Below are 57,671 nucleotides of genomic sequence, written 5' to 3' on the forward strand. Positions count from 1 at the left end.
GGCCTGCGTGTGCTTTGCTCTGCTGGCCTTGCTGTGCCTGCTTCCGGCTCGACGTTCTCTCTCTCCGATTCGCCGCGAACAAGAGGGCGATCGCACCCGCTGGCGCAGTCTGGTAAGGCAACAATCCCTGATTCGCCTGGCGATTGTGGCCTTTATTAGCGGATCGGCCAGCGCCGCCTGGTGGAGTTTTGGCCCCGAAATCCTACAGAACCATCTGCGCCTTGATGCGCGTACCAGCAGCCTGCTCTGGCTGACTGGCGGCGGCGCGGGTATTGCAGGCGCCATGACCGGTGCGGTGCGGCGCTGGCTCAGCATGGTACAGATCTATCGTCTGTCGCTGCTCTGTATGGCGCTGCCGCTACTGGTGCTGGCGAGCCTGCATGACTTTTCAGGGTGGCTGTTTCCCGCCGTGGCGCTGGGAGGAGCAGGTTACGTTACGCTTTCCGGCGTGCTGCTGGTCTATGGCGCAGCCGCTACGCCAGCTTCAGCGTCGGCAGGGGTTAGCGTGGCGTTTTTTATGCTGGCGGCGGGCCAGGTTGCCGGTTCAGCACTGTTTGGCGCGGTTTATGCGGGACTGGGTGCGGCTGAGGGACTGACAGGATTTGCTGTTATAGCGCTGGGGATAATGACGGTCATGCCTGGCGCCCGTCGGATCTGATTTTTAGCAAAGCAGGCATATGCGGCGCTATTGCCCTGCTTCAGGGCGTGACAGATAGCGCACAAAAGCAAAAACCCCCGCCGAAGCGAGGGTTTCAAATTTTGGTGCCCGAACCCGGAATCGAACCAGGGACACGGGGATTTTCAATCCCCTGCTCTACCGACTGAGCTATTCGGGCAACGGGGCGCATTAAACCTTAATGACCCCGCAGCGTCAAATGCTTTTCATCAAATTGTCGCTGACTGCTGCGTTTTATAGCAACTGGCAGAAAAGAGAATTAAAAAAAACGCAGTCCCCGCCCCGCTGCGCTTATTTTTGCGCCAGCCGTGCCGATAACGATCGCGACACTTCATACCCATAATAAGGTGCACCATGTTTTCTACTATTTCATCAGGAATCCTGTCACGCCTTGCGTGGCAGAAAAACAGCTATCCTTCCGCTACCCTTAACTCGCTCAACGACGCTATCGCGATGATTGAGTTTACGCCTGACGGCGTGATCCTTACTGCTAACCCGCTGTTCCTTGAGCGCATGGGTTATACGTCGAGTGAAGTGATCGGCCAGCATCACAGTCTCTTCTGCACCACCGATTTTGTGCACTCCCCCCACTATCGTGACTTCTGGCATCGCCTTGCTCGCGGCGAAAGCTTTAGCGATAAGTTTCTACGCCTGGCAAAAAACAGTCGTCCCGTCTGGCTGGAGGCAAATTATGTGCCGGTCCAGGATCGCAGCGGCCGCGTAGTGAAGATTGTTAAGCTTGCCACCGATATCACCGCACGCATCGTTGATTCGCAGGAACAGCGCGCCATGATTACGGCCATTGAACGCTCAATGGCCGTGGTCGCCTTCAACCTCAAAGGGGAGGTGCTGCAGGCTAACGCTAACTTTCTCAAGACCATGGGCTACCGCGCGGAGGAAGTCACGGGCCTGCCGCATAGTCAGTTCTGCTCCGAAGCGCTGCGTCAGAGCGCCGGGTACAAAGATTTCTGGCAGCAGCTCAACCGCGGTGAATTTATTTCTGGTCAGTTCGAGCGCGTGAATAAAAAAGGCGAGACCGTCTGGCTACGCGCGACCTACAATCCGGTATTCGATGACGAGGGCAGGCTGTATAAAGTAGTGAAATTCGCCACCGACGTTACGGCTCAGGTTGAGAAAAATCAGCAGGAGCGCAACGCGGCGCAGCAGGCGTATCAGACCGCGTTGCAGACCAGCGAAAGTACCCGCTATGGGGCCAGCGTGATCGAGGACAGCGTTGAGACGATCAATGCGCTGGCGGGCGAGCTACACGGTATCTCTGGCAATATCTCTGACCTCAGCGACTCTTCCGAACGTATTGGTGCCATTGTTGCCAGTATTCGGCGTATTGCCGACCAGACCAACCTGATTGCATTAAATGCCGCCGTAGAAGCGGCGCGTGCAGGCGTGCACGGCCGTAGCTTTGCCGTGGTTGCGAACGAGGTCCGTACGCTGGCAGCCAACATTAATCAGGCAACCACAGAGATAGAAAGTCGCGTCAGACAGAATCATCTGCTGGCGTCAAAGGCGCTGAAAAGCATTGAGTCCAACATGAAGCGCGCCGATCACGGTGTTGTGCTGGCGCAGCAGGCGGGCGGCGTTATCAGTGAGCTACGCGACAGTTCGTCAGAAGTGGTACGCGCCATCAGTCACGTGACGGAAACGCTAAAGCAGGCGTGATCGGGGAGCCGGCGTGTTGCCGGCTTTTCGCTTACAGGCCTTCACGCGCGGTGGCCACACATCGTCTGCATTAACGGGTATTGATATAGAGCTAAAGGCCCGCACGCGCGGTGGCTATGCTCTGCACATTACGGATACGCAAAGGTCAGAAATATAAATTCTGATTAACTGGATCCCCCTGAAATTTGCCTTAAGTAAAACCGTTTTTTGACCTTAAATCACATCTCTTTTCCTGTCGATAGCCAACCTCCTGATTAAAAAGCATTTAACAGCCATTCAGAATTGCACTTACTCCCGACCATTTTTCTGACTTAAGGCAAATTCTATTCATTACATCAGTTTTTTTACTAAAAAGAGTCTCAGTGACTTTTCATCTCAAAACAGCATGCTATTAATTCGGACTTTTCTTAAAAGGAGTTTTCGAGATGAAACTGGCAAAACCATTATTACTGTTAAGCATTCTTTCCCCTCTGGTTCTGACGGGCTGTCAGAGCAACGCCGACAGCTATGCGGCGAATGTCTACGACACAGCCCAGCTCAATAGCAAACAAGAAACGAAAACCGTCAATATCATCTCGGTTCTGCCCGCTAAAGTGGCCGTAGACAATACGCGCAACAAAGAAGCGGCACAGACTTTCGGTGCCATCCTCGGTGCGGTAGCAGGCGGCGTGGCAGGTCATAACGTCGGTACCGGATCTGGCCTGGGTACGGCTGCGGGTGCAGTCGGCGGTGGCGCAGTTGGCGCAGCAGCAGGCTCGCTGGTCAGCGATAAAACCCTGGTAGAAGGCGTTTCCCTGACCTACAAAGAGGGCACAAAAGTCTTTACCTCTACGCAGGTTGGACGTAGCTGCGATTTTACCTCTGGTCTGGCGGTGGTGATCTCCACGAAAAACAATGAAACACGCATTCAGCCGAACACGACCTGCCCGAAGAAAGCCTGAGGAGGATAAGTGAAATCGGTTATCACTCTTCTGTCACTGGTGACGCTTGGCCTGTCGGCGACGTTTAACGCCCAGGCGAGTTCATTGCAGGATCAGCTGGCCGCCGTTGCGGCGGCAGAAAATGCAGGGAAAGCACAGCAGCAGGCGCTGGATGATGCGCGTCAGGCCAGATTTGACCGTGAAGCACGCGAAGAGCGCGCGCGCCGCGCCAGAATTGCCGCCGCCAGCGCGGAACGTCAGCGCCAGCGCGATGCCGCCGCCGCCGCAGAAAAATCGCGCGTGCTGGCAGAAAACCAGGCTGACAAGAAGCGCGATCAGAGCTATGAAGATGAGCTGCGTCAGCTGGAGCTGGAACAGCGCAAGCTTGCGCTGAAACGCGAAGCGACACGCGTCGCGCGTGAGGACGACTATATCGACCAGGAGCTGAAATCCCGCGCAGCGCGCACCGATGTCATCCAGTCGGAGGCGGACGCTACGCGTAACCTGTCACTGGGCGGGCGTGATTTGATGCAGAGCGAAGGTAAAGCGCGAGAAAAAAAGGCCGGCAGCTGGTTTAACTGATGCCGCCCCCCTGCCCGCTGACGAGCAGGAAGGGCCCCTGGTGCACTTCTGGCCGCTGTCAGGGCTGCTGCGCCGTTTCAACCGGCGCTGAGCTCGGCAGCGGCAGAAATATATGGTCGAGAATTTCACGCATCACTGGCGCGGCGGTAACGCCTTCGTTGCCGCCGTTCTCCAGAATCAGCGCCACCGCCACTTTCGGGTCGTTATAAGGCGCGAAGGCAGTATAGAAAATATGATCGCGCAGGCGTATCGGGATCATCTTCGCGTTATAGGTCTGATTTTGCTTCAGGCTGAACACCTGTGAGGTGCCGCTTTTCGCCGCAATGCCGTATGGCGCGGTATGGAAATATTTATAGCCGGTGCCGTTGGGGGCATTCGCCATGCCAAACATTGCACGACGCACCAGCGCCCAGTAAGGCGATCGCGCATCTCCAATCTGCTGCTGAGGCTGAACTGGCCGATACATTTCCACCGTTTTGCCACGTGCGCTCTTCTCCAGCAGGTGAGGAGCAATGACCTTGCCGTTATTGATCAATGCCACCATCGCCTTGACCATCTGAATGGGGGTCGCAATCCAGTAGCCCTGCCCGATGCCTACCGAAACGGTGTCGCCCTGATACCAGCCTCTCTTGTGAACTCGCTGCTTCCAGTCGCGGCTCGGCAGCAGGCCGTTATACTCTTCGTTCAGATCGATACCGGTGGACTGACCATAGCCAAACTGGCTGAGCATGCTGTGAATACGGTCTATCCCCATCATAAACGCCACCTGATAGAAAAAGGTGTCGGCAGACTCCTCAATGGCTTTGGTAACGTCCAGCATACCGTGACCGCTCTTTTTCCAGTCGCGATAGCGGCGGTCGGTGCCCGGCAGTGTCCAGGTTGGCGCGCCATAAAAATGGGTCTGCGGAGTAATCACGCCCGTCAGCAGCGCCGACATTGCCATATAGGGTTTGACCGTTGACGCCGGGGGATAAAGCCCCTGCGTTACGCGATTGATAAGCGGCAGGTCTTTATCCTGTAACAAAGACTTATAAGCCTGATAGCTGATGCCTTTAACGAACGGATTGGGATCGTAGCTGGGGCTGGAAACCATCGCCAGCACCGCACCATCGTGCGGATCCTCCACCAGCACCGCCGCGCGCTGTCCTGCCAGCAGGCTTTCCACATACTGTTGCAGATGCAAATCGAGAGTCAGAGTCAGGTTTTTCCCCGCCACGGGCGGTACCTCTTTCAGTACCCGGACGATGCGGCCATGGTTATCCACTTCCACTTCCTGATAGCCGGGCTTGCCGTGCAGCAGCGACTCGTAATAGCCCTCAATGCCCTGCTTGCCGATGTTATGGTCGGCGGCATAATTCTCGGCAATACCAGCAGCATTCAGCCGCTTATAGTCGCTGTCGTTGATTTTGGAGACATAGCCCACAACGTGCGCCAGGTCTGCGCCATAAGGGTATTCACGGTCCTGATAGCTGTCGATGGTAACGCCAGTAAAGCGGTACTGGTTTACTGAGAAGCGCGCAACCTGCTCATCGGTCAACTCCTCTTTCAGCACCACTGGCTTATAACGGCTGCTCTGCCTGAGTGTGCGGGTAAAGCTGTCGATCTCCTCTGGCGTCAGATCGACTATCGGCGTGAGCGCCTTTAGCGTTGCCTGCATATCATCGATTTTGTACGGCGTCAGCGTAATGTCGTACCAGGTGATGTTATGCACCAGTGGAATGCCATTGCGATCGAAAATCAGCCCGCGCGTGGGCGCGACAGGGATCATTTTGATGTCATTCTGGTTAGAGCGTGTCTGGTAGTAACTGTGATCGCGCACCTGAAGACGGTAGAGGTTAATACCGAGAATGGTGAAACAGATAACGACCAGCATAAAAGCGACCAGCGCGCGGCGCGCGAACAGCTTCTCTTCAGCTTCGAAATTGCGGAAATTCATTAGGCGGCATTTGCAGATGAGTAATTTTTTGTTGTCGCGCTAATGATAGGGAGCCAGGGGACCGGTTCCAGCAGGAAGATGCACAGGAGTCGAGGAAAGTGTGTCATTTGGTGAGAATGTTACGAAAGGAGAGAGCGATCGCCTGCCCGACGGCAGCAGGCGATCGCAGACGCAGACTTAGTCGCCCAGCAGAACGGACTCCAGCGCGATCTTAATCATATCGTTGAAGGTAGTCTGGCGCTCGGCAGAAGTGGTCTGCTCGTGCGTGCGGATGTGGTCAGAAACGGTGCAGATGGTCAGCGCTTTCGCGCCAAACTCTGCTGCCACGCCGTAGATACCGGCCGCTTCCATCTCTACGCCGAGGATGCCGTACTTCTCCATCACGTCGAACATCTGCGGATCGGGTGTATAGAAGAGATCGGCAGAGAAAATGTTGCCGACACGCGCCTCTACGCCCAGCGCTTTGGCGGCGTCAACCGCATTGCGCACCATATCGAAGTCGGCGATAGCAGCAAAATCGTGATCCTTGAAGCGCATGCGGTTGACTTTAGAGTCGGTGCTCGCGCCCATGCCGATAACGATGTCGCGCAGCTTCACATCTGCACGTACCGCGCCACAGGAGCCTACGCGGATGATCTTTTTCACGCCAAAGTCAGTGATCAGCTCTTTAGCGTAGATGGAGCACGACGGAATACCCATGCCGTGCCCCATAACGGACACTTTACGGCCTTTGTAGGTACCGGTGTAGCCCAGCATGCCGCGCACGTTGTTGACTTCAACCGGGTTTTCCAGAAAGGTTTCCGCGATGTGTTTCGCACGCAGCGGATCGCCCGGCATCAGTACCACGTCAGCGAAGTCACCCATTTCTGCGTTAATGTGAGGAGTTGCCATTGTTTCTCTGTCCTTTTTAAATGTAGCGTCGCTGTTTACAGCATGCTCTTGCCATAGTCCATATCGGACAGGCCAAAATAGTGTGCGATCGTCTGACCAATATCCGCAAAGGTTTCGCGGTAGCCCAGCGAGCCAGGCTTCACTTTCGGGCCGTAGATCAGGATCGGAATATGCTCGCGCGTATGTTCTGTACCCGGCCAGGTAGGATCGCAGCCGTGGTCGGCGGTGAGGATCAGAATATCGTCCTCTTTTACCAGCGCCATCAGCTCCGGCAGGCGGCGGTCGAACAGCTCCAGCCCGCCTGCATAACCGGCGACGTCGCGACGATGTCCCCAGGTAGAGTCAAAATCAACAAAGTTGGTAAAGACAATGGACTGGTCAGGCGCTTTTTTCATCTGTTCAATCGTGGCGTCAAACAGCGCGTCCAGACCGGTCGCCTTCACCTTCTGAGTGATGCCCTGATGGGCATAGATATCGGCAATTTTACCGACCGAGATCACTTCCCCGCCCTTCTCATCGACCAGCTTTTTCAGCATGGTGGGTGAAGGGGGTTCAACGGCCAGATCATGGCGATTGCCGGTGCGCTCGAAGTTGCCCGCTTTATCACCCACAAACGGACGTGCAATGACGCGGCCAATATTGTAGCCGCCTTCGGTCAGCTCTTCGCGGGCGATTTCGCACAGCTCATAGAGGCGGTCAAGGCCAAAGGTCTCTTCATGACAGGCGATTTGGAACACGGAGTCTGCAGAGGTGTAGAAAATCGGCTTGCCGGTTCTCATATGCTCTTCGCCCAGCTGGTCAAGGATCACCGTGCCGGAAGAGTGGCAGTTGCCAAGGTAGCCCGGCAGGTTTGCGCGCGCCACCAGCTTGTCGAGCAGTTCCTGGGGAAAGCTGTTCTCTTTATCGCTGAAGTAGCCCCAGTCGAACAGTACCGGCACACCGGCAATTTCCCAGTGACCAGACGGCGTATCTTTGCCGGAGGAGATTTCACTGGCGTAAGCGTACGCGCCCGTGATCTCAGCATCAGGATTCAGTCCGAGCGGGAAGCGGCCGGTGGAGAGTTCGGCGGCTTTACCCAGCCCCAGCGCGGTCAGATTAGGCAGATGCAGCGGGCCTTTACGCCCCTCGTCCGCTTTACCGTTAAAGCACGCCTCGGCGATATGGCCCAGCGTGTCCGATCCTGCGTCACCGAATTTGTCGGCGTCTTTGCTTGAGCCGATCCCAAAGGAATCGAGCACCATAATAAAAGCACGTTTCATGCAAGTCTCCTGCGCCAGCGCGCGTGACAAGTCAAAAAAAAGCGATCAGATCAGTATACCCGAATGCCTGCTCAACGGCAGCATAAAGCCGCAAATTTGCGGCTTCGATCATCAGGCAGCGGTAACGCGGCGATAAATCACCGGTGTCATCTCCGGGGCGCTGTCGCCCAGCGTCACGGCGGCTTTTACCGCTGCTGCTGCCTGCTGCCAGCTCGCCTCGCTGCTGGCGTGGATAATTGCCAGCGGACGCGTAGTATCAACCCGCTCGCCCAGCGTAACCATCTCACTCAGCCCAACGCTGTAGTCGATGCTGTCGCTGGCGCGCTGACGTCCGCCGCCAAGGGAGACCACCGCCATCCCAAGCGCGCGCGTATCCATACTGCTGACAATGCCAGCACGCTCGGCATATACCGCTTTGCTGAGCGTCGACTGCGGCAGGCAGGTTTCATAGCGTTCGACAAAATCGGCCGGGCCGCCCTGTGCGGCCACCATACGGCCAAATACCTCGGCCGCCTGGCCATTGTCCAGCACCTGCAACAGCTTTTCGCGCGCCTCTTCCTCGCTGGCTGCCAGCTTGCCGGAGATCAACATTTCGCTGCAGAGCGCCAGCGTCACTTCCAGCAGGCGCGGATTACGCTCTGCTCCCGTCAGGAAGCGTACCGCCTCACGCACTTCCAGCGCGTTACCCGCGCTGGAGGCGAGCACCTGGTTCATGTCGGTCAGCAGTGCCGTGGTGGTGCAGCCCGCGCCGTTTGCCACGCCGACAATCGCCTGCGCCAGGTCGAGCGACGCCTCAAAGGTTGGCATAAAGGCCCCGGAACCGACTTTGACATCCATCACCAGCGCATCCAGCCCTTCCGCCAGCTTCTTCGCCAGGATAGAAGCGGTAATCAGCGGAACAGAGTCGACGGTGGCGGTGATATCGCGCGTGGCGTAGAAGCGCTTATCTGCTGGCGCGAGCGAACGGGTCTGGCCGATAATTGCCACGCCAACCTGTTTGATAATCTGGCGGAAGCGCGCATCGTCCGGGAAAATATCAAAACCAGGAATCGCTTCCAGCTTGTCCAGCGTACCGCCGGTGTGGCCGAGACCACGTCCGGAGATCATCGGCACGTAGCCACCGCAGGCGGCGACCATTGGCCCCAGCATCAGCGAGGTCACGTCGCCGACGCCGCCGGTAGAGTGCTTGTCCACCACCGGACCGTTGAGGTTCAGCGACTGCCAGTTGAGCACGGTGCCGGAGTCACGCATCGCCATTGTTAGCGCCACGCGTTCGGGCAGCGACATATCATGAAAGAAAATAGTCATCGCCAGCGCAGCGATTTGCCCTTCAGATACGCTGTTGTCGCGCACACCGTTGATGAAAAAGCGGATCTCTTCTTCGCTCAGCGCCTGACCGTCACGTTTTTTGCGGATAATTTCTTGCGGCAGAAACACAATCGCCCCCTCAGTCAAATCAGGGTTGGATGGAAATGGCGGCCAGCGACCGCCGTTCACATCATCAGTAGCCGGCTTTGCTGCTGGCGGTCTGATGGCCCAGCGCGTTGAGCAGGCTGGCTAACAGGCTGGATGCACCAAAGCGGAAGTGACGCGCGTCAGCCCAGCCCTCGCCCAGGATATCGTCTGCCAGCTTCAGGTAGAGAGCCGCGTCTTCAGCGCTGCGCACGCCGCCGGCGGGTTTGAAACCCACCTGTTGCTTAACGCCCTTGTCACGAATGACGCTCATCATGATCTGCGCCACTTCCGGCGTAGCGTTGACCGGCACTTTACCGGTTGAGGTTTTAATAAAGTCTGCTCCTGCGTCGATAGCGATCTCTGATGCCTGACGGATCAGCGCGTCCTCTTTCAACTCGCCGCTCTCAATGATGACTTTCAGCAGTACACCAGACTGCGCACAGGCCTCTTTACACGCCTTCACCAGATCAAAACCGATCTGCGCGTTGCCCGCGATCAGCGCGCGGTAAGGGAACACCACGTCGACTTCATCTGCGCCATAGGCAATAGCCGCGCGGGTTTCCGCGAGGGCAATCTCGATATCGTCGTTGCCGTGGGGGAAATTGGTCACGGTTGCGATACGGATCTCTGGTGTTCCCTGCTCGCGCAGTGCCTTGCGTGCGACCGGAATAAAGCGGGGATAGATGCAGATGGCGGCGGTGTTACCCGCTGGCGATTTGGCCTGGCGGCACAGCGCAATCACCTTCTCATCGGTATCGTCTTCGTTCAGGGTGGTCAAATCCATCAGGTGCAGCGCGCGCTGTGCAGCGGCGGTCATGTCAGTCATGATGTTCTCCAGATAACAAACAGGCGCAGAAGCGCCGGTGTAATGTGATAATCCTAACAATGTGAGGCGCTGTTTACTGTGCAACTCATCACATCACTGTCAGGAGCAGGCAGATATATCGCTATTATAACGCAAGGAGGGGCAATGTTACTATTGTCACACAGGAGGGATTACTCTGGCAGAGCAAACAGGGTTTGTGCATTGCGCCACAGCGCCTCAGCGATAACCTGTGGCGCTTCCGGCCGCAGTTCGCACAGCGCCTGCCACACCAGTCGCGCGCGTTCCGGACGGTTCGGCTCACCCTGGAAGCCGTAGAGCGGCATATCTGGCGCATCGGTCTCCAGCAGCAGCGATTCCAGCGGCAGCTGTGCCAGCGTGTTCCGGGTCTTGCTGGCGCGCGCGTAGGTCATTGTGCCGCCGACGCCGATGGCATAGCCGAGCTTAATAAAGGCCTGAGCCTGTTGCAGGCTACCGGCAAAACCGTGCACCACGCCGCGCCGCGGCAGGTCGTGCCGACGCAGCTGGCTCGCCAGCTTGTCATGGGTGCGGCGCGAGTGCAGGATCACCGGCAAATCATACTGCTTTGCCAGCTGTAGCTGCGCATCCAGCAGCGCTTCCTGGCGCGCAAATGCCGGGTTCTCCCTGTAGAGATCCAGGCCGATCTCCCCTATGGCCACCAGCCTGGTCGGTTTACGCTTCAGCCAGCTCTCCAGCTGCGCGAGGTGTGCATCCTCATGCCGCTCGATGGCAACAGGATGCAGGCCGAGGGCGGCATACAGCCCAGAGTAGTGTGCCGCCAGCGCAGTGATGCCTTCAAAGCGGCTGGCATCCACCGCCGGAACAATAATGCGCTCCACGCCCGCGTCAGCGGCACGCGCAATGCTGTTTTCCTCATCGCCGACAAAGGGCGGGAAATCGAAATGGCAGTGGGTATCAATAAATCTCATGCCAGCGACCCTTTATCGTAATCGGCATCATTCTCCGCCAGCAGCGGCGTGATTACCGGCCGGTTATCAGGTGCATTGGCAACAGGCGCAGGCGGCGTCACCGTGGTGTAGCGCACAAATGGCTGGGCGTCACTCAGCCACTGTCCCAGCGTGGCAAGAAAGTAGCGACCGCAGCGCCGTCCCAGATGATAATCCTTGTTCAGCGAGGCGACACGACTGCCCAGCGCCATGCTCGCCAGCACGTGGGGCGGATAGATCTCAATGATACGCAGGTTGCCCGGCGGCTGCTCGATGAACTGCTGAATCTCGCGGTAGCTCGCCTCGTGGTGATGCAGAATATTAACCATTGGCTGTAGCGCGCTGGCACTGAGCCAGCGCTCCATGCGCTTCATCCATTCAGGGGTATAGAACATCTGGGACGGCGTGGTGCGGATGACGACAATGGTATCCGCGCCGCGCCTTGCGGCTTCACGCACCGGAATCGCATCACTGATGCCCCCATCCAGGTAGCTGATACCTTCCAGATCGACTCCCAGCCGATAAAAGCCCGGGATGGCGCTCGACGCCTTAATCAGATCGTGCCAGTTGGCGCTGGTCGGCGCAAAGTAGCCGGGTGAGTAGTCATCGCTGCGGCAGGCGCACATATAGAACTCGCGCCCGCTGTCGAACAGCAGTTTAGCGCTGTCCAGCGCCAGCGGCAGTTCACGCTGGGTTACGTCTATCAGCCAGTCGAGATCGATCAGGTTGCCACCGCGCACAAAACGCAGCGGATCAAAAAAGAGTTTGCTGGTGGTGTAGCGGGTAATCACGCGTCGCGCGTAGCCCTGCTGTCCACAGACAAAGGCCGACAGATTTTGTGCACCTGCTGAGGTGCCGATGAAGAGATCAAAAGGATTGAATCTGGCGCGCTGGAACTCATCCAGCACCCCTGCAGTGAAGATACCGCGCTGACCGCCACCTTCGCAAACCAGAGCGATTTTCTGTGCGTTAAACGGGGAAAGGGCCAGGGGCTCAATGGCACCCAGCGTAACAGGGATCCGGATACCCACATCTGCTCCTCAGAAAGGGTTCTGAGAGCTGCTGTTACAGATGTCCATTTACGTTCAGCAGCATCCCGGAGAACCAGCCATGTTTTCTCCCGACCCACCGCCATGCTCGCTGGCGACGGCCATCGCACCTGATGCGTGTTCCTTCACGCTACGCGATAGCTGGCTGGTCTCCGCTTTATGCATGCTCGTTGCAAAGATCAGAATAACTCAGCCGGTCAGAGACGTTTGCGGCCGGTAAACAGGCTCACGAGGAACAGGATAATACCAACAACGAAGACAACTTTAGCTGCCCATGCTGCCGTACCGGCGAGGCCACCAAATCCTAACGCCGCCGCGATCAGTGCAATTACCAGAAATATAATACCCCAACGAAACATAAGCCTCTCCTTACCTTTATGAAATCGAACTGCTCGTTTCTTCCCAGTTTGGGTTTTCTTGTGTCAGTACGGCGTCACGCAGACGCCGTACTCACGACGTTAAGACTTCACGGACAGGTCATTCTTAACGCTTTTAACGCCTTCAATGGCTTTCGCGATACTTTCCGCGCGGTCCGACTGCGCTTTAGTCGCGACGGTTCCTGAGAGCTGTACAACGCCGTCGGTCGTTTCTACCTTAACGTTGCGCGACGGAACGATGTCATCGGCTAACAGTTTAGCTTTAATTTCGCTGGTCGTTGCCGCATCCCCGGCATATCCTTTTAAACTTTGTGATTTGCTGTCTTTAACGTGCAGTTTATCGCTGACGGATTTAACGCCTTCCACTTTCTTCACAACGGCAACGGCTTTTTCAGCCTGATCCTGCGACGTGACAAAACCGCTCAGCGTCACCACACCGTCATGCGTCTTCACGGAAATATCCGTACTCTTTATGGCTTCGTCATCCACCAGAGCCGCTTTGGCTTTTGCGGTGACGGCGCTGTCATCCATAAATCCATCGACTTTTTTCATAGAACTATTGATTTTCGCACCGGCACTGTCAGCACTCTGCTGCGCTTTTTGCGTCATAGAGTCTTCCGCCAGGGCGCTGCCGCTTAACAGGGCGGAACCAACCATTACCGCCATCAGCGTTTGGGCAATCTTAGTCTTATTCATCGATATCTTCCTTCTGTCAGTGAGCTCACCCACAACCGTGGGCGCAACAGCAGCAAACGGCGCTGCTGCGTAGCGGGACGTAAGGGAGAACCAGGTTCTCTTTTGCCGTCCGACAGAATAATCATAGTTGGTATTTGGCGTTTTGCTGGATTAACTGGTTGATCGCACGCCAGTTAAGAGAAAAAACAGAGTTTTTAGGAGGAGTCTGGAGAAGAGAAACAGGGCCAGCCAAAGCTGACTGGCCCTGTGGCAGCGGCAATTAATGCTCGCGCGTTTTGCGGAAAATCACCTCAGGATAGCGCTCTTGCGTGATGTTGAGGTTGACCATGGTTGGCGCGATATAGGTCAGATTATCGCCGCCATCCAGCGCGAGGTTAACCTCATTTTTACGCTGGAACTCTTCAAATTTCTTCGCATCGCTGCACTCAACCCAGCGCGCCGTTGAGACGTTAATCGCTTCGTAAATCGCCTCAACGTTGTACTCGCTCTTCAGGCGCGCCACGACCACGTCAAACTGCAGCACACCTACCGCGCCGACAATCAGATCGTTGTTGTGCACCGGACGGAATACCTGCACTGCCCCCTCTTCTGACAGCTGAACCAGCCCTTTCAGTAGCTGTTTCTGCTTCAGCGGATCGCGCAGGCGGATACGACGGAACAGCTCAGGGGCGAAGTTCGGGATGCCAGTGAACTTGATGTTCTCACCCTGGGTAAAGGTGTCACCGATCTGAATAGTGCCATGGTTATGCAGGCCGATAATATCGCCCGGCCAGGCCTCTTCTACGTGCGAGCGGTCACCCGCCATAAAGGTCAGCGCATCGGAGATCACCACGTCTTTGCCGGTGCGCACCTGACGCAGCTTCATGCCTTTTTCATATTTACCGGAGACCACACGCATAAAGGCAACGCGGTCGCGGTGTTTCGGATCCATGTTGGCCTGAATCTTAAAGACGAAGCCGGTAAATTTCTCTTCCTGCGCGGTAACGGTGCGGGCATCCGTTACGCGAGGCATCGGCGCGGGTGCCCAGGAGACCAGGCCATCGAGCATATGATCAACGCCAAAGTTACCCAGCGCGGTGCCGAAAAAGACCGGGGTAATCTCACCGCTCAGGAACAGCTCCTGGTCAAATTCGTGCGATGCCCCTTTGACCAGCTCCAGCTCTTCGCGCAGCTGCGCCGCCAGCTCTTCGCCGACCGCGCTGTCGAGTTCTGGATTATCCAGCCCTTTAACGATGCGTACATCCTGAATGGTGTGGCCTTTCCCTGACTGATAGAGATAGGTTTCGTCGTTATAGAGGTGGTAGACGCCTTTAAACAGCTTGCCACAGCCAATAGGCCAGGTAATCGGCGCGCAGGCGATCTTCAGCTCGCTCTCGACCTCATCCAGCAGCTCCATAGGATCGCGGATGTCACGGTCAAGTTTGTTCATAAAGGTCAGGATCGGCGTATCGCGCAGGCGGGTGACTTCCATCAGCTTGCGGGTACGATCCTCGACGCCTTTCGCCGCGTCGATCACCATCAGGCAGCAGTCCACCGCCGTCAGCGTGCGGTAGGTATCTTCCGAGAAGTCTTCGTGCCCCGGCGTATCGAGCAGGTTAACCAGACTGTCACGGTAGGGGAACTGCATAACGGACGTGGTGATAGAGATGCCACGCTGCTTCTCCATCTCCATCCAGTCAGATTTAGCGTGCTGGCTGGAGCCGCGGCCTTTCACCGTTCCGGCGGTCTGAATCGCCTGTCCGAACAGCAGCACTTTTTCAGTGATGGTGGTTTTACCCGCATCGGGGTGCGAAATGATCGCAAAGGTGCGACGGCGCGCCACCTCTTGCATGAAATTAGACATGAGTGAATTCTTCTCATCGAGGCACCGTCACATGAAAGGACGATGCAGAGTAATCATGATGGCCGGATATCCGGCAGGTAAACGGAGCCAGGCGTGACGCAGAGCGTCAGGAAGGCGGTTTTAAAGGCGCGTTCTACATTGGCGGCGTTCCGGTTACCGGGTCTCTGTTAAGGCGGCATAGCATACAATATTTTGCGCGCGGCGGCGAACAGCGGACGGGGAAAATTGTTGGTCGCCGTTGGCGAGAAGCGCTGGCGCCCAGGGGGGAGCCGTGGGGCCGTCCCGGTCAGCGCGGACGCCCCCACAGGCGGACGGGTTAGCCCAGCACCCTTTTCACGCAGGATTTAAAGATATTCACGCCCGTCTCCAGCGCCGCCAGCTCGAAGTGCATATCGGGATGATGCAGCCCCGGCACCAGATTCGTGCCCAGCCCCCAAAAGCCTGCCTTAACGCCAGGGCGTTTCACCGGATAATAGAAAAAGTCTTCGCTACCCGGAGTGGTTTTCGGCTCCAGCAGCCCTTCTGCGCCCAGCACGTCGATAATCGCTGCGCGGATCACCGCTGTCGCCTCGTCATGGATCTCCGCCGCTGGCATCTCTTTAAGCACCACCACGTCTGCCGTAGCACCCAGCGCAGCGACACTGTGCTGAATGGCCTGCGTCACCTTCTCTTTCAGCAGCGCCATCGGCGCATTCTCCTGTGAGCGCAGATCCCAGACCACGCGCGCCTCATCGGGCACGGAGTTAGTTACGCCCGCGTCGCAGAGAAAACGCGTCGCCTTCACGCTCCAGTTCAGACCAGGCGAAAGATGGATAGCGTTTACGGCATTAACCGCCTGCACCGCAGCGTCGAGTGCGTTGATGCCGAGATGCGGGCGCGCGGCGTGGGCGGGTGCGCCCTTAATGGTTGCCTCCAGCGTAGAGCAGGCGGAATAGAAGACCGCTGGCGTCGCCTGGCCCACCACACACTCCTCCTGCGGCCGCAGATGAAAGCCGAGGATCATGTCAACGTCATCCAGCGCGCCGCCTTCGGTCATCGCCAGTGCGCCTGCCCCCAGCTCTTCAGCAGGCTGAAAAAGAATCTTCAGACGCCCTTTTTTCACTGCGCCTTCTGCCAGCAACTCCTGCGCAGCGGTCAGCACCACGGATGCGTGTCCGTCATGGCCGCAGGTATGGCGCGCGCAGGGCACGCCATCAATGATATGGCCAAGCGCGTCCATATCGGCACGCAGCGCCAGTACCGGACCCGGCACACCGCTGTCAATCTCTGCCACAATACCGGTGGTCTGGTTAATGTTGCGCGTTACCGTTAGCCCGGCCTGTTCCAGCCGATCGGCGATATAGGCAGACGTTTTAAACTCCTGAAAACCCAGCTCGGGGATCTCATGCAGGTAGTGATAGTGATCTAGGACCCTGGACACAGCTTCTCTCCTAAACAAAAAGACGCATAACGAACATGGCGATCGCCGCATTGATGATGCTTACCAGCATCAGCAGCGGCCAGTATTTTTTCGGTACGTCGGCGACACCCAGCAGACGGCCCATGTACTGCAACTGCGATCCCATCAGGAAAATGGCGGGCGCCAGAATGGTAATATCCGCGCCGGTCAGCAAACCTTTGGTCAGCAGGCTCACGGCGACGCCGGTGCCCGCAGAGGATGAAAGCCAGGCGGTCAGCAGCACGGTAATGGCCTCACCCGGCAAGCCAAACAGCCCCATGACCGGCGCAAAAAGATGGCCGAGGACAGGCATAATGCCGAGTAAATTCAGCACTTCTGCCAGCACATAAGCCATCACCACGTTGGGCATCAGGTTGTGAATGGCAATATGAAAACCTTTGCGCGCGCCGGTGACAAAAATATCAAAAGGGTTCTGGCTACTTTTTACCGCTCCGTTATTTTCCATGGCTAAAGTCCTTTTTATAAAGAGTGTTTAACACACAGCGTGTCAGCGCCGCACCGACAAATTTAAGAACAAACATTAAGGCGAGGGGAATGATAACTGGCAGCGTCATGGAGGCGAAAAGCGCTGAGCCAATAGCAAAATAGTTATTGATCAATCCCGCGCCGGAATATTGCCAGGCGCTCATAACCACAATATCTTTCTTTGTCACCTGATTGCGGTCATACATCTCTTTAGTCAGCGCCGCGCCCGCATCGGTGCTTTGCAGATCGGTAATGAGCGCCAGCCCGCAGCGTCCTGGCAGCCCCATTAGTGGCTGCAGCAGGGGGGTCAGCAGTTTATGCGCAGCCCGCATCGCCCCGTAATGGGTGAAGATCTCCAGTACGCCCAGCGCCAGCATCACGGTGGGCGTCAGGGACAGGGCAAACAGGAAGCCAGCTTTCGCGCTTAACCCGCCCGCGCCCAGAAAGGTGTTACTGGCAGGATCTTTCATCGTGCCAAAACTGCCGCCCAGCGTGGTGAAATCAAATGCGCCGAGCCAGTGAAATCCATCAACCTGATAGAGCATCCCGGAAAAAAACAAAATAGCCACAATAAGGGCGAGGTAACTTCCTTTGCTGGCTGAGACATGCTCGCCTGTCAGCACTATTTTTTGGTCAGACATAATTCTTCCTGATAAAGAGTGATGAGTTGCGATACAGAGAACGTTATGGTTGCAGGATTTATGCCAGCCGCCGCCTGACGTCTCTTTTGAAAATAAAGTTTTTTTGCTTTGCCATTCAGAGAAAATATCTGGATAAATTTTCACCGGTTTATATTCCAGAGAGCGATTGCCCCGGGCGCGAAATATCTCCTTGCTGCCGCCCTGTTGAAAAAGCGAGCCTGCTGCACTGCGCTGGTGCACGCCTGCGGCACTGCGCTGGTGCAGGCGCAAAGGAGGAAAATGCATAAAGCAATGAGAATTGCTCGCATTCAAATAGCTGAATAATTCTATTTAAATCAATGATATAAGGGATTAATTTTTCTTTACCCCCTCTTCCTTTTGCGGGGTTTTATGATGCATAATTCACCGCTTCTTAGCGTTTTGTTAATTAATTCCCAAAGGAACCGCCATGCTGACCGCTGAAATGACCGCGCGCCTGAACGACCAGCTTAATCTCGAATTTTTCTCCGCTAATCTTTATTTGCAGATGAGCGCCTGGTGTAGCGATAAAGGGCTGGAAGGCGCAGCAGCGTTTCTGAAAGAGCACTCGCGCGAAGAGATGGAGCATATGCAGCGTCTGTTCGATTACCTGAGCGATACGGGAGCGATGCCGGTGCTGGGCACCATTGCCGCGCCGCCGGTAGCCTATAATTCACTGCCCGAACTGCTGGAGCAGGCGCTGCAGCATGAGCAGCTGATCACGCGTAAAATTAACGAGCTGGCGCATGCTGCTATTACCTCGCTTGACTACTCCACCTTTAACTTCCTGCAATGGTATGTTGCTGAACAGCATGAAGAAGAAAAGCTGTTTAAAACCGTACTGGATAAGCTGGCGCTGGTGGGTAACAAAAGTGAAGGTCTGTTCCTGATTGATAAAGACCTGGCACGCATGAACAGCGAAAACCACGGCGCTAACTAACGCAGTTACCTCGGACAGCACTCCGCGACATAAACAAGCGGGCCCGCAGAGTCGGCCAGTCTGCAACAGGCACCAGGACGCTGCGGCGCGGTTGAATCACGCACTCTGCTTTCCACTAACGGGCACCCCTTATTGATGCGAGGTGCCCGTCTGCTTTTATCTCTTCCTGCCACCCGCTACAGGCTAAACTGCATGCTCTTTTCCCCGTTAATCCACAGCTCGCGCTGCTCGCCGGCGGGCAGCAACACCTCAATCTCGCGCCACGCCGGTTGATAATCTCCGCGCTTCTCCAGCGTCAACTCCAGCCGCTGAGCCGTGCTGCGCAGCGTCCAGCTCATCCACAGCGCATTGCCCTGTCGCCAGCCATGACTTTCGCCATCGTCATCAAAAAACTCACCTTCTGTCAGCGCATCGCCCGGTGCAGGCCACAGCTGTAGCTCGCGCACGTTATCGAGACGGGCATCCGTCGTGGTTTCACAGCGCCCCAGCGGAACGGCACTGCCGGCCCGCGCCAGCAGCGGCAGTCGATCAAGCGGCGCATCCAGCGTGACGCGCTGTCCGCCCGCCAGCCACTGACCGCTGTACCAGTCATACCAGCCGTGAGCATTGCGCGGCAGGTAAACCTCACGCGTGCGGCTCCCCTCCTCTACCACACTGGCGACCAGCAGATCGCGCCCCAGCAAAAAGTCATCACATTCCCGATACGTTTCGCTGTCCTCTTCGTGATCGAGGAAGGTAGGACGCAGCATCGGCTCATCCTGCGCGCTCGCCTGCCACAAAAGTGTATAAAGGTAAGGCATCAGACGGTAGCGCAGCCGAATCGCCTCACGGATCAGCGGCGTGACCTCGGGATACATCCACGGCTCATTCACCGTGTGATCGTCGTTCCATGAGTGGATGGTAAAGCGCGGGTGCATCACACCGTTCTGCACCCAGCGCACAAACAGCTCGGCGTCGGGCTTGTCGCCGGAAAAGCCGCCAACGTCGTGCCCCACGTTAAACAGCCCCGACAGGCTCATGCCCAGCCCCATGCGAATGTTGTAGCGCAGGGTCTGCCAGCTGGTGCGGTTATCCCCGCTCCAGGTCTGAACATAGCGCTGCATGCCGGCGCAGCCAGAGCGCGAAATCAGGTAGGGCCGTTTCTCCGGAGCGAAACGCTGCTGCGCTTCCAGCGAGGCGCGCATCATCAGCAGCGGCATCACCGGACGAATATGCTTGATCGCAATGCTCTGGCCGAAACCGTGGCAGCGCGCTTCGCCGTCCCAGACTTCATATTCGTTGTTATCGTTCCAGGTAGCGTCAATGCCTTTTTCCAGCAGCTGCGCGGTCACATTCTCCTGCCACCAGCGCACCGTCTGAGGATGGGTAAAGTCGAGATGCGATCCCTCATCATCCCAGAACACTGAGCGCTCCGGGCGATCCTGCTCTGAGTCACGGATAAATAGCCCCTGCGACGCCACCTCCTGATAGCGTGGATGATCCTGCAACAGGCAGGGTTTGATATTCGCTGCCAGTTTCATACCCGCCGCGTGAAACGCCTCGCTCATCGCGTTGGGATTGGGCACTTTGTCGTAGTTCCAGTTAAAGACGTAGCGTTTGTTGTTGATCGAGGTATAGCCTGATGAAAGCTGAAATGAATCGCAGGGAATTTCGTGCTCGCGACAGAGACGAATAAAGCCTTGCAGCTGCTGCTGTGCATCGGGTGCGTCGGTATAGTGCATCGTCGAACCGCTGTAGCCCAGGCTCCACTTCGGCTGGAAAATGGTGCGTCCGGTCAGACGCACAAAGGCCTGGGTCACATCCAGCAGCCTCGGCCCCAACATCAGGTAGTAGTCGAGATCGCCCGCTTCGGCGCGGTAACGACGGTAAGGCAGATGGTAGTTGTCCAGCTCGTTACCGAGATCAAGCCAGCTGCTGCTCAGGTTGTCGTAAAACAGGCCGAAGCTGACGCCGTCGCGCTGCGTCAGGGTAAAAGGAATATGTTTGTAAAGCGGATCGGTACTGGCAGCGTTATAGCCCATTGCATCAAGGTTACGCATCTCGAAACGGCGGCCACTGCGGTTAAGATCGCCCGTTTTCTCGCCCAGTCCGTAAACCCGATCCTGCGGCTGACGACGCTGGTAGTGCTCCACGCCGTCGCCGTGCGCGTTCAGCAGATAGGCTCCCGTGTGGCGGTCGGCCGCCAGCGGCTGCCACTGTCCCTGATGAACATGTTCCCAGCTCAGGCAGAGCGGATGATGTACCGTCACGCGCAACCGGTCGGTGCTGATCCGCAGCTGGTTGGCCTCATGCTCCAGCCGGAATGCAGGCAGGGTAAACCCGTCGAGGGCTTCGCGATCGCGCCCTTCCCAGGGGACATCGTCGCCCGGTGCAATGCTCCAGGTGCGGTTCAGCGCCAGTTCGCCGTCACGCTTCAGCAGCACGCGCATCAGGCCTGACTCCAGCACGTAAAGGCGTAGCAGATGACGATTATCCACCTTCAGCTCAACAAAGTTTTCCGCGTGCTGATTCAGCGTCCAGTTCTTCAGGGTTTTCATAATGAGGTCCTTATTGTTCAGCGCGTCGCTGACGGCGTTCGGCGATAAACATCACCAGGAAAAAGGCGCCGACCAGGTCAAAAAAGCCCATGGCGACGAACAGCGGATTGAATCCAATGGTGTCGGCGGTGACGCCAATGATCAGCGAGAAGATGAAGCTGGCGATCCAGGCGCAGGAGCCGCGCATACCGTTCACGGTAGCCATCTGACGGCGATCGAAGCGTTCCACCACCAGTGCGCTGAGCATGCAGGAGATCACCTGATGGCCAAAGCCGCCGATCGAGATCAGTGCGATCGCCAGCAACGGATCTTTAACCAGCGTCATCAGCGCCAGCGAGATCATCAGTACCGCGCCGGTGATCGAGCTGGCCACAATTGAGTTGACGCGCGTCAGGCCAAAGCACTTCACGTAGAGTCGGGTCAGATAGCCGCTGGCAACGCTGCCAAGGTCAGCGGCCAGAAAGGGAAGCCAGGCAAACATCACAATCTGCTTGAGATCCATCCCGCGCTCGTTAGCAAGATAGAGCGGCACCCAAAAGCTCAGCACCGCCCAGGCGGGTTCCGCAAGAAAAGCGGGAATGGCAATGCCGTAGAATTTTTTCTCTTTGCCGATGGTTTTCAGCGCCTGGAAAAACGGCAGCTTTTCACCCACCGCCTCATTATCCTGGGTGATCCAGGCACGCTCCTCTGTCGACAGGCGGCCATGTTTTTCCGGCGACTGATAACCCCACCACCATAAACCGACCCACAGCAGCCCCAGCCCACCGGTCAGCAGAAAGGCGCCCTGCCAGCCAAATGAGATATGCGCCACATAGATAATGGGCGGAGCCAGCATTGCGCCGACTGAGAAGCCAACACCCGCCCAGCCCGCCGCTATCGGCCGCTCTTTTTTGGGAAACCAGTCGCCAATGGCCTTGGCGTTGGCAGGCGTTGCCGCCGCTTCCGATGCCCCCATCACAAAGCGCAGCAGCGCCAGATGCAGCCAGCTTCCGGCACCGGCGTGCAGCAGACAGGTTACCGACCAGACCAGCGCGCAGATCAAAAAGCCCATCTTCAGGCCAATTACATCAATCAGCCAGCCGCACAGCGGCTGAAACAGGGTGTAGGCAAGCTGGAAGGCCGCCACAACCCAGGAGTAGTGCTCGGTGCTCATGTTCAGGCTGGTTTTCAGTTCCGGTGCCAGAATACCGAGCGAGTTGCGCGTGACGTAGTTCACCGTAACGCCGAGCAAAAACAGTCCCAGCATCCACCAGCGCAGATTTTTTATTGTGCGCATCGCACGCGTCGCGGCGATGGGCTTGCTTGTTGATTCAACGCTCATTTATCAGCTCCTGTACAGGCTTTTAAAGGCCGCTTAGTCCTTTACACCGCCGTCTGGCGTACTGCGTAAACCTGTCTGGCACCTTAAAAAAGCGGGAAACGTCGGTATAGCCGCTTTTTTGCAAAATTTTTCATGGCAAACTTTGCAGCACGTTTGAACCTGTTTAATTGCCTTATCTGACGCGATTCAGCACCTGATGAAAAATTTTTCATCGGCAGATTTGAGGACGATCACAAAATGAAACAAAGGCTGAAAATCAGTGAAATTGCTGCATTGAGCGGGGTCTCCATCAGCACTGTTTCGCGCGTGCTGGCGGGTAAAGCAAATACTCGTGCCAGCACGCGCGACAAAGTGCTGGCCGTTGCCCGGCAACAGGGGGTGCTGGACAACCTGCACAGCGGCCGCCTGTTGCTGAATACGCTGATGGTGTTCGCGCCACCGCGTGCTTTTGATGTGCGCAGCGACATTTTCTACTACAAGGTAATTCAGGGAATTGCGCAGGCGATTGAGCCGCATGAAGTGCGTTTACGCTACTGCGCGCTGGAAGAGAATGAGAGCGACACGGCGCTGTTTCTGGAAAAGATGCAGCAGACTGACGCCGCGCTGCTGGTGGGGATTGACGACGGCCATATCCATCAGCTCGCCGCAGAAATGAACAAGCCCTGCGTATTGATTAATGCGCTCGACCGCCGTATGCGGCTGCCCTCAGTATCACCGCACCATCAGCTGATTGGCGAGAGCGCCGCACGCTATCTGTTCGAACAGGGGCATCGCCAAATTTTGACGCTGCACTGTCTGCGCCGCTACACCATGGAACAGCGGTTACAGGGGGTACGTGACGCCTGGCATGCAATGAACCTGCGGTTTGACAGCCGCCAGCACCTGCTGACGCTGACCAGCTTTAGTCGTCTGGAGGCAGCGGAAAGACTGAGCGAGTACCTGACGCACTGTCCGCATGCCCAGCGGCCCACGGCGATTCTGGCCAGCGGCGACTATATCGCCGCCGGTGCGGTGGAAGCTCTGGAGCAGGCGGGCCTGCGCGTGCCACAGGATGTTTCAGTCATGAGCATGGATGGCTTTAACCTTGCCGCCATTCACGATATTCCGCTGACTTCGGTGCAGGTGCCGCGCGACGAGCTGGGCGCTGAAGCAGTGCGCATCGTGCAGACTATGCGCCTTAATCCACACGCCCTGCCCGGCACGCTGCTGCTGCACGGCAAACTGGTGGTACGGGAGTCGGTACGCCGCATTCGTGACAATCCCGGTCACGCGCCGGTGCAGCAGCATGGCCTGTATGACTAAGCAGGTTTATCCAGCGCCTTCAGCCGCAGCTCAGACGGCTGAGGACGACCGAAGAAGTACCCCTGAAACAGCGTACAGCCCTCTTCGCGCAGCCGGGCAAACTGTTCGCTACTTTCAACACCTTCCGCGGTGATCTGGATATCGAGGCTGCGGCTCATGCCGGTAATGGCGCGGATAATCGCCAGCGCCTCGCGGCTGTCACCCATATCGTTGATAAAGGATTTGTCGATTTTGATCTTGTCGAACGGGAAAGAGCGCAGGTAGCTGAGTGACGAGTAGCCGGTGCCAAAGTCATCCAGTGCAATCTGCACGCCCAGTTTTTTCAGGCTCTCCAGCGTGCGGATATTGCCGAGCGAGTCATCGAGCAGTACCGACTCGGTGATTTCCACCTCAAGTCGACTCGGCTCCAGGCCCGAGTCACGCAGGGCAGCCTCCACTACCGTGACCAGCGAGCTGTTCTTGAACTGGAGCGGTGACAGGTTTACCGACACCGACTGCTTGCCCTCCCAGGTGCTGGCTTCGCGACAGGCTTCGTAGAGCGCATAGGCGCCCAGCATGTGGATTAGCCCACACTCTTCTGCGATAGGAATAAAATCGCTGGGCATAATCAGTCCCTTGACCGGGTGATGCCAGCGCATCAATGCCTCATAGCCGATGATGGACTGCACCGCCTCACCGTCAGTAATAGGCTGATAGTAGAGCCTGAGCTGGCGGCTGCCGAGCGCCTCGCGCAGGTCGTTCTCAATCATCCGGCGGCTGCGCGCCACATTATCCATCGCCAGCGTAAAATGCTCGTAGCGATTACGCCCGTTGCGCTTGGCTTCGTAGAGCGCCATATCGGCGCAGCGCAGCATCTGCTCAGGCGTATTGGTAAGGGTCGTACTCAGGACTATCCCGACACTCAGCCCGACGCTCAGGTTATGGCCCTCTACGTTGATCGGCGCACGTATCGACTCGATCAGGCGCTGCGCGACGATCGCCGCTTCTTCTGTGCTGCTGACCAAAGGCAGCACGATAGCAAACTCATCGCCGCCAATCCGCGCCAGCGTATCACGATCGCGCAGCGTACCGCGCAGGCGTTTGGCGACCGTGCGCAGCAGCTCGTCACCAATCTGGTGGCCGAGAGCATCGTTGACGTTTTTAAAGTTGTCGAGATCAAGGCAGAGCGTGGCGGTGTGCTGTCCATTCTGCATATCGTTACGCAGAGCCTCACTCAGGCGCTGGCGAAACAGAATACGGTTCGGCAGGCTGGTAAGATTATCGTGATGCGCCATGTGGTGGATGCGGGCATCGGCGGCGCGCTGATCGGTGACATCCTCCACAATCAGCATAATGTAGTTCTGCCGCGCATCTTCCCCTTTAATGGCAGTCGCGCGGGTATGCAGGACGCGTTCGCCGCTGGCGGTCAGCAGCAGCTGTTCGCGCTCATGCATTCCTTCACTGCGCAGCGCAATATCCGCCAGGCTATTAAAGTAGTCACTCAGTTCCGCTGACATGCATTCGTGCGGTCTTTTATTGATCAGCAGCGCTTTTGCTACGCCAAACAGTTCTTCTGAACGATCGTTAACCAGCAGAATTTCGCGCGTGATCGCATCCTCAACGACCACGCAGGACGGTATGTTAGCAATGATATTGTCGAGAAATTTCGACAGCGCCAGCATCTTCGTGCTCTGCAATTCCGCCAGATCTTTGGCACGCAGTAGCTGCTGCTGCTGCTCACGGCGCTCGGTTACATCGCGGGTAATCTTGGCAAACCCAATCAGCTGCCCTTCGTCGTCATGGATGGCGTCGATCACCACATGCGCCCAGAAGGCACTGCCGTCTTTACGGTAGCGCCAGCCTTCATCTTCAAAGCGGCCACGGGTCAGCGCAATGGACAGGTTGGTTTCCGGCAGGCGCTGCAACCGCTCCTGTGCGCCGTAAAAGATGGAAAAGTGCTGGCCAATAATCTCATCAGCAGTATAGCCCTTCGCGCGCTGCGCCCCGGCATTCCAGTTCACCACACACCCCTGGATATCCAGCATATAGATGGCGTAATCGGTAACGCCCTCTACCAGCAGGCGAAAACGCTGCTCCTGTTCACGCTGCGCGCGCAGTAGCAGCTGCTGTTCGGTGCAGTCGCGGGTGATTTTGGCGTAGCCGATCAGCTTGCCGCCTTCATCACGAACCGCATCGATAATGACGTGCGCCCAGAAGGCGCTGCCATCCTTGCGGTAGCGCCAGCCCTCATCTTCAAAGCGGCCAGTACTGAATGCGGTCTGCAAATTTTTTTCCGGGATGCGTGCCATGCGATCCTGGGCGCTGTAGAAGCGGGAGAAGTGCTGACCTACGATCTCTTCCGCAACGTAGCCTTTGGCACGCTGTGCGCCCGCGTTCCAGTTCACCACCAGCCCTTCGTGATCCAGCATATAGATAGCGTAATCGGTAACGCCCTCAACCAGCAGGCGGAAACGCGTCTCCTGCTCATGCTGTTTGCGCTGCTGCTCCTGCTGTTTGGTACAGTCGCGGATAATCTTGGCAAAACCGAGCAGTTCGCCCTGCTCGCTACGGATAGCGTCGATCACGACATGCGCCCAGAAAGCGCTGCCATCCTTGCGGTAGCGCCAGCCTTCCGTTTCAAAGCTGCCGGTGCGCGCAGCGGTATCCAGCCCACGCTGCGGCAGCCCGCTTAGCCGGTCATTTTCACTATAAAACCGCGAGAAATGCTGCCCGACGATCTCTTCCGCCGTATAACCTTTCGCGCGTTGTGCACCCGCGTTCCAGTTAGCAACGGTGCCGTCTGGTTTGAGCATGTAAATAGCGTAGTCAATCACGCTCTGCACCAGCAATCGATACATGACATCAGCGTTTTTATCCATTGTTCTTAGCCTGTTACTTCGCTGCCTGAAGGACACCCAACCAAAACTTAAGAAAATTCCTAACACCATTCCGACTACAGCGGAAAAGCCCTGTTTTGACAAGCGATAATAAGCGGATGACGAAAGTTAGTAGGTCAGTTATCGGCAGCGGCGAGAAAATGTTCAGTTGTAAAAGCGGAGAGGGAGAAACGTCAGGGCCACGACAGGGGTGAAACAGCCGGTACGCCAGCCCTGCTGGCTGGCGCAGAGAAAGAAACAGGCGCTTTGCCAGTGCGATCTCAGGGTTCTTTACCTGCGCCTGATGTATGGCGATATAGCGTTCATAGCGCGCCTTATTTTCGACGTCAGTGACGCCAAAAATAAGGGCAGATGTTTTCAGTTTGATGACGAGAGCGGGGTTAAAAATGGTCGGCGATGGGCGTCCAGATTTCTGTCAGCGCGCCCGCTTTGCCGGTGAAAGGATCGCGTGTCGGCAGCGGCACCTGTTTTACCTGCTCCAGCGCTGCGTGCAGTTTGTCTGGCTCATCCCGGTGAGTTATTGGCTCAAAACCCGACGGATAAGCGCCCACCACACTAAAATCTTCGCTGGCGTAGATCTGCTTATGACCAACGCCTGCCGGAATAAGTACCGCATCGCCCGCACGCAGGGTTACCACGCGGCCGGTGTCGCCGCCAAACAGTACCTCCGCCCAGCCTTCTGCCACACCGAGCAGTTCATGAGTGTTGGGGTGGTAATGGGTATAGGGAAAAATGGCGTAGCGCCACGCCGGTGGCCAGCCGTTACGGGCAAAAGTCTGCTCGAACCAGCCAGCGATATCAGGCTCCTGCTCCTCGTCCTCATTCTCATATAGCGCAATCCGCGGCCAGATAATAAGCGGCAGAGGATTATTAGGGACGCCGCCCGACGGGCTGGCGAGCATCAGGTGCTGTGGATTGTTCGACGATCCGGCAGCGAAGGTGCCTGCGGCGAAGGACATCAGCAACAACAGACTGGAAGTAGAGGCAGTCATACAGGTTCTCCGGTTAGCGTTCAGCTAAGTGTGGCAAAACCTGATGCCGCTGCAATGTGCGCCCGCCAGCAAATGTACAATAAAAGCATGATTTTGCTAACTAAACGCAAATACTAATGCAACAATTCTGCCACACTCTGCGCCAGCTAGCCGGGCACGGCCTCACAAACCCTGTGCGGCAGTATCGGTCGATCGCTGCCCTCTGCCGCTGGCGCAAAGTTGGGCAGTTCTTCGACTTTCTCCGGCGGCACCGGTTTGCCCAGCAGATAGCCCTGAAGCGTATTGCAGCCCAGCCCGGTCAGAAAAGCCTGCTGCTCCGCCGTTTCCACCCCTTCCGCCACTACCTTCAGGTCAAGCGACTGCGCCAGCGCGACAATAGCAGAGACGATGGTGGCGTCTTCAGTCTGATGTTGCAGTTCGTTGACGAATGCACGGTCAATTTTCAGTTCGCTGGCGGGCAGACGCTTGAGGTAGAGCAGGCTGGAGTAGCCCGTACCAAAGTCATCGATTGACGCCTTGACGCCCAGACGCGTCAGCTCGGTGAGAATACGCACGCTCTCATCTGGATCGCGCATCGCGGTGGTTTCGGTCACCTCCAGCGTCAGTAATTCCGGCGGAATGGCGTGCGTTGCCAGCGCCTCGGTGACGGTTTCTACCAGATTACTCTGCTCAAACTGCAGCGCTGACAGGTTAACCGCAACCGACCAGTTGCTGTGTCCCTGCTGATGCCACTGATGCAGCTGGCGGCAGGCTTCGTTAATCACCCAGCAGCCAATATTCACAATCATGCCGGTCTTTTCCGCCAGCGGCAGAAAGCAGTCCGGTGCCAGCAGGCCACGCGTCGGATGCTGCCAGCGCAGCAGCGCTTCGAAACCAATAATTGGCCCGCGCGGGGCGCAATATTTTGGCTGGTAAAACAGCCGCAGCTCATCGTGCTCCAGCGCATGCCACAGATCGTTATTCAGCTGTAGCTGGGACTGCGCCAGCGTGTTCATGGAGGGCTGGAAAAAATTGTGTCCGTTGCGACCATTGTTTTTAGTGTGATACATGGCGGCATCGGCATTGAACATCAGCTCGCGCTCATCTTTGCCGTCGCCCGGGTAGACCGCGATGCCAATGCTCAGCGACACCATCAGCTCATAGCGCGAGATGTGAAACGGGCGTTCGATAGCTTTTACCAGCGTATCCGCTACCGTTGCGGCATCGTTAGGGTCACCGATTTCAGTCAGCAGCACAAACTCGTCGCCACCCATGCGCGCCAGTGTGCAATAGCCTTTCATCTGCTCGCTCATCCGCTCGGTAACGGCAATCAGCAGATTGTCGCCGACGTGATGGCCAAAAGCGTCGTTAACCGCCTTGAAGCCGTCGAGATCCATAAACATCAGCGCAAACTGGGTATTCTCGCGATTGGCCTTGTTGATCGCCTGCTCCAGACGATCTTCCAGCAGGATACGGTTTGGCAGCCGCGTCAGGTTATCGTGCAGCGCCAGCTGCGCCAGTTCGCGGTTCGCCTCCGCCAGCGAGCGCGCCAGGATAGCGGTACGCGCCTGCATACGCGCGTCCAGCATCGACACCAGCAGCGTAATGCCCAGGATCGCCAGCGTCACCACCGTGACCAGTATGGCCAGCCAGTTACTGTTGACGCCCATCTGCACGCTATGGCTGTGTGCCGGAAAATTCGCTGCGGCCATGCCCGTATAGTGCATACCGGCGATGGCAAACCCCATGACGATCGATGCGCCGAGGCGTAAAAGTGTGGTGCGCCCGGTGGTGCCGTTGCGCAGATTGAACGCCAGCCACAGTGCCGCTCCCGAGGCGACCAGCGCAATCACCACCGACAGGACGATCCAGCCCCAGCTCCAGTGAATACCCGGCGAAAACATCAGGGCCGCCATGCCGGTATAGTGCATCGCGACCACGCCGCTGCCCAGCACCAGCGCCCCCCCCAGCAGTTTTATTAGCGGCAAATCGCCCTGACAGACCAGCCAGAGCGCAAAAATGGACGCGATTACCGCAATGACCATGGAGAGCGCCGTCAGTGAGGCGTCGTAGCTCATTACCATCTCCATGGTCATCGACAGCATGCCAATAAAGTGCATGGCCCAGATGCCGACGCCCATAGCAAAACCGCCGCCCAGCAGCCATACCAGCGCGACTTTCCCGGTCGAGGTGGCGACGCGCCCCGCCATGTCCAGCGCAGTAAAGGAAGCCAGCATGGCAACGAGGATAGAAACGATAACGGTAAAAGAATTGTAGGTGGTCACTAACATAGTGAAATTCCGGTGAAGCCCAAAACGCAGCTGTAATGTTATTGTGAAAAAATCACAGTGAGAAACTATTTGTTGTGGTTATCGGCAATATACCGGGGGGAATTAGCCCATCAGCATGAAAGCTTCCGATGCTTTTGAGCGTTAAAATCTATCGTCATACCGCAGCAAGGCCGGCGATGCAGTTAGCGGATGCCCTGTGGGAATAAACAGAGAATTTAACAAAAACCGGGCCCGGCTGTGCTGGGTCGTGTCTTCAGGCCCCTGTAGCGCTGTGGGGGATAGCGTAACGGAGTCAGGGCGTTATCTGAACTGACCGCTGAAAGCGTAATCATATCTGATAAATGCAGGAAGCATTCTTGTTCACTACGCGACGACAGTAGCCATCTCTCAGACCGCTTTGCTTTTTTTAATTCTAATCAAGTTATTGATAAATATCTATTATTCACTGACAGGACGAATCGGTTAATGAAAAATTAACACAGCGCTTCACCGAGGTCCGCACGCTGATCTATAGTAAATAAAATTTATAATAATCACTTCGCTTTATGCGAAGAAGATTTTGAAAAACCATAGGGTTTCTGGCTCAGCCAGCGTCGTGGCGGGTCTGTTTGGTTGAATTTGAAAATTGGTCACCGGGTGAAAAAGCACTGACTCTGGATAATCGGTAAGGATTGATTATGAAACTCAAGCTTTTTCTGTTTGCTACTGCGGGACTTTCCACGGTGCTGCCTGCTGTGACGTTTGCAGCGACCACGACGGGAACCATTAATGCGACCCTGACGCTGACTACCGGCTGCCTGGTTAACGGCCAGTCGGCGACAACCGGGGTTAACTTCGGTACCCTGAACTTCGGCAGCAGCGCAGCTACCTTTGACACGCTGAACGCGACGCTGGTGGGGGCATCTGGCAATGGTATCTATGTGCGCTGCACAACAGGCCAGACCTATAACGTTCAGGTGACCAGCAGCAACGCGGCGCCCGCCACGATTTACGGAACGGTATCGGGCCAGCCGCGCTACCTGATTCTGGGGTCCAACAATACCCAGGGGATCGCCTACACCCTTTACAGCGACGCGGCCTTCACAACCGCCATCGCCAATAACACCAATATCGCCGCCAGCGGCACCACCGATCCCACCCTGGGGACCAACTACGCCATCTATGGTCGCGTCGTGGGCGGAGGCTTCAACCCGCTGATCCCGGCAGGTACCTATACCGATACCATTAACGTCGCCGTGAACTACTGATCGCACGGTCAGGAGCATTCGGGTGGCCGTGCCGCGCCTCGTGCGCACGCTGGTTTATACGCTGCCCCTGCTGACAGGAAGTCTCAACGCCTGGAGCCTGCCCACCAGCACGTTTCAGGTGTCTGCTTCCATTGTGGCGGGCTGCGTTATCTCTGGTACCAATACCGGGGTGTTTGGCACGCTTGATTTCGGCTCGCAGTCGGGCGTTGCCAGTAACAGCGTCAGTGCCAGCTTCGTGCAGAGCACGACGATCACGCTCGCCTGCACGCCTGGCACGACGCTGAGCATGAGCATCAACGGCGGCGGCAACTACACCACCACGCGCAACCTGAAACACACCAGTAACACCAATACCGTGCCCTATTCCCTCTACACCAATGCCAGCCATACCACGGCGATTCCGGTGAATAGCGCTGTCGCACTGAACTACAGCAACGCCAACAACATTACGTTGCCGATTTATGGTCTGTTGCAGTTGCCAGGGCCGACGCGCGCTGGCCTTTACACCGATACGCTTACCGTTACGCTGAGCTGGTAGCCGCATGATTAAAGGAGAAATGTCATGATGCGCGCCCTGTTGTTTTCTGTTTTTTTTCTGGCGACGAGCGCCCGGGCGGCGAATTCCCTGATGATCTGGCCCATCGATCCCAGCATCAATCCTGAGGATAAGGCCAGCGAGCTGTGGCTGGAGAATCGCGGCAGCACCACCACGCTGATGCAGGTGCGTATTTTTAGCTGGCAGCAGATCGGCGGCAAAGAGCAGTACGCGACCCAGCAAAGCGTGGTTGCCAGTCCGCCGCTGGTCCGCATTGAGCCGGGACAAAAACAACTGATCCGCCTGATTAAACAGACCGCACCCGGTGCCGGTCAGGAGCTGGCCTATCGCGTGGTGCTTGATGAGATCCCCACGCCGCGCACGCCGGGTGAGAACCAGGCGGGCCTCAACTTTCAGATGCGCTACTCGGTGCCGCTGTTTGTTTATGGCAACGGTCTGACGCGTGACAGCGCGAAGCCGGATCTGAGCTGGCAGCCGGTCAGCGAGGGCGGAAAAGCCTTTTTGCAGCTGACTAACCGCGGAAGCGGTCATGCCCGGCTCAGCAATGTCACCATTGGCGGCCGCAAGCTGGGCGACGGGCTGTTCGGCTATGTGCTGGCTCACAGCGAGAATCGCTGGCCGTTAAAAAGTGCGATCAGCGGTCAGATGAGAGCCGATACCAACGTCGGCGAGTGGCGCAGCGCGCCTGGCCGTTAAATCAATGCAGCGATCTCTTCATCCCTGCGCGCTGGCGGCTGCCAGCATCTGTGCCTGCCTGCCCTCTACGGCATCGCTGGCAGAGACATTTTCGTCGCTGCCGCCGCCGCCGTTGCTGGAGAGCAGCGGTGAACAGCCGCGCTATATGCTGGAGCTGGTGATTAACCAGCGCGAAACGGGCGCCATTGTGCCGGTTGAGCGACGCGACGGCCACGTTCTGGTGCGTGCAGGTGATTTGCAGCGCGCCGGTATTCCGTCAGAAAAGCTGCCAGACCCGCAGCGGGTTGACCTTAGCCAGTGGCAGGCAGTGAAAGCGGACTATGACAGTGCGGGTCAGCGGCTGCTCCTGACGGTGCCGCCAGCATGGCTGCCGGACCAGGTGATTGGCGACGCGCAAAACGGCCCCCGCTATCCTGGCCGCACCAGCAGCGGCGCGCTGATTAATTACGATCTTTACGCCTCACGCACCACCGGAACCGGTACGCGTCTCTCAGCCTGGAACGAGCTCCGCCTGTTCGGTACGGCTGGACAGTTCTCCAGTAACGGCGTCTGGCAACAGCAGACAGAGGGCCGCGCGCCCGTTCAGGATGAGGGCTATATCCGCTACGACACCTGGTGGAGCAATGAAGATGAAGAGAGTGTTATCGGCTGGCGCGTCGGCGACCTTACCACCGATGCGCTGAGCTGGAGCAACAGCGTGCGTCTTGGCGGGATTCAGATTGGCCGCGACTTCAGCGTGCGCCCCGATCTGGTAACCTATCCGTTACCGGCGTTTTCCGGTCAGGCCGCGGTGCCCTCAACCGTCGATCTCTTTATCAACGGCTACCGATCCAGCCAGGCAAACGTGCAGCCTGGCCCCTGGTCGCTGACCAACGTTCCTTTTGTAAACGGTGCGGGGGATGCGGTGATCACGACCACCGATGCGGTCGGCCGCCAGGTCACCACCACACTCCCCTTTTATGTTTCCAGCACGCTGCTGAAAGCGGGCCTGAGCGACTACGCTTTTTCGGCAGGTGCCTTTCGCAATCACTACGGTATTAAAAATTTTGATTACGGCGATGGCGCGGCCAGCGGTTCACTGCGCTACGGCGCGACTGACTGGCTGACGCTGGAGACCCACGCGGAGGGCAGCAACGGACTGGCGATGGGCGGCGCAGGCGCGATGTTTCGCGTGGGCAGCCTGGGGGTGGTCAACGGCGCGCTGGCGCAGAGCCAGATGAGGGATGAATCGGGTACCCAGTACAGCTGGGGTTATCAGTACAACAACAGCTGGTTGAGCATTGGCACCCAGCATACATTGCGCAGCCAGGGATTCGGAAATCTGGCCCTGCTCAGTAGCCGCAGCGGCAATAACAGCTACAGCACGACCACCTACAGCCTGGCGCGGCGCAGCGCCCAGTACAACGCCAGCGTGTCGCTGAATCAGTACGGCAGCCTTGGCGCGGCGTACATCGACATCAGCGGCGGCGACGGCCTGCACACGCGACTGCTTAACCTCTCGTGGAGCAAAACCCTGTGGGGCAATGCCAGCCTCTATCTCTCTGCCAGCCGCGATCGGCAACAGGGGAGATGGAGCGGCGCGATCTCGCTGATTATTCCCTTTGGTGAGCACAGCAGCGCTTCGGTCAGCGTGGAGCGCAACCAGCAGGGCGAGAACAATCAGCGACTCTACCTGTCGCGTGCCATGCCGAGCGACGGCGGCTTCGCCTGGGATGCCTCCTGGGCCAATCAGGGCGGCGAGAGTGGCGATTATCGCCAGGCCAGTCTGCGCTGGCGCAATAATAAAATTGACACCTCGGCGGGTTTTTACGGCGACGATGACTACAACACGCAGTGGGCCGATCTTACTGGCGCACTGGTGCTGATGGACAGCGAAGTGTTTGCCGCCAATGCCATCAACGACGCCTTTGTGGTGGTGAAAACCAACTATCCCGACGTTAACGTCCGCTATGAGAACCAGTCGATGGGCCGCACCGACCGCCACGGCTACCTGCTGGTGCCCTCTATCAGCAGCTACTACCCGGCGAAATATGATATCGACACGCTCGACCTCCCTGCGGATATGACCACGCCAAAGGTCGAGCAGCGCTTCGCGGTGAAACGCCAGAGCGGGTATCTGCTGCACTTCCCGATAGAAAAGCTGCGCTCGGCCAGCGTGATCCTGCACGATGCCGACGGCCAGCCGCTGCCGGTCTCCAGCCAGGTGCTGCGTGACGGTCAGGCGACGGAGTATGTCGGCTGGGATGGCATCACCTGGATGGAAAACCTGCGCGCCAGTAACCCTGTCCGCGTCGAGACGCCCGACGGGCGTCGCTGTACCACCGAGCTGAGGCTCCCCAGTGGTCAGCCGCAGGCGCTGAAAACTTATGGCCCCATCACCTGCCCGCTGCCGCCGAGACCGGCGGGCGAGCCGGTGCCCCGTCCCGATAACTTTACTTCAGGCATGACTCCATGAAAAAAACCGTGCTGCTGCTGATGCTGCTCCTGCTCTTCCCGGCGCTGTCGCGCGCCGCCTGCGGTTTACCCGCCTCTACCGCCAGCTTTGGATCAGTCACCACGTTTTCGGTCAACAGTACGGTGGGCACAACCTCGACAACCGCCAACGTCAACTGCGGATCGGGCTCGTCGCTCTCGCTGCTCGGCAATAACCAGATTACATTCCAGTTGACCGGCGCCACCAGCGTCAGCGGCACGCGCGGCACGCTCAAGCGCAGCGGCGACACCGGCACCGATAATATTCCGGTGCAGCTTTGCGTCGACAGCGCCTGCGCCACGGAGCTGACTATCGGTGCCGCCGCCTATGTTTACAGCCAGGCAGTGCTGGTTAACCTTGCGGGCCTGCTGGGCAGCCTGAACTTTGCTATCCCGGTCTATTTGCGCACCGTACCGGGTCAGATCGTTGCCGCTGGCACCTATACCACAACGCTGAACCTGGCGGTGACCTATAACGTCTGCACCAGCGTCAGCGTCGCCAGCCTGTGCCTCTCCCAGCAAACCGGCAGCGGGGTGATCCCCATCAGCGTTACTCTGGTGGTGACGAACGACTGCACCACCATTACCGCGCCGAATATCAGCTTTGGCAGCGCGCCGCTGGTAGGCAGTTTCTCCGCCGTCTCTCAGACTATCAATGTGGTGTGCAGCAAAGGCAGCGCCTATACGGTGGGATTAAGCAATGGCAGCTATGCCAGCGGCACGCAGCGCCAGATGGCGAGCGGCACCAACCGGTTAAGCTATGACATTTACAAGGGCACCAGCAGCAACCGCTGGGGGCCAACCGGCACCGATCGCTACAGCAGCGCAAATTCAACCAGCGTCAGCTCAGATGGACTGACGCGCGGCTTCAGCTATACCGCACGCATTCTGACAACTCAGAATACGCCGCCCGCAGGAAATTATACGGACAGCGTGGTGGTGGACGTCTCGTTTTAAACGGATGCGCTGGCTGCGGCGGCACCGTGGCGCGCGCGATACTGCCTGACCATGCGACCAATCAGCAGCGTACCTGTCAGACCGCAAATGGCAGCAAAGGTGAGCCAGACACCGGGCATCGCTTTATCGCCGGTGGCGTGGATCAGGTAGCTGGAGACAGCAGGGGTAAAGCCTCCGAACAGCGCGGTCGCCAGACTATAGGCGAGCGAGAAGCCAGAGGCACGCACTTCGGCAGGCATAATCTCCGCCAGATAGACAACCATTGCGCCATTGTAGCTGGCGTAAAGGAAGGAGAGCCAGAGCTCAGCCTCCACCAGATGGGCAAAGGTTGCCGATCCCACCAGCCAGTGCAGTACCGGCCAGGTGGTCAGGATCATCAGCAGCGTGAAGATAATCAGCAGCGGGCGACGACCAACCCGGTCTGACAGCGATCCCATGATCGGCAGCCAGATCAGATTAGAAAGGCCAACAAACAGCGTCACCAGAAAGCTCTGTTTGTCACTCATCATCAGCACGGTTTTACCGAAGGTGGGCGTGAACGCGGTAATCATGTAAAACATCACCGTGGTGGTAACCACCATCAGCATGCCAGCCAGCACCAGCGCCCAGTTACTCGCCAGCGAGCGCATAATCTGCTGCATAGTGGGATGCTGTTTACGCTGGCTGAAGGCTTCGGTCTCCTGCAGCATGCGGCGGATCCAGAACAGGAACGGCACAATCATGCAGCCGATAAAGAAAGGGATACGCCAGCCCCATTCGCTGACCGCCTCTTTCGCCATCACGTGGTTAAGCAGCAGACCAAGCAGCGCGGCAAAGATGACTGCAATCTGCTGGCTACCTGACTGCCAGCTGACAAAGAAGCCCTTGCGCCCTTCTGGCGCCACCTCTGCCAGATAAACCGAGACGCCGCCCAGCTCAACGCCCGCTGAGAAGCCCTGTAACAGGCGGCCCAGCAAAATCAAAATCGGCGCGGCAGCCCCCAGCGTGGCATATCCCGGCACCAGCGCGATGGTCAGCGTGCCAATTGCCATCAGGCCAAGCGTCAGCAGCAGCCCTTTGCGACGGCCGTGATGGTCGATATAGGCTCCCAGCACGATGGCCCCCAGCGGGCGCATCAGGAATCCTGCACCAAATGTCATCAGGGTTAACATTAGTGAGGCAAATGGGTTATCGCCCGGAAAGAAGGTTTTGGCAATGGCGGTGGCGTAATAACCAAACACCATAAAGTCATACATTTCCAGAAAGTTACCGCTGGTAACGCTGAATATGGTTCGGGCGCTGCCCTGGGGTTTTTGTAAAGATGAAGAGTGGCTCATAGTGGCTTCCTGCGTTTTTACTCCGTTTTAGCCTGCCTGAACCGCGATTAATGTGACTCAGCTCACCATTGCACTTTACAATCATGAAACCAAGAGTAACAAATAATTAACCTTGCAATCATGCAGCATTATTCACCGTTAGAAGCGTGAAGCCAGCCCGATATCGCTTTACTCCCCTCTGCCGCGTGCTCCGCCTCTGTTGTCTTTTACAACAGCCTGTAAATAAAAAAGGGCAGCCATCCGGCTGCCCTTTTCCACACGCAAAATCTTATTTCGCGGCGGTTTCCATCCCCATCAGGCCAATCTTCAGATAACCTGCGCCACGTAGCTTGTCCATGGCGCTCATCAGGGTTTCATAATCTACGGATTTATCCGCCTGGAAAAAGATGGTGGTCTCTTTATTGCCTTCGGTCTGGCTGTTCAGCACGCTGACCAGCGTCTCCGGCGTGACCTGCTCATTGCCGATATAGAGCTGCTTGTCAGCCTTGATCGACAAATAGACGGGCTTCTCCGGACGCGGTTGCGGTTGACTGGTCGAGGCAGGCAGATTAACGCGAACATCCACGGTCGCCAGCGGCGCAGCCACCATAAAGATGATCAGCAGAACCAGCATAACGTCGATAAACGGCGTGACGTTGATCTCGTGCATTTCGCCATCGCTTTCCAGGTCGTCGTTCAATCGCATTGCCATGAGGTTAACCTAAGCGTAATTTCTGAGCGGCCGGGCGGGTATCGACGCTTTTGGCGTTCACGTTGCCGAGATCAATATCACGGCTTTGCAGCAGCAAAATTTGCGCCGCCACGTCGCCAAGCGAGGCTTTATAGCCCGCGATCATGCGCGCAAAGACGTTGTAGATCACCACCGCCGGGATTGCCGCGATCAGACCGATAGCGGTGGCCAGCAGCGCTTCAGCAATGCCAGGCGCAACCACTGCAAGGTTGGTAGTCTGCGTTTGTGCAATGCCGATAAAGCTGTTCATGATGCCCCACACCGTACCGAACAGACCAATAAAAGGAGCAACAGAGCCGATAGTCGCCAGGAAGCCATTACCGCGACCCGCATGGCGGCTAAAGGCGGCCACGCGGCGCTCAAGGCGGAAGCTGGTGCGATCTTTAATACCGGCGGTATCTTCCACGCCGGCTGAAAGCTCAAGCTCATTTTGCGCATCATGAAGCAGTACGGCGCTGTGGCTGTGCTGGTCAAACTGGGTGGCGGCACGGGAGGCATCGCCCAGCGTGCGGGCTTCGCCCAGCGCCTGCTGCTCGCGCTTCAGCCGACGTTTTGCTGCGCTGAGCTCAGCAAACTTGCCAAAAAAGATCGCCCAGGTCACGACCGACGCCAGCAACAGGCCGATCATTACCACTTTTACCACGATATCAGCATGTTGATACATGCCCCAAACGGAGAGGTCCGTTTGCATCAAGTCACTGGCTACCACGCTGCGTCTCCAACTTCATATGCAGGAATAATGGATAAGCGCGAATAATAGCAAAAAACGGGCGAATTGATAGTGGTTCTCATTACTATTTACAAACCGAAACGTGCCGGGTCAGGGCTTTTAACGGTGGATTGGCGACAGTTTGCTGGCTTATTTCAGAAATGTGAACCACCGTATAAATTTATTAAAACATCGTTTCAAAATGTGACATTGTTCATTCAATCAGCATTGCTGCATTTTCAGCCAGCCGGTTTTGCCTATTCTGGCAACACGCGAGCCGCTTTCTTTGCCGCTGATGACCTGTGCCCTCCTCTACCTGCCTGGAGAAAAACAATGAGAATGAACAGATGGATCCTTGCTGTTTCTGTCGCTGCTGCGCTTGGCCTGAGCGCAACGTCTGCATCAGCCAAAGTGCTGAAAGTGGCGGAAGTGCAGCCCGCCGGCTATCCGACCGTCGTGGCATTACAGCATATGGGCGATAAGCTGAAACAGGCGACCAACGGGCGGCTGGAGATGAAAGTCTACGCGGGTGGCGTGCTGGGCGATGAGGATCAAACGTTGCAACAGGTGCAGCTGGGGGCGATCGATATGATTCGCGTGTCGCTGGCACCCGTCACCACCATCGCTCCTGAAACCAGCGTGTTGACACTGCCCTATATCTTCCGCGACGTGGATCATATGCATAAGGTGCTGGACGGTGAAGTGGGCAAACAGATTGTCGATAAATTTGATGCCGATGCCAACGCGCGCATGGTGTTCCTTGGCTGGACCGATGCAGGCGAGCGCAACATGATTACCAAAAATCCGCTTGGCAAACCCGAAGATTTGCAAGGCATGAAGATCCGCGTGCAGAACAGTGCCATTTCACTGGCGACGCTGAAAGCGATGGGTGCCAACCCGGTGGCGATGGGCGTCAGTGAGGTGTTCAGCGCTATGCAGACCGGCGTCGTTGACGGCACAGAAAACAATCCCCCTACCTTCGTCGCCCATAACTATCTGCCGGTGACAAAGTACTACACCCTTACCGGTCACTTTATTCAGCCGGAGATGATCCTCTTCTCCAGAGCCTCCTGGGCACGCCTGTCGCCTGAGGATCAGGCGCTGCTGAAAAAGCTGGGCAAAGAGGCGCAGGATGAGGAGCGCCAGCTCTGGGCCACCTATACCGAGCAGTCAGTGGAGAAGATGAAAGCGGGCGGCGTCACCTTTCAGCAGACCGACCGCGACTATTTTGTGAAGGCTACCCAGCCGGTGCGCGATCGGTTTGGCAGTAACTATCAGGATCTGATGACGCAGATCGCCGACGTTAAATAACTCCCCGCCGCGCGTCCTGCGCGGCGTTTTTCAGGTAACGCATATGACCCAATACTCTCGTCTGATGGATGGGCTCTATCTGCTGTGCATGGGCATTGCCGCCGTCGCGCTGCTGATCATGGTGACGGTCATCCCCATCGGCATTTTCGCCCGCTACGTACTGAACGGCGCACTCGCCTGGCCTGAGCCGATAGCGATTGTCTGCATGATTATTTTCACCTTTATTGGCGCGCCAGTCGGTTTCCGTGCTGGTACCCACATCTGCGTGTCAATGGTCACGGATCGCCTGTCGCCGACCAGACAGCGCCTGATGCTGCGCCTGTGCGATCTGCTGATGGTCATCACCTGTCTGTTAATTTTCCAGGCCAGCTACAGCCTGTGCGTGGCGATGTGGGTTCAGCCGCTCGCTTCGCTGCCCATGGTGACCTACGGCGAGATGTATCTGCCCATTCCGGCTGGCGCCTTGTTTACCCTGCTGTTTGTTATTGAGCGGCTGTTGAATGGCGATCAAAGCCAGCGGCCAGTAGTGATTTTAGGCGGGACACACTAAGGAGCGACCATGGATGCACTGATCTTAATTGGCAGCCTGATTGTGCTGCTGCTGGTAGGCTTTCCCGTCGCTTTTGCCGTGGGGCTAAGCGCCTTTATCGGCGCGTGGTGGATTGAGCTGCCGCTGGAAGCGGTCATTATTCAGATCACGAACGGGGTCAATAAGTTTTCCCTGCTCACTATCCCCTTCTTTATCCTCGCGGGGGCGATTATGGCAGAGGGGGGGATTGCGCGCCGCCTGGTTAACTTTGCCTATATCTTTGTTGGCTTTATCCGCGGTGGGCTGTCGCTGGTGAATATCGTCGCCTCAACCTTTTTCGGCGCGATTTCCGGCTCGTCGGTGGCGGATACCGCCTCGATCGGCTCGGTGATGATCCCGCAGATGGAGGAGAAAGGCTATCCGCGTGATTTCGCAGCGGCGGTGACGGCCAGCGGCTCGGTGCAGGCCGTGTTGACGCCGCCCAGTCATAACTCGGTGATTTACTCGCTGGCGACTGGCGGCGTGGTGACCATCTCCTCACTGTTCGTTGCCGGGATCTTTCCTGGCCTGCTGCTGGGACTCTGTCTGATGGTGATGTGCCTCGCTTTTGCGCGCAAGCGCGGCTACCCCAAAGGCGAGCGCATCCCGTTTCGCCTGGCGGTGAAAATCTTTTTTGATGCCTTCTGGGGCCTGTTCACCGTTGTCATTATTCTTGGCGGTATCCTCTCCGGCATTTTTACAGCCTCAGAATCCGCAGCCATTGCCTGTATCTGGGCGTTCTTTGTCACCATGTTTATCTACCGCGACTTCAAGTGGAGCCAGCTGCATATCCTGCTGTTTCGCACCATCAAAACGGTCACTATTGTGATGGTGTTGATCGCCTTCGCTTCGGGCTTTGGCGCGGTGATGACCTTTATGCAGCTGCCAACCCTTATCACTGACGCCTTTACCAGCCTGTCAGATAACAAGTACGTCATTCTGATGTGCATTAACCTGCTGCTGCTGATGATTGGCACACTCATGGATATGGCGCCGATCATCCTGATCCTGACGCCCGTGCTGCTGCCGGTCGCTACCGCGCTCGGTATCGATCCGGTGCACTTCGGCATGATTATGATGACTAACCTGGGGATTGGGCTCATTACGCCGCCGGTAGGCACGGTGCTGTTTGTCGCCAGTGCGGTCAGTAAACAGAAGATAGAACAGGTCGTGGGTGCGATGCTGCCGTTTTACGGGCTACTGTTTCTGGTACTGATGCTGATTACCTATGTTCCGGCCATTTCGCTCTGGCTGCCGCATATGATGGGCGTGATGTAGCAGACGGATAAAGGGGGCAGCCTGGCCGCTGCTCCCTTTGCCGCCAGGCTGAGGTTAACGGCGATCGCGCAAGAACGAACTCACGCGGTTAGCATGAGCAGCAGCATCAGAAGATGGCAGGCTATTGCCAGCAGCAGATCGTGGTCGCGGCTTAGTGAGTCATAACGCAGGCGTTTTCCTTACCTGGCGCCAGGAGACGGTGGCTGATCACGATCGGTCGAGGGGGATAAGTCTCCCTTAGCGTAAGGATCCATGAAGCGGAGCGCATATTTTATGCCCGCTCGCGCCGCTTCGGGCAGGTTCTGAATATCAGGATTGAGGTCAACCCTGGACGGGATTTCATGGTAACGTGAAGGTTTTGTGGTGAGCGGCAGGCAGACACGAATGACAACCAAAAAAATCGATACCACGTTAGTCAGTGCAGGACGCAGTAAACGTTATACCCAGGGCGCGGTCAACAGCGTCATTCAGCGCGCCTCTTCGCTGGTTTTTGACACCGTTGCCGATAAAAAACGCGCCACGGCAGGCCGGGCGAAAGGCGAACTTTTTTATGGCCGTCGCGGCACCCTCACCCATTTCGCCCTGCAAGATGCCATGACTGAACTGGAAGGCGGCGCGGGCTGCGTGCTCTATCCCTGCGGCGCGGCGGCCGTCGCTAACGCTATCCTCTCTTTTGTCGAGGCCGGCGACCATGTGCTGATGTGCGGCGCGGTCTATGAGCCGACGCAGGATTTCTGCACCAAAATTCTCAGCAAGCTGGGCGTCACGACCACCTTTTACGACCACACCCTCGGCAGCGAAATCAGCGCGCTGGTGCGCCCGGAAACCCGCGTGGTATTTCTGGAGTCCCCCGCCTCGATCACCATGGAAGTGCAGGATATCCCGGCAATCGTGGCAGCGGTGCGCGCCAGCGCGCCAGATGCGGTGATCATCATGGATAACACCTGGGCAGCGGGCCTGTTCTTTAACGCGCTGGCGCACGGTGTGGATATCTCCATCCAGGCCGGGACGAAATACCTTATTGGCCACAGCGACGCAATGATCGGTACGGCGGTGGCGAACGCGCGCTGCTGGGAGCAGCTGCGTGAAAACTCCTATCTGATGGGCCAGACGGTGGATGCGGACAGCGCCTACATGGCCAGCCGTGGCCTGCGCACGCTGGCTACGCGTCTGCGCCAGCATGAAGCGAGCGCATTACAGGTAGCAGAGTGGCTGGCGACGCGACCGGAAGTGGCACGCGTTAATCATCCGGCGCTGCCGCAGAGCAAAGGCCATGCGTTCTGGAAACGTGATTTCAGCGGCAGCAGCGGCCTGTTCTCTTTTGTGTTGCATGAAAAACTCAGCAGCGAAAAACTGGCGCAATACCTCGATCACTTCCACCATTTCAGCATGGCTTACTCATGGGGTGGCTATGAGTCGCTGATTCTGGCGAACCAGCCTGACGAGCTGGCGGCCATTCGTCCTGCGGGCGGCGTTGACTTCGACGGCACGCTGGTGCGTCTGCATATTGGTCTGGAACACGTTGACGATCTGACTGACGATTTAGCGGCAGGCTTTGCGCGCCTGGCCGAGTAAGAACATAAACAAAACCTAAACAGAACCTAACCACACAAAGGTGATCGGCCGTAGATCAAATCTGTTGGCCGGATTGCCGCTAAAATAGATTCCTTGTGACTCGATGGGACAGCAAATGGGTGTTTTACACGAGATTGTTCATGCGCTCTGGCATCAGGATTTTGCCGCGCTGGCCGATCCAAATGTGGTTTGGGTAGTCTACGGCGTGATGTTTCTGACGCTGTTTCTGGAAAACGGGCTGCTTCCCGCCTCTTTTCTGCCGGGCGACAGCTTGCTGCTGCTGGCAGGAGCGATGATCGCCAAAGGGGTGATGGATTTTGTGCCAACCATGGTGATCCTCACGACCGCAGCCAGCCTCGGCTGCTGGCTGAGCTATCTTCAGGGGCGCTGGCTCGGCAATACACGGCTGGTGAAAAGCTGGCTGATGCATCTGCCTGCGCAGTACCATCAGCGTGCATGGCAGCTGTTCAACCGCCACGGGCTGATGGCACTGCTGGTGGGCCGCTTTCTGGCGTTTGTGCGCACCATCCTGCCTACCATGGCGGGTATTTCCGGCCTGCAAAATGGCCGCTTCCAGCTGTTCAACTGGCTGAGCGGCCTGCTGTGGGTCGCGATTGTGGTGGCCTTTGGCTACGGCATCAGCCAGGTGCCTTTTATCAAGCGCCATGAAGATCAGGTAATGGCGATCCTGATGGTGCTGCCGGTTGTCCTGCTGTTTGTTGGCCTCGGCGGCAGCATTATCGTGATCTGGAAAAAACGGCGGCAAAAACAGGCCTGACGGACGTGCGTCAGGCCTGCGGTTCCGCAACGGTCTGGCGCACGCGGTTAATTTCCTCTCCCGGCGTCACGCCGAAATAACGCTTAAACTCCCGTGAAAACTGCGAGGGACTTTCATAGCCCACGCGTACCGCGGCCGCGCTGGCTTTCAGGCCGTCATGCAGCATTAACAGCCGCGCCTGATGCAACCGGTAGCGTTTCAGGTACTGCAACGGTGAAGTTTGCGTCACCGCTTTGAAGTTGTGATGAAATGCCGAGACACTCATATTCACCTCTGCCGCCAGCGCATCGACGCTGAGATTATCCGCGTAGTGCTTTTCGATACGGCGAAGCGCGCGTGAAATCTGGCTGAACTGGGTGTGGCGACTCACCAGCGACAGCAGCGCACCGCCTGTCGGCCCGGTCAGCACGTAATAGATAATCTCCCGCACGATCTGCGGACCCAGCACGCGTGCATCGCGCGGGTTCGTCATCACATCCAGCAGCCGTTCCGCAGCACACAGCATCGGCTCGTTCAGCCAGGCAGAGTGGATCCCCGACGTCTGCGGCTGCGGCTGAAAATCTTCATCGTCGCCAATCTCAATCAGCAGATCCTGTAACCCGGCCGTATCGACCGACAGGAACATTCCGGCAACCGGCTCCTCTGGCGACGCCCAGGTTTCACATTCCACCGGCAGCGGTACGGTGAGCATCAGGTATTTTGTCGCGTCATAGGTAAACACCGTGCTGCCGAGATAGCCGGTTTTGCTGCCCTGAAACAGAATAACGATACCAGGCTGATACATTATCGGCGTGCGCGGCTGATACTGGTTCACGTAGATCAGTTTGACATTTTCTACCGGGGTAAGCCGGTTGCGTCCATGCGTCATCAGGGTCACCACCTGGCTTGCCAGGCGGTGACATAAAGCTTCGTGCGCCATGCCGTTTTCTCGCAGGGTAAAGCACCCAGTCTGCCTGGCTGCTGCGAAATTCGCCACTGAAATGGAGAAACAGGCAAGACTTACGCAGGATCAGGCAGGGCATAACCGCGATTTGCCGCCCACAATAAAAACGGCATCGGGTTTGTTGACTAGACTTAACCTCTCTCGGGTTCACTGCAACTGAAAGGAGTACCTATGGCAGATCAACCGATTATCAAACTGCATGACGGAAATATGATGCCGCAGCTGGGGCTTGGCGTGTGGCAGGCGAGCAATGAAGACGCGCATCGTGCGGTACTGAAGGCGCTGGAGGTGGGCTATCGCTCCATCGATACTGCTGCGGCTTACAAAAACGAAGAGGCAATCGGCCAGGCGCTGCAAGATACCGACGTGCCGCGCGAAGATATTTTCGTCACCACCAAACTGTGGAATGACGATCAGCAAAACGTGCAGCAGGCGATGGAAACCAGCCTGAAAAAGTTACAGCTGGAGCAGGTCGATCTTTACCTGATGCACTGGCCTTGCCCGGAGAAAGATCACTACGTTGACGCCTGGAAAGCGATGATTGCGCTTCAGCAGCAGGGCCTGACAAAGAGCATCGGCGTCTGTAACTTCCATGAGGCGCATCTGAAACGTCTGCTGGATGAGACGGGCGTTTCCCCGGTAGTGAACCAGATTGAGCTGCACCCGATGCTGCAACAGCGCACGCTGCATGCATGGAACGCCATGCATCAGATCCAGACCGAGTCCTGGAGCCCGCTGGCGCAGGGCGGCGAAGGCGTGTTCGATCAGGAGATTATTCGCCAGCTGGCGAAGAAATATGGCAAAACCCCGGCGCAGATCGTGATTCGCTGGCACCTCGACAGCGGTCTGGTCGTGATCCCGAAATCGGTCACGCCTGAGCGTATTGAAGAGAACTTTGCGGTGTTCGATTTCCGTCTGGAAAAGCCGGAACTGAGCGAGATCGCGAAGCTGGATCGCGGTAATCGTCTGGGACCAGACCCCGAGACGTTTAACTAACGGTTACGCTGCAGCGCGCTGTCTTTGTGGGCAGCGCGCTGTCCATCAGGCGGTTGGCTGTACCAGCAGCTGCCCTGCCGTGCCAAGATCGGCCAGCTCCAGCGTCTGACTGTAATAAACAAAGGGAAAATGTTCAGACGAACTTTGCGGGAAGCTGACCAGCAGTTCGACTTCGCCATCTACCCACACTGTATCCTTCCAGCCGCGATCCTCGCCCATCGGCTGCGCGCCGTTGACGCTTTTCACCAGGAACATGACACCCTGAATATGGATGGCCTGTGGGCGATCGGCACGCATAATCCAGCGCTCAAAGGTGCCCTGCTGCACCGTCGTATCAATGCGGTTCATATCCCACTGTGCGCCGTTAATCCCCGGCATTCCTTCACCAATGCGGAACTCGCGGGTGCGCGTTGCCACGCCGTCAAGGATCTGATCTGCCAGCAGGCGCATAGGCAGGTTATCCGTCACTAACGGCAGCAGGCCAGTTGGACGCAGCGTCAGCACCAGCGTATTGGTGAGAATGGAAGATGGCTCAAACAAACCGCGCAGGCGATCCATAATCCCGGCCGCCGTGCCCGCGGTGATCGACACCTCATTGCCCTGCGACATATCGATCAGCACCTCACGGCGTTCGCCGGGGGCCAGGGAGAGCTGCTGCACCGCCACGGGCGCGGGCAAAAAGCCCTGATCGCTGGCGATAACGGTAAAAGGACGGTTATCGCTCAACACCATCTGGTAGCGGCGCGAATTAGAGGCGTTCAGCAGGCGCAGGCGCACCCAGCCGCGTGAGACCTCAACAAAAGGGCTCTGCACGCCGTTGACCAGCAGCACATCACCCAGAAAGCCGCCATCCTGCGGCGGGTTATAAGCGGGCGTGCCGAAGTTATCGAGTCGTTTGTCCTGAATAATCAGTGGGAAGTCGTCTACACCGTAGTGACGCGGCAGCGGCAGCTGCTTGCTGACCTCATCCTCAATCAGCCACATGCCCGCCAGCCCGTTATAAATGTGCGGCGCCATGCGGTTAGGTGTACTGGCGTGATACCAGCAGGTGGCGGCCGCCTGGCGGACAGGCAGCACGGGCGCCCAGTCAACGCCTGCAGACATCATGCGCGGAGCACCGCCCATCAGTGCGCCGGGCACCTGCAGACCACTGACGGTCATCGCCACCGGCTCATTGAGGCGGTTACTGTAGATGAGCTTAACATCATCGCCGCTGTAGACGCGCACCGTCGGGCCAAGATAGAGGCCATTAATGCCCCACACTGGCACCTTGTTATTGTCACCCCGAAAAGACCAGTGGCTGCGCATCAGCGTCAGGAACAGCGGCTGACCGCGACGTGATTCAATAAGCGGAGGCACCGGCAACGGCATGTCGCCGTTTGGGCCGGAGGCAGCGCGTGCCGCTGAAGGTAACACACCTGCGCCAAGCGCTGCGCCAGCAGAAAGCTGGATAAACTGTCGTCTGCTGAAAGACATAGAACGTCAAACCCTTTACGCGTGGCGCCTGCGCGCCAGCCAGTTGTTATTTTTGCTTTATTGCTGTGTTGCGTCGCGGCGGGCAGAAAGCGCGCCGCGTGCATCCTTGCGGGTTCCCGGCGAGACGCGGGCCGATCAGAGCTTACCGCTTTTTTCACGCGCCTCGACTTCGGCGTTGAGCGTCTCCAGTTTTTCCATCATCAGTTCGCGGCAGTGGGTCGCCAGCTTGCGCACTGACTGCGTGGTATAACCGCTGGTATCAACCGGCGGCAGCATCTCGACAATCACCAGCCCGTTCTTCAGGCGATTGAGATTGATTTTGCCGTGGGTGTTAGAGATCACGACTGGAATAATCGGTACGCCTGCAGCAACGGCGGCATGAAACGCGCCGGTTTTAAAAGGTAGCAGACCACGGCCACGGCTGCGCGTGCCCTCCGGAAACATCCAGAACGAAATGCGCTTCTTTTTAAACTGATCGATCAGCTGGCTGATGGTACCGTGCGCCTTGGTACGGTTGTCGCGATCAATCAGCAGGTTACCGGTCAGCCAGTAAAGCAGGCCAAAAAAGGGGATCCAGAGCAGACTTTTTTTGCCGACCGTGACCGTGGAGGGCTGCACAATATTGGCCGCCGTGATCATGTCATAGTTGTTCTGGTGGTTAGCAATATAGATAGCATTGCCATAGTTTTCCGCATCCGCCGGTTTACGCAGCTCTACCTTGACGCCAAATACCCACGAAAGCCGGCCAAACAGATGACCGAAAGTGGCAACGTGGCGCGGGTTACGTGGCGAGAACAGGCACCAGATGCAGCCGAAAACACAGACCAGAATCGAGTAGATCACCACAAAGATCGTGCGCAGTACTAGTAACATATATCCCTCATTATGGCGCAGCGGAAAAGATTATCCGCCGCGTGTCTCAGGCTTCACCGTCTTCGCTGACGGTACGCGCTGGTGCATCCAGCTCGACCTTGTCGATACGTTGCAAACCGCGCGGCAGCAGCGTGCCGCGACGTCCGCGGTCGGCGCGGAACTTCTGCAACTCTTCGCTGCGCAGAATCAGCTTACGCTTGCCAACGTAAAGCGTTACCGCGCTGCCCGGCGGCAGAATCAATAGCCATGCCAGCTTGTCATTGCCCGCCGCGGCCTCCGCAGACGGAATAGAGATAATTTTGTTGCCCTTGCCTTTCGACATCTGCGGCAGTTCGCCCACCGGGAACATCAGCATGCGACCCGCCTGGGTAATCGCCAGCAGCATGTCATCTTCATGATGCACCGCCATCGGCGTCATGACGCGCGCGTTTTCCGGCAGCGTCAGCAGCGCTTTACCGGCGCGGTTGCGCGATACCAGGTCGGCAAAGGTACAGATAAAGCCGTAGCCAGCATCAGAGGCCATCAGCAGTTTCTGCTCGTCCGCCTCCATCAGCACCTGCTCAACCACCGCTCCAGGCGGTGGGGTCAGTTTGCCCGTCAGCGGCTCGCCCTGACCGCGTGCAGACGGCAGCGAGGTGGGATCGAGCGTGTAGCTGCGACCGGTCGAGTCGATAAAGGCGACCGGCTGGTTGCTCTTGCCGCGCGCCGCAGCCAGATAGCTGTCGCCCGCTTTGTAGCTCAGCCCGGTGGGATCGATATCGTGGCCTTTGGCGCTGCGCACCCAGCCCATCTGCGACAGAACAATGGTGACCGGCTCGGACGGCACCAGCTCGTTCTCGCTCAGCGCTTTGGCCTCTTCGCGCTCGTGCAGCGGTGAGCGGCGATCGTCGCCGTAGGCAGTGGCATCGGCCTGAAGCTCTTTCTTCAGCAGGGTATTCATTTTGCGCTCAGAGGCAAGGATCGCCTGAATCTGATCGCGCTCTTTTTCCAGCTCACTCTGCTCGCCGCGGATCTTCATCTCTTCTAGCTTCGCCAGATGGCGCAGCTTCAGTTCAAGGATCGCTTCCGCCTGGGTTTCGCTGATGCCAAAGCGCGACATCAGCACCGGCTTAGGCTCATCCTCGCTGCGGATGATATGGATCACCTCATCAATATTGAGGAAGGCCACCAGCAAACCTTCAAGAATATGCAGGCGGCGCAGTACGCGCTCAAGGCGGTGGTTCAAGCGGCGCTTAACGGTATCGCGGCGGAACACCAGCCATTCCGACAGGATCTCCAGCAGGTTTTTCACCGCCGGGCGATTGTCCAGGCCAATCATATTGAGGTTAACGCGGTAGCTCTTTTCCAGATCGGTAGTGGCGAACAGATGGTGCATCACCTGGTCGAGATCCACACGGTTGGAGCGCGGCACGATCACCAGACGCGTCGGGTTTTCGTGATCGGACTCGTCGCGCAGATCTTCTACCATCGGCAGCTTTTTATTACGCATCTGCGCGGCAATCTGCTCCAGCACGCGTGCGCCAGAGACCTGATGCGGCAGCGCGGTAATCACCACCTCGCCATCCTCTTTTTTCCATACCGCACGCTGACGCACAGAGCCACGACCGGTCTGGTAGATTTTGCGGATCTCGTCGCGCGGCGTAATAATCTCCGCCTCGGTGGGATAATCGGGCCCCTGCACGATATCCAGCAGCGCGTCGAGGCTGGTGTTCGGCTTGTCGATCAGGGCGATCGCCGCCTGCGCCACTTCGCGCAGGTTATGCGGCGGAATATCCGTTGCCATACCAACCGCGATGCCGGTGGTGCCGTTCAGCAGGATATTTGGCAGGCGTGCAGGCAGCATCTTCGGCTCCTGCATGGTACCGTCAAAGTTCGGCACAAAGTCGACCGTGCCCTGCCCCAGCTCACCAAGCAGCACTTCTGCATATTTCGACAGGCGCGATTCGGTATATCGCATGGCGGCAAAGGATTTCGGATCGTCCGGCGCGCCCCAGTTACCCTGGCCATCTACCAGCGGATAACGGTAGGAGAAGGGCTGCGCCATGAGCACCATCGCTTCATAGCAGGCGCTGTCGCCGTGCGGATGGTATTTACCCAGCACATCACCCACCGTACGGGCTGATTTCTTGAATTTTGCGCTGGCGCTCAGGCCGAGTTCCGACATGGCATAGACGATACGGCGCTGTACCGGCTTAAGACCGTCGCCGATATAGGGCAAGGCGCGGTCCATAATCACGTACATGGAGTAGTTCAGGTACGCGTTTTCGGTAAATTTGTGCAGGGCAAGACGCTCTGCACCATCCTGCGTCAATTCACTCATTAAGCTTTTATCCTCACTTCGTGGCCCGCAATGGCGGATCACCCGGCGGTTATTTGGCGAGGATAGTACCTTAATCGTCGGAATTAGTCACAGGGGAAGCGCGGCGCAGCGTGCGATTATCGGGCATTGTACTCAGCGCGCGACGCCCATCCACTGCGTGGCGATACGCGCATATTCTCCGGTCGCGGTGGCGAGGTGTAGCCATTGATCGATATAGGCTTTCCAGCTCATATCGTCACGCGGGATCATGTAGGCTTTTTCACCGTACTGCAGCGGCGCTTGCGGGTTGAGCGCGCACAGCTGCGGGTAGTGCTGCTGCTGATAGAGCGCTTCAGAGGCGTCAGTGATCATCACATCGGCTTTGTTATCAACCAGCTGCTGAAAGATGGTGACGTTATCGTGGAACAGCGTCAGCGACGCCTGTGGCAGATGGCTATGCACAAAGGCTTCGTTGGTGCCGCCTGCCGGCTCAATCAGCCGCACGCCGGGCTGGTTAAGCTGTTCAACGGTCGCATATTTTGCTTTATCAGCACAGCGCACCAGCGGAATTTTGCCATCCACGCCGAGTGGCTGAGCAAACCAGGCTGTCTGCTGTCGTTTCAGCGTCACCGACACCCCGCCCAGCGCGATATCACACTGTTTCTCTTTAAAATCCTGCGTCAGGGTTTTCCAGGTGGTAGGCACCCAGCTGATCTTTGCGTCAAGGCTGGCGGCCAGCGACTGCGCCATGCTGATATCCAGCCCTTCATACTCTCCGTCCGGACGGAGATAGGTATAGGGCTTGTAGTCGCCCGTCGTGCAAACCCGCAGCGTTTTGCTGGCAAGAATGTGATCGAGTCGGGAGTCAGCCTGTGCCACGCCGCTGGCCAGCAGCAGCGCGCCGAAAAGGTATTTCTGCATTGGTGTCCTTCTGTATGGCGTAATGGGGGTAAGCGAAGTGTGTCATATGCGGCGCTATTATTGCTTGCAGCGCAAAAGTCTTGTGATCCGAATCGCATTTTTCTCCTCCTGCTGAGCGCGTAGAGTAGCGGCCTACAGACAAAACAACAGAGATACCCGAATGAGCAAAATCCTTATCATTGACGGCGGCAAAACCTTTGCCCACTCAAAAGGCGAACTGAATCACACGCTGACGGAGGTGGCTGCCAGCCAGCTGCGCGACTTAGGCCATGAGGTCAACGTCACCGTCGCCGACAGCGACTATGACATCGCAGAAGAAGTGCAAAAATATCTCGACAGCGACGTCGTGATTTATCAGATGCCGGGCTGGTGGATGGGTGAACCCTGGACCGTGAAACGCTATATCGACGAAATCTTTACCGAAGGCCATGGCAAGCTCTACGCCAGCGATGGTCGTTCGCGCGCTGATGCCAGCAAAAAATATGGCTCAGGCGGCCTGCTGCAGGGCAAAAAGTATATGTTGTCGCTCACCTGGAACGCGCCGCTGGAAGCCTTTACCGATCCTGACCAGTTCTTTGAAGGCGTTGGAGTGGATGGTCTCTACCTGCACTTTCATAAGGCAAACCAGTTCCTGGGGATGGACGCGCTGCCCACCTTTATCTGTAACGACGTGATCAAACAGCCGGACGTGCCGCGTGATATCGCGCGTTATCGGACTCATCTCAGCGAGATCTTTGCTTAACTTAAGGCGGGCCCGCAAATTGAGGAGAGGATAATGCTAACGGTAGTGGCTGAGATTTGTATTAAACCCGGACGTCGCAACGCGGTACTGGATGCGATCTCCTCGCTGATCCCTACGGTGCTGGCCGAAGAGGGCTGCCATCAGTATGACGCGCTGGTGGATCACCAGGCGCAGGTGCCGTGGAAGCATAATTCGCCTGACTCCATCTTTATGCTGGAACAGTGGGCGTCGCTGCGCCACCTGGAGCAGCATCAGCAGATGCCGCATATGGAAGCGCATCGCGAAAAAATTAAAGACGATGTGGTGGACGTCAAGATTCTGGTGCTGGAACCCACGGCCTGAGTCACTGCCCCATGTCAGGCCGCGTGCCGCAGGGCGCGCGGCTTTTTTCTGTCAGAACAATGCCTGTGAGGCGATCTCAGCGTGGAGAAAATCGAGAAAGCAGGTAATGCGCGCCGCCAGCTCTGCATTGCGATAGTAGACCGCGTGTACCGGTAGCCGGACATCCTGCGTTTGTTGCACCAGCACCTCTTTTAAGCGCCCGGTTGCCAGGTCCTGGTGGCTGACAAAGTCGGAAATGCGCGCAATCCCCTGTCCTGCCAGCGTTAGCTGACGGATGATTTCGCCACTGGAGGCGGAGAGAGTCGGCTGAATGCGCAGCATCTCCCCTTCACGCTGCCAGACAGGCCAGACGTTATGCATCTCCAGCTGGCTGAAACCGATCAGCTGATGCTGCGCCAGCGCTTCAACGCTCTGCGGTTCCCCATACTTTTGCAGATAGTCGGGGCTGGCGAGCAGCCGCACTTTACTGCTGCCGAGCATTCTGGCGCGCATGGTGGAATCGCGCAGTTCACCGATGCGAATCGCGATATCGGTCTGCTGCTCCAGCAGATCGATCACGATATCGTCGGTGTTAAGCTCCAGCTGAATAAGCGGATAACGCTGCCGAAACGCCCCAATTAGCGGCACGATCACGTGCTGCATAAAGGGTGCGGCGGCATTGATGCGCAGGCGGCCAGAGGGGGTTTCACGTCGCTGGGCGATCTGCTCTTCGGCCTGTTCCACAGAAGCCAGAATCTGCCGTGCGTGGGTAAGAAACAGCTGCCCCTCTTCGGTCAGGGCCAGACGCCGCGTGGTGCGGTGCAGCAGGGTACTGTTGAGTTTGGCTTCAAGGCGGCTCAGGGCGCGGCTCACGCCCGAGCTGGTTTGATCCAGCAGCTCCGCCGCCGCGGTAATTGAACCGCAGTCCGTTACCGCCACCAGCACGCGCAGCTCTTCCAGCGTGACTTTCATCATCTACTCCATTGCGCGGCTGGTACGCCAGCCGCAGCGCGATGATTACACTTCAATATCGGCCATATCGCCTTTTTCCTGCAGCCAGTTGCGGCGATCTTCCGAACGCTTCTTGGCCAGCAGCATATCCATCACGCGCAGGGTCTGCTCAACGTCGCTGTCATCTACCGTCAGCTGCACCAGACGACGCGTATTGGGATCCAGCGTGGTTTCGCGCAGCTGTAGCGGGTTCATCTCACCCAATCCTTTAAAGCGCTGCACGTTCGGCTTGCCCTTCTTGCGCTTCAGCTGCTCCAGCACGCCCTCTTTCTCATCTTCATCAAGCGCGTAATAGACCTCTTTGCCGAGATCGATACGGTAGAGCGGCGGCATCGCAACGTAGACATGGCCCCCTTTGACCAGCGAGCGGAAGTGCTTCACAAACAGGGCGCAGAGAAGTGTGGCGATGTGCAGGCCGTCGGAGTCCGCATCGGCAAGAATACAGATCTTGCCGTAGCGCAGCTGGGTGAGATCTTCGCTGTCGGGATCGATGCCGATCGCCACAGAGATATCGTGCACTTCCTGCGAGGCCAGCACTTCGTCAGACGACACCTCCCAGGTGTTCAGGATCTTGCCTTTCAGCGGCATGATCGCCTGGTATTCGCGATCGCGCGCCTGCTTGGCAGAACCGCCCGCGGAGTCCCCCTCGACCAAAAACAGCTCGGTTTTGTTCAGATCCTGTGCGGTACAGTCCGCCAGCTTGCCGGGCAGCGCCGGTCCACTGGTCAGCTTCTTACGCACGACTTTCTTTGCCGCACGCATACGGCGCTGCGCGCTGGAGATCGCCAGCTCCGCCAGCTGCTCCGCCGCCTGCACGTTCTGATTGAGCCACAGGCTGAAGGCGTCTTTTACCACCGCCGAGACAAAAGCCGCGCACTGGCGCGATGACAGACGCTCTTTGGTCTGCCCGGCGAACTGCGGATCCTGCATCTTCACCGACAGCACGTAAGCACAGCAATCCCAGATATCTTCCGCTGACAGCTTCACGCCGCGCGGCAGGATATTGCGGTATTCACAGAACTCACGCATTGCATCCAGCAGCCCCTGACGCAGGCCGTTAACGTGCGTACCGCCCTGCATCGTCGGGATCAGGTTGACGTAACTTTCAGTCAGCAGCTCGCCGCCTTCCGGCAGCCACAGCAGCGCCCAGTCTACCGCTTCCGTGTCGCCAGCGAAGCTGCCCACAAAAGGGTGTTCCGGCAGCGTGGGCAGGCCGTTCACCGCCTCGCAGAGATAGTCGGTCAGACCATCTTCATAGCACCAGCGCTGTTCGGTATTGTTGACCTTGTCCTTAAAGACAATTTCCACCCCAGGGCAGAGCACTGCTTTGGCTTTCAGCAGATGGGTCAGGCGCGATACCGAGAAGCGCGGGCTGTCAAAGAAGCTTTCGTCTGGCCAGAAGTGAACGCTGGTGCCGGTGTTGCGTTTCGCCACCGTACCGGTTTTGGTCAGCTCCTGCACCTTTTCGCCATGCTCAAAAGCGATATCATAAACTTCACCGTTGCGGCGTACCGTAACTTCAACGCGCTTCGACAGGGCGTTGACCACTGAGATGCCGACGCCGTGCAGACCGCCTGAGAACTGGTAGTTTTTGCTGGAGAACTTGCCGCCCGCATGCAGGCGACAGAGGATCAGCTCAACGGCAGGCACGCCCTCTTCCGGATGGATATCCACTGGCATACCGCGGCCGTCGTCGATTACCTCCAGCGACTGATCGGCATGAAGGATGACTTCTACCCGTTTTGCATGGCCCGCCAGCGCCTCATCGACGCTGTTATCAATGACTTCCTGGCCCAGATGGTTAGGGCGCGTGGTGTCGGTGTACATACCGGGACGACGACGCACCGGCTCAAGGCCGGTCAGAACCTCAATAGCATCCGCGTTATAGCTTGATTGACTCATGATAAATTTCTAATCAGAAGCGTGAAATTAGGTGCAATTTCCGCAGGTTAGTCGTGATTCAGACCCAGAAAGTCCAGAATCTGCGGGAAATGGCGTTCGAATCCAGTAAACGCATGATTGCCGCCCTGCTCCACCGTCTGTCGGCACGCACTGTAGTAGTCGAGCGCCTGGCGGTAGTCGAGCACTTCGTCGCCGGTTTGTTGCAGCAACCAGATCAAATCAGGCGCTTCCAGCGGCTCAATCTGCATGACTTTCAGATCGTAAATGTGGCGAGACTCTAACACATATTGCTGGCCCGTGTAGGGATTCTGGTTCACCCCCAGGTAATCCGCCAGCAGCTCAAACGGGCGCACTGCCGGATTAACCACCACGGCAGGCAGCATAAAACACTGGGAGAGCCAGGTGGCTAAATAGCCGCCCAGCGAGGAGCCTACCAGCCCCAGCGGCTGACCGCTCAGGTCCATCACTTTCTCTTCCAGCAGCGCGGCGGCATCGGCAGGAAAAGCGGGCAGTTGGGGCACGACCACGTCAATGTGGGGATGCGTGGCCGCCATCCACTGCTGCAGCTGGGCGGCCTTCGCCGATTGCGGCGAGCTGTTGAAGCCGTGCAGATAAAGCAGCGCCGCCATGCGTCAGTATCCGTCCGATTCCAGATCCGGCCGAAACGCATCGGTTTGTAGCCGGTTGACTTCCGTATCGATCGATCCGTCGGGGTAGAGAGTGAACCAGCGCCAGCCTGGCGCAACGGTATCAATAGTAAAGCTGGTACAGTGTGGTTTGAACTGCACGCAGGTGGAAGGCGTCGCCAGCACGCGGCGATGATGCCAGCTGAGATCGAGCTCCTGATGAATATGGCCACATACCAGCGTGCGCGCTAACGGGTAAGGTTGCAGCACCGCATCCAGCTGATGGGCGTTGCGCAGGCTGTGCTGATCGAGCCAGGTACAGCCGCTGGCCAAAGGATGATGATGCAGCACCACCAGCGTGTGGCGCTGTGGATAGATCGCCAGCGTCTTCTCTAACCACTCCAGCTGGTAGTCGCTCAGCATGCCGTGTGGCACGCCAAATACCTGGCTGTCGAGCATCACCAGCTGCCAGTGCTCACCGAGCAGGACATGCTTTTGCTCAGCAATCGCCGCTTCAGCCAGGGTATTCACCATCGCGGGCTGAAAATCGTGATTGCCCGGCAGCCAGACGCAGGGTTTAGGCAGGCGAGCAATGCCCTCAGCAAAGTGCTGATAGGCTTCAACAGAGTGATCCTGTGCGAGATCGCCCGTGGCGATGATCAAATCAAACTCGCGCTGCTGCGCCACGATGGCCTTCAGCACGGCGCTATAGCTCGCCCAGGTGTTCACGCCCAGCAGCGATTCGTTTTTTCCAGCGAAAAGGTGGGTGTCCGTGATTTGCAAAATCCTGATCCCGGCCCCGTTCGCCGCAGGAAGTGTTAGCAGGCTATCCAAAGCGTTTCCTTCGTCTCCACGCCGAATAATGCATTATCTGTGCAGTCAGCAGACCGGCACTGCCATTGCACCCTGCGCCAGGCAGTAGCGTAACCAGTCTGCGAGAAACTGGTTGATCTGATGTTTCTCGTCGCGCTGATGCAGTTTTTTATTAGGATAATCATAGCGCGCTTTAAAGCGATAGATCTGCTGTGTTGAACACACTTCAGCGACCATAGCGTCATGATATAACCGCACCGACATAGAAGGCAGGCTCCAGTAACTGACGGCCGGCGCTGTCTGGCGGATTTCCACCAGCGTGGTATAGCGCGTGGACTCTTCAATGGTCAACTGATAGCGAGCGCCTTTAACCTGATAGACCACCGACGCGCCTGCTTCATCGCTGCGCGGCAGCAGACGACGCAACTGGGCGAAATTGGTTTCGCAGAGCCGCATCATTTCGGGGAAATCAGGGGTATAGCGCTGTTTCATTTTAGCTTCCACTCGTCTCGTAGTTTTTCATGGTGCAACGCCAGCCATTGCAGGGCGATGACGGACGCCGCGTTATCGATAATCCCCTCT

52 protein-coding genes and 1 tRNA gene (2 of these 53 only partly in view) are annotated in these 57,671 nt (G+C 57.3%); 20 read left to right on the forward strand and 33 right to left on the reverse strand.

All coding sequences use genetic code 11. The features are described from left to right. Positions 1-658 carry the 3' portion of an MFS transporter gene (locus HP564_RS14310; protein WP_371244103.1) on the forward strand. The gene continues 479 nt to the left of window position 1, outside the view, so only the last 658 of its 1,137 coding nucleotides appear in the window; its start codon lies beyond the left edge, outside the window; its stop codon occupies positions 656-658. Positions 659-760: 102 nt separating this feature from the next. Here the strand turns inward: HP564_RS14310 and HP564_RS14315 are convergent. After that, a tRNA-Phe gene (locus tag HP564_RS14315) sits at positions 761-836 on the reverse strand. A gap of 194 nt (positions 837-1,030) precedes the next feature. Between HP564_RS14315 and HP564_RS14320 the strand changes: the two genes are divergently transcribed. The 3 genes from HP564_RS14320 (at position 1,031) to HP564_RS14330 (ending at position 3,855) form a co-directional block, all read left to right on the forward strand. Next, a complete protein-coding gene (locus HP564_RS14320; protein ID WP_371244104.1) occupies positions 1,031-2,353 on the forward strand; it encodes a PAS domain S-box protein in 1,323 nt (440 codons plus the stop codon). A gap of 425 nt (positions 2,354-2,778) precedes the next feature. Further along, the gene (locus tag HP564_RS14325; protein WP_371244106.1) at positions 2,779-3,294 is read left to right on the forward strand and encodes a hypothetical protein; all 516 of its coding nucleotides are present in this window, start codon (positions 2,779-2,781) and stop codon (positions 3,292-3,294) included. A 21-nt stretch (positions 3,295-3,315) separates the two neighbouring features. Continuing rightward, a complete protein-coding gene (locus HP564_RS14330) occupies positions 3,316-3,855 on the forward strand; it encodes a DUF5384 family protein (RefSeq protein ID WP_371244260.1) in 540 nt (179 codons plus the stop codon). 58 nt (positions 3,856-3,913) lie between these two features. Here HP564_RS14330 and mrdA read toward each other — a convergent pair whose 3' ends face one another. From mrdA to HP564_RS14395, 13 genes are all read right to left on the reverse strand, one after another. Then, complete coding sequence (gene mrdA / locus HP564_RS14335) at positions 3,914-5,791, reverse strand: penicillin-binding protein 2 (protein ID WP_371244107.1); 1,878 nt, start codon at positions 5,789-5,791, stop codon at positions 3,914-3,916. Between the two features lie 177 nt (positions 5,792-5,968). Continuing rightward, positions 5,969-6,682, reverse strand: coding sequence for a purine-nucleoside phosphorylase (deoD, locus tag HP564_RS14340; RefSeq protein WP_371244108.1), 714 nt, complete (start codon positions 6,680-6,682; stop codon positions 5,969-5,971). A 35-nt stretch (positions 6,683-6,717) separates the two neighbouring features. After that, positions 6,718-7,941, reverse strand: a complete 1,224-nt coding sequence (gene deoB, locus HP564_RS14345; protein WP_371244110.1) for a phosphopentomutase — start codon at positions 7,939-7,941, stop codon at positions 6,718-6,720. A gap of 111 nt (positions 7,942-8,052) precedes the next feature. Further along, entirely contained in the window at positions 8,053-9,378 is a 1,326-nt protein-coding gene (gene deoA, locus HP564_RS14350; protein ID WP_371244111.1) for a thymidine phosphorylase, read from the reverse strand. A gap of 64 nt (positions 9,379-9,442) precedes the next feature. After that, complete coding sequence (gene deoC, locus HP564_RS14355) at positions 9,443-10,222, reverse strand: deoxyribose-phosphate aldolase (RefSeq protein ID WP_371244113.1); 780 nt, start codon at positions 10,220-10,222, stop codon at positions 9,443-9,445. A gap of 170 nt (positions 10,223-10,392) precedes the next feature. After that, on the reverse strand, positions 10,393-11,169 hold the full coding sequence (locus HP564_RS14360; protein WP_371244115.1) for a TatD family hydrolase: 777 nt from the start codon (positions 11,167-11,169) through the stop codon (positions 10,393-10,395). Then, complete coding sequence (locus HP564_RS14365) at positions 11,166-12,218, reverse strand: patatin family protein (RefSeq protein ID WP_371244117.1); 1,053 nt, start codon at positions 12,216-12,218, stop codon at positions 11,166-11,168. The genes HP564_RS14360 and HP564_RS14365 overlap by 4 nt, the downstream gene beginning before the upstream one ends. 215 nt (positions 12,219-12,433) lie before the next feature. Then, the gene (locus tag HP564_RS14370; RefSeq protein WP_009634777.1) at positions 12,434-12,595 is read right to left on the reverse strand and encodes a DUF1328 domain-containing protein; all 162 of its coding nucleotides are present in this window, start codon (positions 12,593-12,595) and stop codon (positions 12,434-12,436) included. A 99-nt stretch (positions 12,596-12,694) separates the two neighbouring features. Beyond that, positions 12,695-13,309: a molecular chaperone OsmY gene (gene osmY / locus HP564_RS14375; protein WP_371244119.1), complete on the reverse strand. Its 615-nt coding sequence runs from the start codon at positions 13,307-13,309 to the stop codon at positions 12,695-12,697. A gap of 259 nt (positions 13,310-13,568) precedes the next feature. After that, positions 13,569-15,152, reverse strand: a complete 1,584-nt coding sequence (gene prfC, locus HP564_RS14380) for a peptide chain release factor 3 (RefSeq protein ID WP_371244121.1) — start codon at positions 15,150-15,152, stop codon at positions 13,569-13,571. A 316-nt stretch (positions 15,153-15,468) separates the two neighbouring features. Continuing rightward, on the reverse strand, positions 15,469-16,572 hold the full coding sequence (locus tag HP564_RS14385; RefSeq protein WP_371244123.1) for a M20 peptidase aminoacylase family protein: 1,104 nt from the start codon (positions 16,570-16,572) through the stop codon (positions 15,469-15,471). A 10-nt stretch (positions 16,573-16,582) separates the two neighbouring features. Beyond that, positions 16,583-17,056, reverse strand: a complete 474-nt coding sequence (locus HP564_RS14390; protein WP_371244125.1) for a YjiG family protein — start codon at positions 17,054-17,056, stop codon at positions 16,583-16,585. Beyond that, positions 17,046-17,717: a nucleoside recognition domain-containing protein gene (locus tag HP564_RS14395; RefSeq protein ID WP_371244127.1), complete on the reverse strand. Its 672-nt coding sequence runs from the start codon at positions 17,715-17,717 to the stop codon at positions 17,046-17,048. Before HP564_RS14395 ends, HP564_RS14390 begins: the two co-directional genes overlap by 11 nt. Positions 17,718-17,743: 26 nt before the next feature. Between HP564_RS14395 and HP564_RS14400 the strand changes: the two genes are divergently transcribed. Together HP564_RS14400 and ftnA are read left to right on the forward strand one after the other, a co-directional pair. Next, positions 17,744-18,004 (forward strand): hypothetical protein, encoded by a 261-nt coding sequence (locus HP564_RS14400; RefSeq protein ID WP_371244129.1) that lies wholly within the window; start codon positions 17,744-17,746, stop codon positions 18,002-18,004. Positions 18,005-18,165: 161 nt separating this feature from the next. Next, positions 18,166-18,675, forward strand: a complete 510-nt coding sequence (gene ftnA, locus HP564_RS14405; RefSeq protein ID WP_371244131.1) for a non-heme ferritin — start codon at positions 18,166-18,168, stop codon at positions 18,673-18,675. A 176-nt stretch (positions 18,676-18,851) separates the two neighbouring features. Here the strand turns inward: ftnA and HP564_RS14410 are convergent, their stop codons facing one another. Both HP564_RS14410 and HP564_RS14415 read right to left on the reverse strand, forming a co-directional pair. Continuing rightward, positions 18,852-21,212, reverse strand: a complete 2,361-nt coding sequence (locus HP564_RS14410; protein ID WP_371244133.1) for a TIM-barrel domain-containing protein — start codon at positions 21,210-21,212, stop codon at positions 18,852-18,854. Between the two features lie 10 nt (positions 21,213-21,222). Then, positions 21,223-22,533 (reverse strand): MFS transporter, encoded by a 1,311-nt coding sequence (locus tag HP564_RS14415; RefSeq protein WP_371244135.1) that lies wholly within the window; start codon positions 22,531-22,533, stop codon positions 21,223-21,225. A gap of 237 nt (positions 22,534-22,770) precedes the next feature. Here HP564_RS14415 and HP564_RS14420 point away from each other — a divergent pair, with 237 nt between their 5' ends. Next, the gene (locus HP564_RS14420; RefSeq protein WP_371244137.1) at positions 22,771-23,835 is read left to right on the forward strand and encodes a LacI family DNA-binding transcriptional regulator; all 1,065 of its coding nucleotides are present in this window, start codon (positions 22,771-22,773) and stop codon (positions 23,833-23,835) included. On the opposite strand, the gene HP564_RS14425 is transcribed toward HP564_RS14420, so the two are convergent. The 3 genes from HP564_RS14425 to HP564_RS14435 all read right to left on the reverse strand — a co-directional run bounded on the left by HP564_RS14425 (position 23,832) and on the right by HP564_RS14435 (position 29,973). Further along, on the reverse strand, positions 23,832-26,693 hold the full coding sequence (locus tag HP564_RS14425; protein ID WP_371244139.1) for an EAL domain-containing protein: 2,862 nt from the start codon (positions 26,691-26,693) through the stop codon (positions 23,832-23,834). The genes HP564_RS14420 and HP564_RS14425 overlap by 4 nt on opposite strands. Before the next feature lie 398 nt (positions 26,694-27,091). Continuing rightward, positions 27,092-27,703, reverse strand: coding sequence for a cupin domain-containing protein (locus HP564_RS14430; protein WP_371244141.1), 612 nt, complete (start codon positions 27,701-27,703; stop codon positions 27,092-27,094). A 146-nt stretch (positions 27,704-27,849) separates the two neighbouring features. Beyond that, positions 27,850-29,973 carry a putative bifunctional diguanylate cyclase/phosphodiesterase gene (locus tag HP564_RS14435; RefSeq protein WP_371244143.1) on the reverse strand — a complete coding sequence of 708 codons (2,124 nt, stop codon included), beginning with the start codon at positions 29,971-29,973 and terminating at the stop codon, positions 27,850-27,852. Between the two features lie 677 nt (positions 29,974-30,650). Here HP564_RS14435 and HP564_RS14440 point away from each other — a divergent pair. Genes HP564_RS14440 through HP564_RS14460 form a run of 5 tightly spaced genes read left to right on the forward strand, consistent with a single transcriptional unit; the run spans position 30,651 to position 35,901 of the window. Then, positions 30,651-31,220 carry a spore coat protein U domain-containing protein gene (locus HP564_RS14440; protein WP_371244145.1) on the forward strand — a complete coding sequence of 190 codons (570 nt, stop codon included), beginning with the start codon at positions 30,651-30,653 and terminating at the stop codon, positions 31,218-31,220. 28 nt (positions 31,221-31,248) lie between these two features. Beyond that, positions 31,249-31,758 carry a spore coat U domain-containing protein gene (locus HP564_RS14445; protein ID WP_371244262.1) on the forward strand — a complete coding sequence of 170 codons (510 nt, stop codon included), beginning with the start codon at positions 31,249-31,251 and terminating at the stop codon, positions 31,756-31,758. Between the two features lie 24 nt (positions 31,759-31,782). Continuing rightward, entirely contained in the window at positions 31,783-32,472 is a 690-nt protein-coding gene (locus tag HP564_RS14450; RefSeq protein WP_371244147.1) for a molecular chaperone, read from the forward strand. 4 nt (positions 32,473-32,476) lie between these two features. After that, positions 32,477-34,927, forward strand: a complete 2,451-nt coding sequence (locus HP564_RS14455) for a fimbria/pilus outer membrane usher protein (RefSeq protein WP_371244149.1) — start codon at positions 32,477-32,479, stop codon at positions 34,925-34,927. Continuing rightward, positions 34,924-35,901: a spore coat protein U domain-containing protein gene (locus HP564_RS14460; protein WP_371244151.1), complete on the forward strand. Its 978-nt coding sequence runs from the start codon at positions 34,924-34,926 to the stop codon at positions 35,899-35,901. Before HP564_RS14455 ends, HP564_RS14460 begins: the two co-directional genes overlap by 4 nt. On the opposite strand, the gene HP564_RS14465 is transcribed toward HP564_RS14460, so the two are convergent. The 3 genes from HP564_RS14465 to exbB form a co-directional block, all read right to left on the reverse strand. Further along, a complete protein-coding gene (locus HP564_RS14465; RefSeq protein WP_371244153.1) occupies positions 35,898-37,217 on the reverse strand; it encodes an MFS transporter in 1,320 nt (439 codons plus the stop codon). The genes HP564_RS14460 and HP564_RS14465 overlap by 4 nt on opposite strands. Positions 37,218-37,485: 268 nt before the next feature. Next, on the reverse strand, positions 37,486-37,908 hold the full coding sequence (gene exbD / locus HP564_RS14470; protein WP_371244155.1) for a TonB system transport protein ExbD: 423 nt from the start codon (positions 37,906-37,908) through the stop codon (positions 37,486-37,488). A gap of 4 nt (positions 37,909-37,912) precedes the next feature. Then, entirely contained in the window at positions 37,913-38,638 is a 726-nt protein-coding gene (gene exbB / locus HP564_RS14475; protein ID WP_371244157.1) for a tol-pal system-associated acyl-CoA thioesterase, read from the reverse strand. A 351-nt stretch (positions 38,639-38,989) separates the two neighbouring features. Between exbB and HP564_RS14480 the strand changes: the two genes are divergently transcribed. From HP564_RS14480 to HP564_RS14500, 5 genes are all read left to right on the forward strand, one after another. Then, positions 38,990-39,967, forward strand: a complete 978-nt coding sequence (locus HP564_RS14480) for a TRAP transporter substrate-binding protein (RefSeq protein WP_371244159.1) — start codon at positions 38,990-38,992, stop codon at positions 39,965-39,967. Positions 39,968-40,010: 43 nt separating this feature from the next. Then, positions 40,011-40,517, forward strand: coding sequence for a TRAP transporter small permease (locus tag HP564_RS14485; RefSeq protein ID WP_371244161.1), 507 nt, complete (start codon positions 40,011-40,013; stop codon positions 40,515-40,517). Between the two features lie 9 nt (positions 40,518-40,526). Continuing rightward, complete coding sequence (locus HP564_RS14490; protein WP_371244163.1) at positions 40,527-41,813, forward strand: TRAP transporter large permease; 1,287 nt, start codon at positions 40,527-40,529, stop codon at positions 41,811-41,813. A gap of 384 nt (positions 41,814-42,197) precedes the next feature. After that, positions 42,198-43,388: a cystathionine beta-lyase gene (metC, locus tag HP564_RS14495; protein ID WP_371244165.1), complete on the forward strand. Its 1,191-nt coding sequence runs from the start codon at positions 42,198-42,200 to the stop codon at positions 43,386-43,388. Between the two features lie 115 nt (positions 43,389-43,503). Beyond that, positions 43,504-44,166, forward strand: coding sequence for a DedA family protein (locus HP564_RS14500; protein WP_371244167.1), 663 nt, complete (start codon positions 43,504-43,506; stop codon positions 44,164-44,166). A gap of 10 nt (positions 44,167-44,176) precedes the next feature. Here the strand turns inward: HP564_RS14500 and HP564_RS14505 are convergent, their stop codons facing one another. Beyond that, the gene (locus HP564_RS14505) at positions 44,177-45,085 is read right to left on the reverse strand and encodes an AraC family transcriptional regulator N-terminal domain-containing protein (protein WP_371244169.1); all 909 of its coding nucleotides are present in this window, start codon (positions 45,083-45,085) and stop codon (positions 44,177-44,179) included. A 195-nt stretch (positions 45,086-45,280) separates the two neighbouring features. Between HP564_RS14505 and dkgA the strand changes: the two genes are divergently transcribed. Further along, positions 45,281-46,105 carry a 2,5-didehydrogluconate reductase DkgA gene (gene dkgA / locus HP564_RS14510; protein ID WP_371244171.1) on the forward strand — a complete coding sequence of 275 codons (825 nt, stop codon included), beginning with the start codon at positions 45,281-45,283 and terminating at the stop codon, positions 46,103-46,105. A gap of 45 nt (positions 46,106-46,150) precedes the next feature. Here the strand turns inward: dkgA and ftsP are convergent, their stop codons facing one another. The 4 genes from ftsP to HP564_RS14530 all read right to left on the reverse strand — a co-directional run bounded on the left by ftsP (position 46,151) and on the right by HP564_RS14530 (position 51,674). Beyond that, positions 46,151-47,581, reverse strand: a complete 1,431-nt coding sequence (ftsP, locus tag HP564_RS14515) for a cell division protein FtsP (RefSeq protein WP_371244173.1) — start codon at positions 47,579-47,581, stop codon at positions 46,151-46,153. Positions 47,582-47,716: 135 nt separating this feature from the next. Beyond that, positions 47,717-48,454, reverse strand: coding sequence for a 1-acylglycerol-3-phosphate O-acyltransferase (locus HP564_RS14520; RefSeq protein ID WP_371244175.1), 738 nt, complete (start codon positions 48,452-48,454; stop codon positions 47,717-47,719). Between the two features lie 46 nt (positions 48,455-48,500). Then, the gene (parC, locus tag HP564_RS14525) at positions 48,501-50,774 is read right to left on the reverse strand and encodes a DNA topoisomerase IV subunit A (protein ID WP_371244177.1); all 2,274 of its coding nucleotides are present in this window, start codon (positions 50,772-50,774) and stop codon (positions 48,501-48,503) included. Between the two features lie 132 nt (positions 50,775-50,906). Beyond that, complete coding sequence (locus tag HP564_RS14530; RefSeq protein WP_371244179.1) at positions 50,907-51,674, reverse strand: transporter substrate-binding domain-containing protein; 768 nt, start codon at positions 51,672-51,674, stop codon at positions 50,907-50,909. Between the two features lie 160 nt (positions 51,675-51,834). Between HP564_RS14530 and HP564_RS14535 the strand changes: the two genes are divergently transcribed. Both HP564_RS14535 and HP564_RS14540 read left to right on the forward strand, forming a co-directional pair. After that, positions 51,835-52,416 carry an NAD(P)H-dependent oxidoreductase gene (locus HP564_RS14535; RefSeq protein ID WP_371244181.1) on the forward strand — a complete coding sequence of 194 codons (582 nt, stop codon included), beginning with the start codon at positions 51,835-51,837 and terminating at the stop codon, positions 52,414-52,416. Positions 52,417-52,449: 33 nt separating this feature from the next. Next, positions 52,450-52,758 carry a putative quinol monooxygenase gene (locus tag HP564_RS14540; protein WP_371244183.1) on the forward strand — a complete coding sequence of 103 codons (309 nt, stop codon included), beginning with the start codon at positions 52,450-52,452 and terminating at the stop codon, positions 52,756-52,758. A gap of 51 nt (positions 52,759-52,809) precedes the next feature. Here the strand turns inward: HP564_RS14540 and HP564_RS14545 are convergent, their stop codons facing one another. The 6 genes in view from HP564_RS14545 to nudF are tightly spaced (at most 47 nt apart) and all read right to left on the reverse strand, a layout consistent with a single transcriptional unit that may run on beyond the window. Then, the gene (locus HP564_RS14545) at positions 52,810-53,709 is read right to left on the reverse strand and encodes a LysR substrate-binding domain-containing protein (RefSeq protein ID WP_371244264.1); all 900 of its coding nucleotides are present in this window, start codon (positions 53,707-53,709) and stop codon (positions 52,810-52,812) included. Positions 53,710-53,754: 45 nt separating this feature from the next. Beyond that, positions 53,755-55,650 (reverse strand): DNA topoisomerase IV subunit B, encoded by a 1,896-nt coding sequence (gene parE, locus HP564_RS14550; RefSeq protein ID WP_371244185.1) that lies wholly within the window; start codon positions 55,648-55,650, stop codon positions 53,755-53,757. Between the two features lie 47 nt (positions 55,651-55,697). Then, on the reverse strand, positions 55,698-56,279 hold the full coding sequence (gene yqiA, locus HP564_RS14555; RefSeq protein WP_371244187.1) for an esterase YqiA: 582 nt from the start codon (positions 56,277-56,279) through the stop codon (positions 55,698-55,700). A 3-nt stretch (positions 56,280-56,282) separates the two neighbouring features. Further along, positions 56,283-57,110, reverse strand: a complete 828-nt coding sequence (cpdA, locus tag HP564_RS14560; protein ID WP_371244189.1) for a 3',5'-cyclic-AMP phosphodiesterase — start codon at positions 57,108-57,110, stop codon at positions 56,283-56,285. Positions 57,111-57,155: 45 nt separating this feature from the next. Continuing rightward, positions 57,156-57,581 (reverse strand): DUF1249 family protein, encoded by a 426-nt coding sequence (locus HP564_RS14565; protein ID WP_371244191.1) that lies wholly within the window; start codon positions 57,579-57,581, stop codon positions 57,156-57,158. Then, positions 57,578-57,671: the final stretch of an ADP-ribose diphosphatase gene (gene nudF / locus HP564_RS14570; RefSeq protein ID WP_371244193.1), read on the reverse strand. The gene runs 542 nt beyond the window's last position; only the last 94 of its 636 coding nucleotides appear in the window; its start codon lies off the right edge, out of view; the stop codon is at positions 57,578-57,580. The genes HP564_RS14565 and nudF overlap by 4 nt, the downstream gene beginning before the upstream one ends.

It is taken from the genome of Pantoea sp. KPR_PJ, from assembly GCF_041386365.1.
GTDB lineage: Bacteria > Pseudomonadota > Gammaproteobacteria > Enterobacterales > Enterobacteriaceae > Pantoea.

Bases quoted from the DNA above. Each gene is read 5' to 3' on its own strand.
- HP564_RS14320 (WP_371244104.1), top strand. From the start codon at position 1,031: ATGTTTTCTACTATTTCATCAGGAATCCTGTCACGCCTTGCGTGGCAG.
- HP564_RS14325 (WP_371244106.1), top strand. From the start codon at position 2,779: ATGAAACTGGCAAAACCATTATTACTGTTAAGCATTCTTTCCCCTCTG.
- mrdA (WP_371244107.1), bottom strand. From the start codon at position 5,791: ATGAATTTCCGCAATTTCGAAGCTGAAGAGAAGCTGTTCGCGCGCCGC.
- deoD (WP_371244108.1), bottom strand. From the start codon at position 6,682: ATGGCAACTCCTCACATTAACGCAGAAATGGGTGACTTCGCTGACGTG.
- deoB (WP_371244110.1), bottom strand. From the start codon at position 7,941: ATGAAACGTGCTTTTATTATGGTGCTCGATTCCTTTGGGATCGGCTCA.
- deoC (WP_371244113.1), bottom strand. From the start codon at position 10,222: ATGACTGACATGACCGCCGCTGCACAGCGCGCGCTGCACCTGATGGAT.
- HP564_RS14360 (WP_371244115.1), bottom strand. From the start codon at position 11,169: ATGAGATTTATTGATACCCACTGCCATTTCGATTTCCCGCCCTTTGTC.
- HP564_RS14370 (WP_009634777.1), bottom strand. From the start codon at position 12,595: ATGTTTCGTTGGGGTATTATATTTCTGGTAATTGCACTGATCGCGGCG.
- osmY (WP_371244119.1), bottom strand. From the start codon at position 13,309: ATGAATAAGACTAAGATTGCCCAAACGCTGATGGCGGTAATGGTTGGT.
- prfC (WP_371244121.1), bottom strand. From the start codon at position 15,152: ATGTCTAATTTCATGCAAGAGGTGGCGCGCCGTCGCACCTTTGCGATC.
- HP564_RS14390 (WP_371244125.1), bottom strand. From the start codon at position 17,056: ATGGAAAATAACGGAGCGGTAAAAAGTAGCCAGAACCCTTTTGATATT.
- HP564_RS14395 (WP_371244127.1), bottom strand. From the start codon at position 17,717: ATGTCTGACCAAAAAATAGTGCTGACAGGCGAGCATGTCTCAGCCAGC.
- ftnA (WP_371244131.1), top strand. From the start codon at position 18,166: ATGCTGACCGCTGAAATGACCGCGCGCCTGAACGACCAGCTTAATCTC.
- HP564_RS14410 (WP_371244133.1), bottom strand. From the start codon at position 21,212: ATGAAAACCCTGAAGAACTGGACGCTGAATCAGCACGCGGAAAACTTT.
- HP564_RS14415 (WP_371244135.1), bottom strand. From the start codon at position 22,533: ATGAGCGTTGAATCAACAAGCAAGCCCATCGCCGCGACGCGTGCGATG.
- HP564_RS14420 (WP_371244137.1), top strand. From the start codon at position 22,771: ATGAAACAAAGGCTGAAAATCAGTGAAATTGCTGCATTGAGCGGGGTC.
- HP564_RS14425 (WP_371244139.1), bottom strand. From the start codon at position 26,693: ATGGATAAAAACGCTGATGTCATGTATCGATTGCTGGTGCAGAGCGTG.
- HP564_RS14430 (WP_371244141.1), bottom strand. From the start codon at position 27,703: ATGACTGCCTCTACTTCCAGTCTGTTGTTGCTGATGTCCTTCGCCGCA.
- HP564_RS14435 (WP_371244143.1), bottom strand. From the start codon at position 29,973: ATGTTAGTGACCACCTACAATTCTTTTACCGTTATCGTTTCTATCCTC.
- HP564_RS14440 (WP_371244145.1), top strand. From the start codon at position 30,651: ATGAAACTCAAGCTTTTTCTGTTTGCTACTGCGGGACTTTCCACGGTG.
- HP564_RS14450 (WP_371244147.1), top strand. From the start codon at position 31,783: ATGATGCGCGCCCTGTTGTTTTCTGTTTTTTTTCTGGCGACGAGCGCC.
- HP564_RS14455 (WP_371244149.1), top strand. From the start codon at position 32,477: ATGCAGCGATCTCTTCATCCCTGCGCGCTGGCGGCTGCCAGCATCTGT.
- HP564_RS14460 (WP_371244151.1), top strand. From the start codon at position 34,924: ATGAAAAAAACCGTGCTGCTGCTGATGCTGCTCCTGCTCTTCCCGGCG.
- HP564_RS14465 (WP_371244153.1), bottom strand. From the start codon at position 37,217: ATGAGCCACTCTTCATCTTTACAAAAACCCCAGGGCAGCGCCCGAACC.
- exbD (WP_371244155.1), bottom strand. From the start codon at position 37,908: ATGGCAATGCGATTGAACGACGACCTGGAAAGCGATGGCGAAATGCAC.
- exbB (WP_371244157.1), bottom strand. From the start codon at position 38,638: ATGCAAACGGACCTCTCCGTTTGGGGCATGTATCAACATGCTGATATC.
- HP564_RS14480 (WP_371244159.1), top strand. From the start codon at position 38,990: ATGAGAATGAACAGATGGATCCTTGCTGTTTCTGTCGCTGCTGCGCTT.
- HP564_RS14485 (WP_371244161.1), top strand. From the start codon at position 40,011: ATGACCCAATACTCTCGTCTGATGGATGGGCTCTATCTGCTGTGCATG.
- HP564_RS14490 (WP_371244163.1), top strand. From the start codon at position 40,527: ATGGATGCACTGATCTTAATTGGCAGCCTGATTGTGCTGCTGCTGGTA.
- metC (WP_371244165.1), top strand. From the start codon at position 42,198: ATGACAACCAAAAAAATCGATACCACGTTAGTCAGTGCAGGACGCAGT.
- HP564_RS14500 (WP_371244167.1), top strand. From the start codon at position 43,504: ATGGGTGTTTTACACGAGATTGTTCATGCGCTCTGGCATCAGGATTTT.
- HP564_RS14505 (WP_371244169.1), bottom strand. From the start codon at position 45,085: ATGGCGCACGAAGCTTTATGTCACCGCCTGGCAAGCCAGGTGGTGACC.
- dkgA (WP_371244171.1), top strand. From the start codon at position 45,281: ATGGCAGATCAACCGATTATCAAACTGCATGACGGAAATATGATGCCG.
- ftsP (WP_371244173.1), bottom strand. From the start codon at position 47,581: ATGTCTTTCAGCAGACGACAGTTTATCCAGCTTTCTGCTGGCGCAGCG.
- HP564_RS14520 (WP_371244175.1), bottom strand. From the start codon at position 48,454: ATGTTACTAGTACTGCGCACGATCTTTGTGGTGATCTACTCGATTCTG.
- parC (WP_371244177.1), bottom strand. From the start codon at position 50,774: ATGAGTGAATTGACGCAGGATGGTGCAGAGCGTCTTGCCCTGCACAAA.
- HP564_RS14530 (WP_371244179.1), bottom strand. From the start codon at position 51,674: ATGCAGAAATACCTTTTCGGCGCGCTGCTGCTGGCCAGCGGCGTGGCA.
- HP564_RS14535 (WP_371244181.1), top strand. From the start codon at position 51,835: ATGAGCAAAATCCTTATCATTGACGGCGGCAAAACCTTTGCCCACTCA.
- HP564_RS14540 (WP_371244183.1), top strand. From the start codon at position 52,450: ATGCTAACGGTAGTGGCTGAGATTTGTATTAAACCCGGACGTCGCAAC.
- HP564_RS14545 (WP_371244264.1), bottom strand. From the start codon at position 53,709: ATGAAAGTCACGCTGGAAGAGCTGCGCGTGCTGGTGGCGGTAACGGAC.
- parE (WP_371244185.1), bottom strand. From the start codon at position 55,650: ATGAGTCAATCAAGCTATAACGCGGATGCTATTGAGGTTCTGACCGGC.
- yqiA (WP_371244187.1), bottom strand. From the start codon at position 56,279: ATGGCGGCGCTGCTTTATCTGCACGGCTTCAACAGCTCGCCGCAATCG.
- HP564_RS14565 (WP_371244191.1), bottom strand. From the start codon at position 57,581: ATGAAACAGCGCTATACCCCTGATTTCCCCGAAATGATGCGGCTCTGC.